This is a genomic window from bacterium (assembly GCA_024224155.1).
GTDB lineage: Bacteria > Acidobacteriota > Thermoanaerobaculia > Multivoradales > JAHEKO01 > CALZIK01.
On sequence record JAAENP010000520.1, the window covers coordinates 1 to 56,186 of the forward strand.

46 protein-coding genes are annotated in these 56,186 nt (G+C 64.4%); 15 read left to right on the plus strand and 31 right to left on the minus strand.

Annotated elements, in window-relative coordinates; translation table 11 throughout:
- Positions 1-95: 95 nt before the first annotated feature.
- The 3 genes from GY769_24475 to GY769_24485 form a co-directional block, all read right to left on the minus strand.
- Entirely contained in the window at positions 96-998 is a 903-nt protein-coding gene (locus tag GY769_24475; GenBank protein MCP4205077.1) for a heterodisulfide reductase subunit B, read from the minus strand.
- On the minus strand, positions 995-1,576 hold the full coding sequence (locus tag GY769_24480; protein ID MCP4205078.1) for a heterodisulfide reductase subunit C: 582 nt from the start codon (positions 1,574-1,576) through the stop codon (positions 995-997). The genes GY769_24475 and GY769_24480 overlap by 4 nt, the downstream gene beginning before the upstream one ends.
- Positions 1,577-1,654: 78 nt before the next feature.
- Positions 1,655-2,125, minus strand: coding sequence for an SRPBCC family protein (locus GY769_24485; GenBank protein MCP4205079.1), 471 nt, complete (start codon positions 2,123-2,125; stop codon positions 1,655-1,657).
- A 391-nt stretch (positions 2,126-2,516) separates the two neighbouring features.
- Between GY769_24485 and GY769_24490 the strand changes: the two genes are divergently transcribed.
- Both GY769_24490 and GY769_24495 read left to right on the plus strand, forming a co-directional pair.
- Positions 2,517-4,142, plus strand: coding sequence for a HAMP domain-containing protein (locus GY769_24490; protein ID MCP4205080.1), 1,626 nt, complete (start codon positions 2,517-2,519; stop codon positions 4,140-4,142).
- Positions 4,139-5,518 carry a sigma-54-dependent Fis family transcriptional regulator gene (locus GY769_24495; protein ID MCP4205081.1) on the plus strand — a complete coding sequence of 460 codons (1,380 nt, stop codon included), beginning with the start codon at positions 4,139-4,141 and terminating at the stop codon, positions 5,516-5,518. The genes GY769_24490 and GY769_24495 overlap by 4 nt, the downstream gene beginning before the upstream one ends.
- A gap of 62 nt (positions 5,519-5,580) precedes the next feature.
- Here GY769_24495 and GY769_24500 read toward each other — a convergent pair whose 3' ends face one another.
- From GY769_24500 to hypA, 8 genes are all read right to left on the minus strand, one after another.
- Complete coding sequence (locus GY769_24500; GenBank protein ID MCP4205082.1) at positions 5,581-5,889, minus strand: cytochrome c; 309 nt, start codon at positions 5,887-5,889, stop codon at positions 5,581-5,583.
- A 37-nt stretch (positions 5,890-5,926) separates the two neighbouring features.
- On the minus strand, positions 5,927-6,487 hold the full coding sequence (locus tag GY769_24505) for a hydrogenase maturation protease (GenBank protein ID MCP4205083.1): 561 nt from the start codon (positions 6,485-6,487) through the stop codon (positions 5,927-5,929).
- The gene (gene cybH, locus GY769_24510) at positions 6,477-7,223 is read right to left on the minus strand and encodes a Ni/Fe-hydrogenase, b-type cytochrome subunit (protein MCP4205084.1); all 747 of its coding nucleotides are present in this window, start codon (positions 7,221-7,223) and stop codon (positions 6,477-6,479) included. The genes GY769_24505 and cybH overlap by 11 nt, the downstream gene beginning before the upstream one ends.
- Positions 7,220-8,926 carry a nickel-dependent hydrogenase large subunit gene (locus tag GY769_24515; protein MCP4205085.1) on the minus strand — a complete coding sequence of 569 codons (1,707 nt, stop codon included), beginning with the start codon at positions 8,924-8,926 and terminating at the stop codon, positions 7,220-7,222. The genes cybH and GY769_24515 overlap by 4 nt, the downstream gene beginning before the upstream one ends.
- Positions 8,923-10,089 carry a hydrogenase small subunit gene (locus GY769_24520; protein MCP4205086.1) on the minus strand — a complete coding sequence of 389 codons (1,167 nt, stop codon included), beginning with the start codon at positions 10,087-10,089 and terminating at the stop codon, positions 8,923-8,925. The genes GY769_24515 and GY769_24520 overlap by 4 nt, the downstream gene beginning before the upstream one ends.
- A 136-nt stretch (positions 10,090-10,225) precedes the next feature.
- On the minus strand, positions 10,226-10,963 hold the full coding sequence (locus tag GY769_24525; GenBank protein MCP4205087.1) for a hypothetical protein: 738 nt from the start codon (positions 10,961-10,963) through the stop codon (positions 10,226-10,228).
- On the minus strand, positions 10,964-11,686 hold the full coding sequence (gene hypB / locus GY769_24530) for a hydrogenase nickel incorporation protein HypB (protein ID MCP4205088.1): 723 nt from the start codon (positions 11,684-11,686) through the stop codon (positions 10,964-10,966).
- A complete protein-coding gene (gene hypA / locus GY769_24535; GenBank protein MCP4205089.1) occupies positions 11,686-12,027 on the minus strand; it encodes a hydrogenase maturation nickel metallochaperone HypA in 342 nt (113 codons plus the stop codon). Before hypA ends, hypB begins: the two co-directional genes overlap by 1 nt.
- Before the next feature lie 214 nt (positions 12,028-12,241).
- Between hypA and GY769_24540 the strand changes: the two genes are divergently transcribed.
- Positions 12,242-13,192, plus strand: coding sequence for a class I SAM-dependent methyltransferase (locus GY769_24540; protein MCP4205090.1), 951 nt, complete (start codon positions 12,242-12,244; stop codon positions 13,190-13,192).
- Here GY769_24540 and GY769_24545 read toward each other — a convergent pair.
- From GY769_24545 to GY769_24555, 3 genes are all read right to left on the minus strand, one after another.
- Entirely contained in the window at positions 13,141-15,951 is a 2,811-nt protein-coding gene (locus tag GY769_24545) for an AMP-binding protein (GenBank protein ID MCP4205091.1), read from the minus strand. The genes GY769_24540 and GY769_24545 overlap by 52 nt on opposite strands.
- A gap of 102 nt (positions 15,952-16,053) precedes the next feature.
- Positions 16,054-16,668, minus strand: coding sequence for a GNAT family N-acetyltransferase (locus GY769_24550; protein MCP4205092.1), 615 nt, complete (start codon positions 16,666-16,668; stop codon positions 16,054-16,056).
- Between the two features lie 30 nt (positions 16,669-16,698).
- Positions 16,699-18,387 carry a hypothetical protein gene (locus GY769_24555; GenBank protein ID MCP4205093.1) on the minus strand — a complete coding sequence of 563 codons (1,689 nt, stop codon included), beginning with the start codon at positions 18,385-18,387 and terminating at the stop codon, positions 16,699-16,701.
- A gap of 133 nt (positions 18,388-18,520) precedes the next feature.
- Between GY769_24555 and GY769_24560 the strand changes: the two genes are divergently transcribed.
- The 4 genes from GY769_24560 (at position 18,521) to GY769_24575 (ending at position 21,933) form a co-directional block, all read left to right on the plus strand.
- Entirely contained in the window at positions 18,521-19,300 is a 780-nt protein-coding gene (locus GY769_24560; protein ID MCP4205094.1) for a hypothetical protein, read from the plus strand.
- 5 nt (positions 19,301-19,305) lie between these two features.
- Positions 19,306-20,019: a hypothetical protein gene (locus tag GY769_24565; protein MCP4205095.1), complete on the plus strand. Its 714-nt coding sequence runs from the start codon at positions 19,306-19,308 to the stop codon at positions 20,017-20,019.
- Positions 20,020-20,176: 157 nt separating this feature from the next.
- Positions 20,177-21,769, plus strand: coding sequence for an AbgT family transporter (locus GY769_24570; GenBank protein MCP4205096.1), 1,593 nt, complete (start codon positions 20,177-20,179; stop codon positions 21,767-21,769).
- Positions 21,770-21,783: 14 nt separating this feature from the next.
- Entirely contained in the window at positions 21,784-21,933 is a 150-nt protein-coding gene (locus GY769_24575; protein MCP4205097.1) for a hypothetical protein, read from the plus strand.
- A 22-nt stretch (positions 21,934-21,955) separates the two neighbouring features.
- Here the strand turns inward: GY769_24575 and GY769_24580 are convergent, their stop codons facing one another.
- Genes GY769_24580 through GY769_24590 form a run of 3 tightly spaced genes read right to left on the minus strand, consistent with a single transcriptional unit; the run spans position 21,956 to position 25,202 of the window.
- Positions 21,956-23,134 carry a polyphosphate kinase 2 gene (locus tag GY769_24580; protein ID MCP4205098.1) on the minus strand — a complete coding sequence of 393 codons (1,179 nt, stop codon included), beginning with the start codon at positions 23,132-23,134 and terminating at the stop codon, positions 21,956-21,958.
- Positions 22,930-23,430, minus strand: a complete 501-nt coding sequence (locus GY769_24585) for a universal stress protein (protein MCP4205099.1) — start codon at positions 23,428-23,430, stop codon at positions 22,930-22,932. The genes GY769_24580 and GY769_24585 overlap by 205 nt, the downstream gene beginning before the upstream one ends.
- Positions 23,431-23,450: 20 nt before the next feature.
- Complete coding sequence (locus GY769_24590; GenBank protein MCP4205100.1) at positions 23,451-25,202, minus strand: Na/Pi cotransporter family protein; 1,752 nt, start codon at positions 25,200-25,202, stop codon at positions 23,451-23,453.
- A 101-nt stretch (positions 25,203-25,303) separates the two neighbouring features.
- On the opposite strand from GY769_24590, the gene GY769_24595 reads away from it, so the two are divergent.
- Positions 25,304-25,591: a hypothetical protein gene (locus GY769_24595; protein MCP4205101.1), complete on the plus strand. Its 288-nt coding sequence runs from the start codon at positions 25,304-25,306 to the stop codon at positions 25,589-25,591.
- Between the two features lie 9 nt (positions 25,592-25,600).
- Here the strand turns inward: GY769_24595 and GY769_24600 are convergent, their stop codons facing one another.
- From GY769_24600 to GY769_24615, 4 genes are all read right to left on the minus strand, one after another.
- Positions 25,601-26,359, minus strand: a complete 759-nt coding sequence (locus GY769_24600) for a response regulator transcription factor (protein MCP4205102.1) — start codon at positions 26,357-26,359, stop codon at positions 25,601-25,603.
- Positions 26,356-27,498, minus strand: a complete 1,143-nt coding sequence (locus tag GY769_24605) for a hypothetical protein (GenBank protein ID MCP4205103.1) — start codon at positions 27,496-27,498, stop codon at positions 26,356-26,358. The genes GY769_24600 and GY769_24605 overlap by 4 nt, the downstream gene beginning before the upstream one ends.
- 8 nt (positions 27,499-27,506) lie before the next feature.
- A complete protein-coding gene (locus GY769_24610; protein ID MCP4205104.1) occupies positions 27,507-28,559 on the minus strand; it encodes a hypothetical protein in 1,053 nt (350 codons plus the stop codon).
- A gap of 295 nt (positions 28,560-28,854) precedes the next feature.
- On the minus strand, positions 28,855-29,562 hold the full coding sequence (locus tag GY769_24615) for a hypothetical protein (GenBank protein MCP4205105.1): 708 nt from the start codon (positions 29,560-29,562) through the stop codon (positions 28,855-28,857).
- A 224-nt stretch (positions 29,563-29,786) separates the two neighbouring features.
- On the opposite strand from GY769_24615, the gene GY769_24620 reads away from it, so the two are divergent.
- The 3 genes from GY769_24620 to GY769_24630 all read left to right on the plus strand — a co-directional run bounded on the left by GY769_24620 (position 29,787) and on the right by GY769_24630 (position 32,617).
- Positions 29,787-30,428 (plus strand): RNA polymerase sigma factor, encoded by a 642-nt coding sequence (locus GY769_24620; GenBank protein MCP4205106.1) that lies wholly within the window; start codon positions 29,787-29,789, stop codon positions 30,426-30,428.
- A complete protein-coding gene (locus GY769_24625; protein ID MCP4205107.1) occupies positions 30,425-31,441 on the plus strand; it encodes a FecR domain-containing protein in 1,017 nt (338 codons plus the stop codon). Before GY769_24620 ends, GY769_24625 begins: the two co-directional genes overlap by 4 nt.
- Before the next feature lie 747 nt (positions 31,442-32,188).
- Complete coding sequence (locus GY769_24630; protein ID MCP4205108.1) at positions 32,189-32,617, plus strand: hypothetical protein; 429 nt, start codon at positions 32,189-32,191, stop codon at positions 32,615-32,617.
- A 317-nt stretch (positions 32,618-32,934) separates the two neighbouring features.
- Here the strand turns inward: GY769_24630 and GY769_24635 are convergent, their stop codons facing one another.
- Positions 32,935-35,589, minus strand: coding sequence for a TonB-dependent receptor (locus GY769_24635; protein MCP4205109.1), 2,655 nt, complete (start codon positions 35,587-35,589; stop codon positions 32,935-32,937).
- Between the two features lie 169 nt (positions 35,590-35,758).
- Between GY769_24635 and GY769_24640 the strand changes: the two genes are divergently transcribed.
- Both GY769_24640 and GY769_24645 read left to right on the plus strand, forming a co-directional pair.
- On the plus strand, positions 35,759-36,508 hold the full coding sequence (locus GY769_24640; protein MCP4205110.1) for a hypothetical protein: 750 nt from the start codon (positions 35,759-35,761) through the stop codon (positions 36,506-36,508).
- A gap of 89 nt (positions 36,509-36,597) precedes the next feature.
- The gene (locus GY769_24645; GenBank protein ID MCP4205111.1) at positions 36,598-37,770 is read left to right on the plus strand and encodes a winged helix DNA-binding domain-containing protein; all 1,173 of its coding nucleotides are present in this window, start codon (positions 36,598-36,600) and stop codon (positions 37,768-37,770) included.
- A 46-nt stretch (positions 37,771-37,816) separates the two neighbouring features.
- On the opposite strand, the gene GY769_24650 is transcribed toward GY769_24645, so the two are convergent.
- From GY769_24650 to GY769_24670, 5 genes are all read right to left on the minus strand, one after another.
- On the minus strand, positions 37,817-40,150 hold the full coding sequence (locus GY769_24650; protein MCP4205112.1) for an RND family transporter: 2,334 nt from the start codon (positions 40,148-40,150) through the stop codon (positions 37,817-37,819).
- Positions 40,151-40,181: 31 nt separating this feature from the next.
- Positions 40,182-41,240 (minus strand): hypothetical protein, encoded by a 1,059-nt coding sequence (locus GY769_24655; GenBank protein ID MCP4205113.1) that lies wholly within the window; start codon positions 41,238-41,240, stop codon positions 40,182-40,184.
- An 81-nt stretch (positions 41,241-41,321) separates the two neighbouring features.
- Positions 41,322-42,686 carry a DUF1329 domain-containing protein gene (locus GY769_24660; GenBank protein ID MCP4205114.1) on the minus strand — a complete coding sequence of 455 codons (1,365 nt, stop codon included), beginning with the start codon at positions 42,684-42,686 and terminating at the stop codon, positions 41,322-41,324.
- 22 nt (positions 42,687-42,708) lie between these two features.
- A complete protein-coding gene (locus GY769_24665) occupies positions 42,709-44,661 on the minus strand; it encodes a DUF1302 domain-containing protein (GenBank protein ID MCP4205115.1) in 1,953 nt (650 codons plus the stop codon).
- A 29-nt stretch (positions 44,662-44,690) separates the two neighbouring features.
- On the minus strand, positions 44,691-47,141 hold the full coding sequence (locus tag GY769_24670) for a penicillin acylase family protein (GenBank protein ID MCP4205116.1): 2,451 nt from the start codon (positions 47,139-47,141) through the stop codon (positions 44,691-44,693).
- Positions 47,142-47,376: 235 nt separating this feature from the next.
- Between GY769_24670 and GY769_24675 the strand changes: the two genes are divergently transcribed.
- On the plus strand, positions 47,377-48,768 hold the full coding sequence (locus GY769_24675; GenBank protein ID MCP4205117.1) for an amidohydrolase family protein: 1,392 nt from the start codon (positions 47,377-47,379) through the stop codon (positions 48,766-48,768).
- Between the two features lie 25 nt (positions 48,769-48,793).
- On the opposite strand, the gene GY769_24680 is transcribed toward GY769_24675, so the two are convergent.
- The 3 genes from GY769_24680 to ade form a co-directional block, all read right to left on the minus strand.
- Positions 48,794-50,995 (minus strand): PAS domain S-box protein, encoded by a 2,202-nt coding sequence (locus tag GY769_24680; GenBank protein MCP4205118.1) that lies wholly within the window; start codon positions 50,993-50,995, stop codon positions 48,794-48,796.
- A gap of 54 nt (positions 50,996-51,049) precedes the next feature.
- Positions 51,050-52,033, minus strand: a complete 984-nt coding sequence (locus GY769_24685; GenBank protein MCP4205119.1) for a ketoacyl-ACP synthase III — start codon at positions 52,031-52,033, stop codon at positions 51,050-51,052.
- Between the two features lie 80 nt (positions 52,034-52,113).
- On the minus strand, positions 52,114-53,820 hold the full coding sequence (gene ade / locus GY769_24690) for an adenine deaminase (protein MCP4205120.1): 1,707 nt from the start codon (positions 53,818-53,820) through the stop codon (positions 52,114-52,116).
- 198 nt (positions 53,821-54,018) lie between these two features.
- Between ade and GY769_24695 the strand changes: the two genes are divergently transcribed.
- Positions 54,019-55,893 carry a hypothetical protein gene (locus tag GY769_24695; GenBank protein MCP4205121.1) on the plus strand — a complete coding sequence of 625 codons (1,875 nt, stop codon included), beginning with the start codon at positions 54,019-54,021 and terminating at the stop codon, positions 55,891-55,893.
- On the opposite strand, the gene GY769_24700 is transcribed toward GY769_24695, so the two are convergent.
- The gene (locus GY769_24700) at positions 55,890-56,150 is read right to left on the minus strand and encodes a hypothetical protein (GenBank protein ID MCP4205122.1); all 261 of its coding nucleotides are present in this window, start codon (positions 56,148-56,150) and stop codon (positions 55,890-55,892) included. The two genes, GY769_24695 and GY769_24700, sit on opposite strands and share 4 nt — an antisense overlap.
- Positions 56,151-56,186: the final 36 nt, after the last annotated feature.

Genomic DNA, 56,186 nt, shown 5'->3' on the forward strand with positions numbered 1-56,186 from the left:
CATTCGACCGGTGCCACCGCCGACCACCATCACCGCGCGGACCTTGTTGGCGTTCTTGTCCGCGTTTGTCTGCCGCGGTGTCGTGACCGATCTCCTCAAGCAGGTGCCGGCGCAGGTGCGCTCGCCGGCTGTTTCGGTTGACCTCCGATCAGACTGCCGGGCTCGACCAGGTGTCTGCCGATCCCCAGTTCGGTAGCGGGGATCCCCATTGCCAGCCCCATCAACTGGGTGAAGTAGAAGACCGGCAGTTGGTAGCTCTTCTTCAGCCTCTCCTCGATCTCGGGCTGGCGGGTATCCAGATTGGCATGGCACATCGGGCAGGCGACCGCGATGGCGTTGGCACCCACGGCCTGGGCCTCGTCGAGGAGGTCCGCGCACAGCTTGTAGACGATGTCCGTTTCGGTCAGCGTAAAGGCCGCGCCGCAGCACATCGTTTTGAAGTCCCAATCGAGAGTTCTGATGCCCGCCGCGCGCAGCACCGCGTCCATGGACATGGGGTACTCGTAACGATCGAACTGCATGACCTTGGGCGGCCGCGTCAGCAGGCACCCGTAGTAGCAGACAACCTCGAGTCGCGACAGGTCTTCAGTCGCCAGAACAGCGATCTCGGCGAGCATTGCCTCGTCCGCGAAAACCTCGAGAGGATGGCAGACCTTGACAGTGCCCTGGTACGGACGATCCACGACCCGGTTGATTTTCTCGCGCATCTCCGGTCGGGTGGCCGATTCGTGGTGGCCGGCTTTCATGCGCCGAAAGCACGAGGCGCAAGGGACCACCACCTCGCCCATCTCCATTGCCTCGACCAGGCAGAGATTGGCCACCGGCAGCGCCAGCGCCAGGAGCTCCGACACCGCGTGAGCGGAGGTCGATCCGCAGCAGATCCAGTCGTCGACCTCCTCGAGCTCGACTCCCAGCAAGGGCGAGACCGATCTCAGCGAGAGGTCGAACTCGGACCCAGTGGAGTGCAGTGAGCAGCCGGGGTAGTAGGCGTACTTCATTCCGGCCGGTCCGCCTCCCTCTCGACCTTCTTGACCCGCGAGAAGATCCTGCGGGCGCGCCTCGAGCCGGCGAAGGTCGGCAGTAGCTTGAGCTTTCCCTTTCGTAGCATCCGGCTGCCGAGCTCCATGTCTTTGAAGTAGTTGCCTGTCCGAAGCTTGAGCGACAGGACCATTCCCGCTTCCCACATCCGGCCGAAGCGTCTGATGCTGGCCAGTGCCGCCTTGTGGAAAGAGCGGACCTCACCGACCGCTGGGTTGATTCCCCTGTCGACGGCAAGGATCTTGGCGGCGTCCATGACCTTGGCGATGTCGACGTCCTGCGGGCAGCGGGTGGTGCAAGTCTCGCAGGCTGCACACAGCCAGATAGTCCTCGAGCCGAGCACGAGCTCGTCCAGTCCCAAGCGGGCGGCATGAATGAGCTGCGCCGGCGGATAGTCCATCGCGTAGGCGACCGGGCATCCGGCGGCGCATTTTCCGCACTGGTAACAGAGGTTGACGTCGACCCCCGACTCTCCCAGGATCGAATACGCGAAGCCGGAAGTCGGCGTGATGGTTTCGGCTGTCGCAGCTTGAGTCATCGATGACACCGCCCTGCGCTACCTCGAAGTGTCGCCGCTGGCGGGACTCCTGAGACCCCGCCGCGGGTCGTTGCCAACCTAGTGCGTGGTCTCGCAGAGGCGTCGCAGGTTGTCGAGCGATTGCTCGAGGCACTCCGCCTCGATCCGCTCGACCAACTCCCTGTCGGCACCCGCAAGATGCTCTGGCACGGTGAAATCGAGAGCTACAGCTACTTCGGTCTCACCGTCTTTCGGCCGGTAGAGCCAGTCCTGCTCGCCGGAGAGCATAAGAAGCCCGCAGACGGGGCCCACCTCGGCGATCTCGGCGTCACCCTCGGTCCTGGTCTTCCACCGGGCCTCCTTCTTGCTGACGTGATCGTCGAGCACCTTCTGGGTGAGCGGGAAAGGGGTGCCGACCATCAGGTACCTCGACCGGCCTGGACCGGCCTCCAGTTTTTTCTCGTCGCTGATCCCCACATACCAGTCCGACCAGTGCTTCGGATCGTGGGCCGTCGCGTAGACGGCTTCAAGCGGCGCGTGAATGTGGGTGACTCGCCTCAGATGGGACATGCTCTTGGCCTCCTCTCCTTTCGTTCGTTGCTCGCTGTTCGTTCACCGCCCGACAACCGCTCTGAGTCGCAAGGGAGATGCCACCTGCCGCCGGGCCCGGAACAATTCGTAAACTCTTGATTTATAGGGCTTTAGGTCGTAATGCTCTGTTGTGCACCAGGCGCCTCACCGTTGAATCTTTCAACAGCTTGGCTGAAATGAGGCAGACACCACGAATCCAGGACTCGCACCGGTGCCGAGATCCTCCCCACGTGGTGTCGACTTTTTCCACGGTGAGGGGCCTCTTAGCCGACCGAAACGCGCTATTCTGGGTCCTGAGGACCGGATTGGATCCGGCCCGGAGGGCGAAGAGAAAGGAGGCCTGATGCGTCGGGCGTTGAGAAGCCGTTTGATGCTTCGCCTGGGAGCGGCCTTCTGTTTGGCCGCCGTCGGCGTGCTGATTGCCGCCGGTGCCTGGAACCTCCGCCTGCAGCGCTCCCACCTCACACGGTTGGTTTTGGCCAGCGCCACCGAGCGGGCCGACGATATCTGCCGCTCGACGCGCGAGGCGATGATGCGCAACCGGCCGGGAGAGGTCGGGCGCATCATCGATACGATCGCCGCCAAGCCGACGGTCGAGCGGATCCGACTGTTGGACAAGCGGGGCCGCATTCGCAGCTCGACCGATCGGACCGAGATCGGGACCGCGGTCGACATGATCGCCGAGGAGTGCGTCTCGTGCCACCGTCCGGGCGAGGTCCTCGAGCGCCCGACGCAGGAGGATCGAGCGCGCATCTTCGAGACGGAAGACGGCAGGAGACTCCTGGCGGTCATCGCTCCGATCCGCAACGAGCCTTCCTGCGCCAGCGCTTCGTGCCATGCGCACCCGTCCACGCGCACCATCCTCGGAGTCCTGGATGTCCACCTCTCGCTCTCCGAAACCGAGGAGTTCCTCGCCGCCTCGGAGCGACAGATGCTGCTAGGGCTGTTCGGCACGGTGGCCGCCCTTTGCGTCCTGGTCGGGCTGCTGACGTGGCGAATGGTGCTGCAGCCGGTAGGCAGGCTGACCGCCGCCGCCACCAGGGTGGCAGCGGGTGAGCTCTCGACCCATATCCCGGTGCATTCCGGGGACGAGATCGGCGCCATGACGGAGGCTTGGAACACGATGATCGCCAAGCTCGGCCGCGCTCAGATTGTCCTCGAGCGCTGGAGCAAGACTCTCGAGCAGAAAGTGCAGGAGAAGACCGTCGAGCTCGAAACCGCCCACCAGCGGTTGTTACGGGTCGAAAAGATGGCCTCTCTGGGCAAGCTGGCCGCGGTCGTTGCGCACGAGATCAACAACCCACTGACCGGTATCAGCACTTACGCCCGTTTGTTGAAGCGCAGGCACTTCGCTCCGGATCGGGCCGATCCTCGACCCACGCCGCAGGATGACGAGACCGAGCGAATCCTGGGACTGATCGAAGAGGAAGCGCTCCGCTGCAGCAAGATCGTGCGCGATCTGTTGCTCTTCAGCAGGTCACCGGCCGTCTCCTTCACCCGGCAAGAGCTCGAGCCTCTGCTCCAGAGGTGTGTCATGTTGCTGCGCCACCAGGTCAACGCAAAGCGCGTGGAGCTGCAGCTGGAAGTGGAGGAGAAGCTGCCGAGCGTCACCTGCGACGGTTCTCAGATCCAACAGATGATCGTGGCGCTCACGCTGAACGCCGTCGAGGCGACGCCCGCCGACGGCAATGTGACCCTCAGCGCCCGCCACGACACTTCGACCGGCGAGGTCGTTTTGGAAGTGAGGGACACCGGCCGGGGCATTCCCGCCGAGCACTTGGACAACATCTACGAGCCGTTCTTCACCACCAAGGAGGAGGGCAGCGGTGTCGGACTCGGACTCGCGGTGGTCTACGGCATCGTGGAGCGACACCACGGTACGATCGAGGCGGTCTCGGAGCCGGGTAGAGGTACTCTGTTCACGATCCGGTTGCCGCTCCGCCAGGACCTGGGGACGGCCGGTGCGCAGCGCACCGACCCGGAGGTAGACCGATGAGGAAGGATCCGGAGCAGATCCCGAGGGGCTCGATTCTGGTGGTCGACGACGAGCCGATTGTGCTCGAGTCGCTGACCGATTGGTTCCGTGAGGACGGTTACGAGGTCGGCGCCGCCAGTAGCGCGAAGGAGGCGCTACGGTTGGCTGGGCTCGCTGACTTTGACGTCGCCTTCGTCGACATCAAAATGCCCGGCACCGACGGGCTGACGCTCCAGTCTCGCTTGGCGGCGGCCCGGCCGGATCTGCCGGTAGTTATCATGACCGCCCACGCTTCGGTCGAGTCGGCGGTCACGGCGCTCAAGGCGGGCGCCTACGATTACATCACCAAGCCGTTCAACCCCGAGGACCTCTCCCGCCTGGTGCGTCGAGCCATAGAGCACCGCGCGCTCACGAGCGAGAACGTCCGGCTCAAGGAGCGTCTTGACGCTCTCTTTGCGCCGACCGCCATCGTCGGTGACTCGCTGGCGATGCAGCGGATTCTCGATCAGATCAGCTCGATCTCCCAAGCCGACTCCACGGTCTTGATCAAGGGCGAGTCCGGCACCGGCAAAGAGCTCGTTGCTCGAGCTATTCACGCCGGTTCACCACGCCGCTACGGGCCGCTCGTGGTCGTCAACTGCGGCGCGCTGGCCGAAGGCGTTCTCGAGAGCGAGCTCTTCGGTCATGAGAAGGGCTCCTTCACCGGCGCCGACGAGCGCCGCAGCGGGAAATTCGAACTGGCGGACGGCGGCACGATCTTCCTCGACGAGATCGGTGCGGTCAGTCAACGGGTGCAGGTCGAGCTGCTTAGGGTCTTGGAGGACAAGGTGGTGACCCGCGTAGGTGGAGAAAGGCCCGTCGCCGTCGACTTCAGGGTGATCACGGCCACCAACCAGGACCTCGAGCAAATGGTGCAGCGCGGCGCCTTTCGCGAGGATCTCTATTGGCGGATCAACGTATTCACCATCGACATCCCGCCCTTGCGGCAGCGGCCCGAAGACGTTCTCCTGCTCGCTGAGCACTTTCTCGGCCATTTCGCTCGGGCGATGAACCGCCGGCCGCTGAAGCTCTCGCCGGCGGCGCTCGAGGCGGTGACCGCATACTCCTGGCCGGGCAACGTCCGTGAGCTGCAGAACGCGATCGAGCGGGCGGTCGTCGTCGCCTCGCCTCCCTCGATCGAGGTTGGAGATCTGCCGGTCAGAGTCACCGGGTCGACCGCCCGCGGAGGCTCTCTTTCCCTGAGCGAAGTCGAGAAGGAGCACATTCGCTCGGTGCTTGAAAGCTGCGAGTGGAACGTCGCCCGGGCGGCGCGCACACTGGAGGTGGACCGGGGCACGCTTTACAACAAGATCCACAAGTACGGTTTCGGTCGCCCCACCGACGCGCGGCGTTCCTAGCCTGCCCTTCTCACAGGTTCCTTGCTGCGCCGGCTGAATCCATCGCGCAAGCGACAGGTCCGTCAGGGCCCGGTCTCGGCGACCGAGAGGTCGTGCGCGACGAGATCCCAGGTTTCTTCTTCCTCGAGGGTTTTCCAGCCGGCCATCGCCGTACCCCGTACTCCCTCGCGGATGACAAAGTAGGCTCGACGAGGGGAGGTCCGCTCGCGCCAGAGCGGGTCGGTGAAGTCGGCGGGACGGCTCGAGAGATTCTGGCGCCGACCCCTGCCGTCTGCCGCCTCGCCGTGGCAGAGCGCGCAATGCTCGAGAAAGAGCTGCCGCCCGCGAAGGCGGGCATCCTGCGCCACAAGCACGCCCTCAGGTACCGTCACGCGACGATACTTCGGGGGCAGGTCTCCGTCGGTGCCTCTACAGCCCCCGAGGAACAGCAGCAGGCAAGCGGCCGTGAGCCACCGCGGCCCCATCGGTCTGAACTTTCTTCTTGACCAGGAACTCGAAGCCGAGTCGAGCCGCCTCGGCGACGACGCCGTCGATCAGATGCGGAAGGTTGGCCGCGACTCGCGGCGACAGGTTGGTGTCGAGCTCGAGAGATTCCGGGACTATCCCGCACAGAATCACCCGCTCGGGGTAGCTCTCCAGCAGTTCCAGGGCGTCGAGAAGATCGGCCACGCCGATCTGATGGCAGGAAAGCCGGTTGCGCACGGCCGGAGCCACCTCGTCGCCCTCCAGCCGCACCAGGGTACCGGCGGGGCCGTCGGCGGCGATGGCGTCGATCAGAATGACGTCGTCCGCTCCGTCGAAACACGACAGCAGGCTCAGACCCAGGGTGCCGCCGTCCAGCACGCGCGTGGTGTCCGGAATCTCGTAGCGCTCGAGAATCGAGTGTACGGCATGCACGCCGAGGCCGTCATCGGCGCAGAGCAGGTTGCCGAGCCCGAGAACGAGCAGCGAACGCTCGCTATCCGCCACGGTGCGTGTGCCTGTCGATGAATCGGTACCCGGAGTAGATCAGGTCCTCCCGCGGCACCATCTTGTGGCCGGAGAAGATCGACTCGACCGTCGCATTGGCCTCGACCTGGGACATCATCACCGCGCTGTAGATGTGGTGCACGATGAACATCCAGAGCAGCCACATGACAATGTGATGAATCCAGTGCGCGGTTTGCAGACCGCCGACAAGGGGCAGGAAGAAAGTGAAGATTCGCATCGGCGAGTCGACGTGAGCGCTGGCCGCATACATGCCCAGACCGGTGGCGATCATGACCAGATAGGCGATGAAGACGAAGGTGTAGAAGACACCCGCGAGCGGGTTGTGGCCGACAAAGCCGGGCGGCAGGCGAAGGGCGAAGAGGTAGTAGCGCAACGTCGGCAAGAGACCCTTGCGCCGGATGCGCGTCGCCGGCACGAACTTGTCCCAGTGCGAATACTTGTTGCCAATGAACATCCACAGGACTCGTGACAGCACCGACAAGGTGAAGACGATCGCCGTGTAGAAGTGGATCAGCTTGGCGGTGCCCATGATGAAGTGCTGGCTGGCCTCGCCCGGCGCGGTCAGCATCGGGTTGCCGATGTAGAGCCCGGTGATCGAGAGCACCCAGATCGAGCCCGCGATCAGCCAGTGACAGACGCGCACCGGCCACTCCCAGACGTAAACGTTGGCCAGGCCCAGATCTTCGGTCGGAGCGGCCAGGGTATGCTCGGTCATTGGACTCTCACTTTCACCAGCTCGTTGCCGTGTGGATCGAGGACATGCACGCCGCAGGCCATGCACGGATCGAAGGAATGGACCGTGCGCAGAATCTCGAGCGGCTGCTCGGGATCGGCGACCGGGTTGCCGACGATCGCGGCCTCGTACGGTCCGGGCTGGCCCATCGCGTCCCTGGGGCCGGCGTTCCAGGTCGAAGGCACGACACACTGGTAGTTGGCGATCTCGCCGTCGACGATGTGAACCCAGTGGCCGAGGGCGCCGCGCGGGGCTTCGTGGAAGCCGGCGCCCGTGCAGTCCTTGGGCCAGCTCTTGGGGTCCCATTTCGAGTTGTCGTGGATGCGCAGGTCCCCGCGCCCCATGTTGTCGGCGAGCTCGTCGAGCCAGCCCTCTAGCTTCTCGGCCAGAACCAGGGTTTCGATGCCGCGGGCGGCCACCCGGCCCAGAGTCGAGAACAGGGCTTCAGGTCCCACGCCCAGTTGCCCCAGTGCATAGCCGACCAGCTCTTGGACCCGAGGATGACCCGAGGCATAGGCGACCAGCATCCGGGACAGGGGACCGACCTCCATCGGCTGGTCCTCGTAGCGCGGCGACTTGAGCCAGCTGTACTTACCGTTGGTGTCGAGCCGCTCGTAGGGCGGCTCGGGGCCGGTGTAGTTGGGCCGGGTCTCGCCTTGCGACGGCGGCAGACCTTGATCGTCCCCGCCCGCGTAGTCGAACCAAGAGTGCGTCACGTACTCGGTGATCTTGGCGGGATCGAGCGCTTCGACCGTTCCGAGATCGCGATTGCGGATGACTCCCGGCGGCAGGTAGAGCGGGGCGTTGTCGCCGTCGGTCTCAGGATACTCACCATAGACGAGGTAGTTGCCGACGCCGGCGCCGTAGCCGGCCCAGTCCTTGTAGAACGAGGCGACCGCGAGCAGGTCCGGGATATAGACCTGCTCGACGAAGGTCTTCGCCTGCTGGATCAGCTTGCGCATGGCCGAGATAGACGTCATGTTGAGGGACGCCTGCTTGTCGGGGTCGACCGGGGTCGCCATGCCACCGACCAGGAAGCTTTGGAGATGGGGGTTCTTGCCCCCCAGGATGGCGTGGATCTTTATGAACTCTCGCTGCCAGTCCAGCGCCTCGAGATAGTGGGCGACGGCGAGCAGGTTGGCCTCCGGCGGCAGACGGTAGGCCGAATGCCCCCAATAGGCGTTGCCGAATGGGCCGAGCTGACCTCGTTCAACGAACGCGGCGACACGATCCTTGATCGAGGTGAAGTAAGTCTTGCTCGACAGCGGCCAGGGGGAGATTGACTGAGCGAGGTTGGCGGTGGCCGCCGGGTCGGCCGACAGCGCAGAAACGATGTCGACCCAGTCCAGGGCGTGCAGGTGGTAGAAGTGGACGACGTGATCCTGGACCATCTGGGAGGCCATGATCAGGTTGCGCAGGATTCGGGCATTCGGTGGCGGCTCGGCCCCGATCGCGTCTTCGACCGCCCGGATCGAGGTGATCGCATGCACAGTGGTGCAGACCCCGCAGATCCGCTGGGTGAAGGCCCACGCGTCGCGCGGATCGTGGCCCTTGAGGATGATCTCGACGCCGCGGAACATGGTCGACGACGACCAGGCATCGCTGACCTTGCCGTCGTCGACCTCCGCTTCGATGCGCAGGTGGCCTTCGATTCGGGTTACCGGATCCACAACGACGTGAGTCATGCCTGGTCTCCTTCCTTGCCCTCTTTAATCGCCTTCTTGACAGGCTCCGCACTGTCGGCCGGTGGCTGGTACACCTGCTGGTGCTCGAGCTCCTTGTGCTTCCAGCGTTTGCCGAGCTGGACGAAACCGTGGGCGGCGAAGGCGGCCGCCACGCCGGCGGTGGCCCACATGCCGACCTTGTCGACCTTGGAGTGCTTGCCGAAGCCGGGGAAGCCCGCCAGGTGGGTGTAGAAGGGTGTCATCTTGTCCCAGAAGTCGGGCTCGGCGCAGCCGATGCAGGGGTGGCCGCAGCCGATCGGCCAGTTAGTGCCCTCGTTCCAGCCGACATTGGGGCAGTTCTGGTAGGTCACCGGGCCCTTGCAGCCCATCTTGTAGAGGCAGTAACCAGTGCGATGTCCCTCGTCGCCCCAGGCTTCGACGTACTGGCCGCCGTCGTAGTGGGCGCGCCGCTCGCAGTTGTCGTGGATCGATTTGCCGTAGGCGAACAGCGGCCGACGGTAGCGGTCGAGCGGTGGGAAGCGGTTAAAGGTCAGGTAGTAGACGACGGTTCCAACTAGGTTCTCGGCGTTGGCAGGGCAGGCGGGCAGATTGATCAGGTTTTTGACGCCCGGTACCGCATCGGCCACCGACAGCGCCCCGGTCGGGTTGGGTGCCGCCGCCGGTAGGCCGCCGAACGCGGCGCAGGTGCCGATGGCGATGGTTGCGGCGGCGTTGCCGCAGACCTCGCGCGCGATGTCGATCGCGGCACGGCCTCCGATCGTGCAGTAGGCGCCGTTGGCTCCGGTCGGAATCGAGCCTTCCACCACAGCGATGTAGCCGCCCGGCTTTTCGGCCACGACCTTGGCCAGAGCCTCCTCGGCTTGGTGCCCGGCGGCCGCCATGATGGTCTCGTGGTAGTCGACCGAGAGAGTGTCCAGGACAATGTCGGCGACCGTGGGCCGGCCGGCCCGGAGGAACGACTCCGTGTTCCCGGCGCAGTCCTGGAACTCGAGCCAGACCAAGGTGGGTTTCTCCTTGGTTTCAATGGCCTCGGCGATCTTCGCTCCTGCCACCTTGGGCAGGGCGAGCACGGTTGTCATGACGCCGCAAAAGCCGAGGAAGTCTCTTCGCGAGACACCTCGCCTCTGCAACTCTTCGAGAAACCAGTCGCGGGCTTCGGGCATGCCTGCACCTCCAGGAGAATCGGGGTTGCGAAAGGACGTCGAAATGCTCCACGAGGCAGGGCGATGGCGCAAGAACTCAACAGGCGGTCTGTCCAGACACGCCTGGACAGGCGGGGACCCACCCTTCTGGGTAGGTTCAGAGTCCCAGCTGGATCGCCAAGCCGCACAAAGCGATGACGAGCCCGGCGCTGGCGTGGGCCCAGCGTTGCCAGGAGCCGTCGGGGAGCCGGGCGGCGCCGAGCCGGCCGGCGAGGACCACCGAGGTCATCGTGATCAGCGTCGCGACCGCGAAGGCCGCTGCGACGACGGCGATGCCGGTCCAGTCACGAATCGAGGAGGGAATCATCAGCAGTGGAATCAGCGGCTCGCAGGGTCCCAGCACGAAGATCAGGAACAGCGCCCACGGCGTCATGCGGCGGATCGGTCCCGGGCGGCCTTCGGAGGTCGACTCGTGGACGTGGGCATGCGCGGCGACGTGGGTGTGCTGGTGAGTGTGGAGGGTGCCGTCGGCGTGGCTGTGCCAGTGGCTGTGCGGTCGAGCGCGTTGCGCCTGGCGTAGGCCCCAGGCCAGGTAGGCCAAGCCGAATCCGAGCAGCAGCCAGCCGGCGAGCGCTCCCCTCAGAGCCTCGACTCGTTCGAAGCCACCGAGAGTCCAGCCCAGCGCAATGCCGAGCGAACCCAGCAGAATCGAGCCCGCCACGTGACCCGCGCCGCAGGCGAGGGTCACGCCCGCGGTTCGCGCAGCGGACCACTGTCGAGCCCGCGCCAGGGTGATGAAGGGAAGGTAGTGATCCGGACCGACCAGGGCGTGCACGAAGCCGACGGAGGCCGCCGTCGCACCGAGAAAAAGCAGCTCCTCGGACACGGCGATCACCTATCCGGCCGCCGCCTTGGTGGAGACGCCGGCGCCGGTGACAGCCTTCCGCTGAGCCTCGAGCCAGGTGAGCCAATCGTCCATGCCTTCACCGGTCTTTGCCGAGACCGGAATCATGGCGGCGGTCGGCATCGTACGGGCCAGGCCGTCCTCGATCACCGAGACGTCGACCTCGAGATGGGGCAGGAGGTCGGTCTTGGTGAGCAGGACGAGGTCGGCCTTGCGGAACATCACCGGGTACTTGAGGGGCTTATCTTCGCCCTCGGTGACTGCCAGGGCGACCACATTGACCGCTTGCCCGAGATCGTAGACCGCGGGGCAAACCAGGTTGCCGACGTTTTCGATGACCAGGAGATCCAGATCTCGCCAGTCGAGGTCGTGAAGGGACTTGTGCACCAGCTCGGCGTCCAGATGACACGACGATCCGGTCGTGATCGAGAGGGACGGAATGCCCGCGGCCTTTAGGCGATCGGCGTCACGGCTCGTGGCGAGGTCGCCGCTGATCGCTCCCAGGCGGACCTTTCCAGACCATGCCGCGGCCGTTGCCTCGAGCAGTGCCGTCTTGCCCGATCCGGGCGAGCCCATGAGGTTGATCGCCAGAACGCCGGCGCCGGCGAAATGCTCCCTGTTGTGTGCGGCAACGCGATCGTTGCCCGCCAGAATGCTCTCTTGGATCTCGATGGGTACCAGCTCGGGATCACCGCAGCCGCAGGTCTCGCACATTACGCAGCCTCCATTTCGATTCTCTGGAGAACGATCTCGTCGCCGCTCAGAAGTCGAGCGGGTTGCTTGCAGTCGGGGCACTGCAATCGGGCGCCCGCCTCGAGTAACTCGCGACAGGTAGGGCAGCTCCATTCCGCGGGCACGACTTCGATCTCGAGCTCGGCGCGAGCACAGATCGACCGATCGCGGAAAACCTCGAAAGCCGTCCGCAGAAGATCCACTTCAATACCCGAAAGCTCGCCGATCTTGAGCTCGATCCTGTCGACCGAGACCGCGCCGTGCTTGCGGGCTTCAGTCTCGACCTGGGACATGAGCGCCTGGACGATGGAGTACTCGTGCATGGAAACCACCAATTGGCTCAGTCCGATTAGATCAGAACCCAGCCGATTCTGTTGCGCGCCCACAGGCTTCGGCCAGCACTCTTGAGGTGGCGAAGCGTGCACGTGCAGGTGGGACGCTGGGCTACCTGCAGGGACGGGCACCGTGGGGACTCTCGGTTGTCCGGGGCCGATTCGAGAGCGATCGGCTATTCTCGGGAAAGTGAGAGATTGGCTGTTGCCGCTGCTCCGGTGCGTGCGCTGCGGAGCTCGCGACCTGGTGCGCCGAAAGGACGAGTTGGAGTGCCCGGGTTGTGGGGCAGAGTTTCAGGTAGACGAGGACGTCGCCAATTTTCTGGATCGGCCTCATCCGATTGTCCAGCACGAAATCGAGGCCGTCGCTGCCCTGGACAGCCGGGAGCCGGCGACGCGACGGAGAATCCGAGAGCTGCTCGTGGCATTGGACCAAGGCCGGGTGGACGGGAGCGATCACCGTTTGACCGAGTTCCCGAGCTTTCGGGAGTTCTTTACGACGCGCCGACGCGCTCAAGAGATGCTCGAGCGATATCCGCCGAGACCCGAATGCCTGGTGGTGGAGTTGGGTGCCGATCACTGTCTGCTGAGCGGGGCATTCCTCGACGCCGGGTGCCGCGTGATCGCGGTCGACATCACCGACCATCTGCGCCTCGCGCCGCGGGCGGCCAGCGAGGATCTGTGCCGGATCCGGGCCGACATGAACCGGTTGCCGGTCGCCGACGGCTCCGCCGATCTGGTCTGGGCCACGGCCTGCGTGCACCACTCCTGGAGCCTGGAAAGGACTTTTCGCGAGGCTCGCCGGGTGCTCGCACCTGGCGGCCGGCTGGTTCTGCTGAACGAGCCCATGCCGGCCTGGCCGAGATTTCTGACATTCGGCCTGGGGCGCGGCTTCGGCCGCGAGCAGAAGGATCTGGGCATCAACGAGAACCTGCATAGACGCGGCGCCTGGTCGCGAACCGCCAGGAAGGCCGGCTTCGAGCCGCAGCTCTTGTTCCCGGCGCTGAGTGATCGGGAGCTCCGGGCGAGACTCGGCAGGTACCGAATCCCGGCCGGATGGGCGCCACTGCTGAGCCGCTTGGCTCGTCCGCTCCAGGTCTCGATTCACATGGTGGCGGAGCTGCCACCGCCCGCGAGATCGGGCTCTCCGCAGTAGTCGAGGATCTCGGCGCGGACGGCGTCGCGCAGCTTGGCGGCCGCGGCCATGTCGGATCCTTGCGCGCGAATCGGCGGCCGGATCGTCAACGAGATCTGACCCTTGCGCGGGAACCACTTGTTTCCACGCAAGACCGAGCGGGTTCCGCGGATGGCGACCGGGACAACCGGCACGCCGCTCTCGGCCGCCAGCATGAAGGCGCCGAGCCGAAACGGCCGCAGACCGGGGGCGCGGTCGAAGGTGCCCTCTGGAAACAGGAGCAGAGATTGGCCCTGCCTCAAGGTCTCGGCGGCGCGTCGTATGTCCTGGACCCCCTTGCTGGGATCGAATCGCTCGACGAAGAGGGTGCCGAGGCGCTCGAGCAGCAGTCGGGCGAGAAAACTGTCCTTGAGCTCGCGCTTGGCCAGAAAAGAGCCCTGGGTGGGCAGGGTGGCGGTCAGCGCGAAGCCGTCGAGATAGCTCGCGTGGTTGGCGACGACAATCCAGGGGCCGTCGCCCTCGAGATGCTCGACACCGGCGACCTGGATCGGAGTCGACGTCAGGCGGGCGATCTGGCGCGCCGCGCCACCGGCCAGGCGACGCCGGCGAGCCAGCTTGGGGAGCAGGATGAGGGAAGCCGCGACCGGCACCGCGGCAAGGCCGACGACGGCCCAGAACCTCCCCGCGTGCGCCAACTCCCTGGCGGCGCGGCCGGTGCGGACGATTTGGGGGCGTGCGCCGGACGCGGCGAGCCGTGCGACCTGGAGCCAAGCGGGCCCGCGTCGCTCGAGCTTGCCGCCTTCGTAGAGCTCGCGCCCGGCCGCCCGCCTCAGTTTACCGCTCGAGGTCTTGGGCACGGCTCGAGGTGGCACCAGCGATACGTCGTCGGCGGGCGTGCCCACGAGGTCGACTGCCGCCTGCTGGATCCGTTCGCGCAGCTCCTGCCGGACGGTCTCGTCCGTCTCTCGGGTCTCGGCCAGGACAACTAGCCGTTCGGTGCCGGTCTTAGGATCCTTCGATCCGAAGACCGCCACGCATCCCTTGCGAACACCCGGCAGATTCCCGACGACCTCTTCCAGTTCCTGGGGATAGATATTGCGCCCCGCACGGATGATGAGGTCCTTGGCGCGTCCGGTGACGAACAACTCGCCGGCGGCGATGTAGCCCAGGTCGCCCGAGTCGAGCCAGTCGCCGTCAAAGAGCTTCCTAGTCGCTTCCGGGTTGCGAAAGTAGCCGCTGGTCGCCGACGGCCCTCGAAACTGGATCTTGCCCTCGTGGCGTTCTCCGACCTCCGCGCCGGTCGAGTCGACGATGCGGATCTCGTGGTCGATCAGGGTGAAGCCGGCGCCAACGAAGCTGAGGGCATCGGCATCGTCGTAATCTTCCCCACCGTCGTGGGACACTGGCTCGGCGCGTCCGGCGACGGCGAGCTGCTCACGGTCCACTCTGTCCACCACCGGTCCGCGACCGATGGGGGGGAACGCCAGGGCGAGAGAGCACTCCGCCAGTCCGTAGACCGGCATCATCGTTCCCGGCCGGTAGCCGTAGGGAGCGAAGCGCTCGGTGAACTCCTCGATGGTTCTTGGACTCACCGGCTCGGCGCCGTTGAGTGATCCTCTCCAAGAGGAAAGATCGAGCCCTTGGATCTCGTCATCCTCGATTTTCTTTAGGCAGAGCTCGTAGGCGAAGTTCGGAGCCGCGGAGAGCGTCGCTCGGTAGCGATGGACCGCCTGAAGCCAGCGCGCGGGCCGGGCCAGAAAGGCAAGCGGCGACATCAGCGTCAACGGCATCGCGAAATAGAGGCTGCCCATCCATGCACCAATCAAGCCCATGTCGTGGTAGAGGGGCAGCCAGCTGACCACCCGGTCGTTCGGGGTCAGCTCCGCCGCACGACCTATCGAGCGCAGGTTGGCCAAGAGATTGGCGTGGGTGAGAATCACGCCCTTTGGGTCGGCCGTCGAGCCCGAGGTGAACTGGAGAAACGCGATGTCGTTGGCACGGACCACGGGCAAGCTCGCCGTCGGTCCGTCGACGGTGAGCTCGGCTGGAGTCATGACTCGCGTCAAGCTGCCGACATGGGCTCGCACCAGGCGAGCGAGCGGCATGACTTCGGCAACCGTGATCAGGAAGCGGGCTTGGGCCGTATTCAGGATGCCGGCCTGTCGGCGCAGATGGTCCTCGATCTGGCTGAGGCGCGCCGGCGGGTAGAGCGGCACCGGGACGCCGCCGGCCATGAGAATTCCGAAAAAGGAGGCAAAGTAGTCGAGGCCGGAGGGCAACATCAAGCCGACGGTCTGCTCGCTTTCGAGCCCAAGCTCGCGAAGCGCGCGGGCGACTCCCTTACCTCGTTCGAAGAGAGCTCCGTAGGTCAGGTCTTCGATCTGATCCCTTTCCGCCAGAAAGGCGACGTGGCTGCGCTCGGGATGGCGATTCGCGTGCCACCCCAGAACCTCGACCAGAGTCTCGGCGCGCTCGGGAGCGGGCTCGGCGTCGCCGAGAACGGCGGTGACCGTGTCCACCGACCGAGCGGCTGCCGAGCTGGGACGCCCGGTCGCCACCGCAGCGACCGCCGCCCGCAAGAGGTCACGGGGCGTCTCCGCGGTCGCCATCACGCGCTCGGACAGGGCGAGGTCGAAGGCCCTCTCGATCTGTCCGACGAGCTCAACTCGGCCCAGGCTGTCGATGGCGAGATCCCGCTCGAGCGAGCTGTCCAGGGTCACGCGCCTCCGGCGCGAGCCCGGGTGGAGCTCGTCGGCGACCTGCACGACCACCTGCAACAGAGCGTCGGCGTCGACCGCGGGGCCGGCGGGTGCCGCCTCGCCGTTTCCGCCCCTCTTGGGATCGCGCGTCTCGGCCACGGACTCAGAATACCCGACTGGACCTCACCGGGAACCGTCGGGCCGGAAGAAGCCCCAGGTCTCGATCTCGCCCGCGAGCTCGTGTCCGACGATCTCGTAGCCGAAGCGCTCGTAGAGCCCGACGTTACTCGGAGTCTCGGTGGTCAAGCTCACTCCCAGGGAGTCAGGGTCGGAGAAGGACATGTCGTGGAGGGCTTCCAGCAGACGCCGTCCGTGCCCCTTTGCCGCCTGATCGCGGCGAACGCCGATCATGCCCAGATGGAAGTGAGGCTCCGGCCACTGGAACTTGGCGGTCGCGTTGCCATGTTCTTCGTAGCGGCCGCGAGCGTCTGCGCCGAGGTCCGCCCAGAGCGAGCGCCGCTGCTCATCCAGTGCCTCGGGCGACCTGCTCGCTACGGGGCGGTTGATGTTGGCCACCGCGAGAACCTCTTCGGCGTCCGTCAGGGCCCAGACGAGGTCTCGGTGGATGAACCGAGCCATCGTAAAGAACGAGACCAGCCGCCTCAGCCGGCGGGGGTAGTCCTCGCCGGCCTCCCCGACAACGAACCGCATGACCGGGTAGTCGTAGAAGGCGTCGCAAAGAACATCCACGGCCTCGTCGAGGCGGTCTCGAGTCAGCTCTTTGATCGTAGGTGCCACGGCCAGGTAGTCCTCTCCTCTCTGGTGCCGCTAGAACCGGGAGCTGGTGAGCCGGTGCCCGTCCTCGGCCCAGGCCCGTTCGAATCGCTCGGCGACCACGGCCGCGTCCTCGGTCTTCTTCTGGGCTTCCAGTGCCTGGCGCAGGCCGAAGAGCGAGTAGCCGTTCTCGGGGTTCTTGCGCAAGTCGGCTGAATAGACGACCTCGGCTTCGTCCGGCCGATCGAGGTCCAGGAGCATCGCGCCCAAGAAGTGGCGAACCGGGAAGTACCAGTCCGGCGGCTCGTTGTAGAGAAGGCCGTCTTCGAGGCGCACCGCGCGCTCGAGCCGGGCGAGGCCCTCGAGGGCGCGCCCCTCCTTGGCGGCGATCTCACCGGCGACAATTTCGTCCGCTATGGTCAGAAGCTTGCGGGCGGTCCCGAAGCCGATGTAGTGGTCCTCGACGCCGACGGACCGCAGCATTTGTCTCAGCTGCCGGTGCTCCTTGCGCGCCTTTTTCAAGCGTCCCGTGTGCACGTAGGCCAGCCCCCGGCCGTAGTGCCAAATCCCGGTCATGAACCGGGATTCCACGTCGGGCTTGGGCTCGGCCAGCATCTCGTCCCACATGCCGAAGCGAACCATGGTGAACATGGGTTGGCTCAGAAAGACCTCGTACAGGCCCCAGGTGTTCTTGTCGCTCGAAAGATGAGGCGGGATCTTGTCCACGATCTTGCGCGACGCCTCGATCGCGGCTTCTTTGCGGCCCTGGACCATAGCCGACCAGGCCATGAAGTGAATGTTGTGCGGGTAGTAATTGAGCGGGTAGATGCCCTGAGCGCGGCACTGGGTGATGTAACCCTCATCCGCGGCCACGGCCTTGACGTTGGCTTCGTAGGAGTCGGCGAAGCGCCCGACTCGCATGTAGATGTGAGACGGCATGTGCACCATGTGGCCGGCCCCCGGCATCAAGCCGGCCAGCATGTCGGCGTGCTGCTCGCCACGCTCCGGATGTCGCGACTCGACAGTGTGGATGTAGTAGTGCAGGGCTCCCGCGTGCCGTGGCTCCCGATCCACGACTGACTGGAGCGTGTCGAGGATTTCGGTTGTGTTCTGCTTCGGGCTGCCGTCGAGGTTCCAGTAGTCCCAGGGACTGAGGTTCATGAGCGACGCGGCGTACAGGGTGGCCGCGTCGAGATCGTCGGGATAGCGTTCCACGATGTCGGCCATTGCGGCGGCATACGCCGCATCCAAACCCACGCGGTCGGCCTCCGGGTCGTCGCTATAGCGCTCGGCCATGGCTTCGATGTAGGCGCGCTCCCTGGCCGAGACCTTGTCCTTCAGGGCGACGGCTTGCTGGATGGCTGCGTAGGCCTGTGGCGCCACTTCGCTGAGCATCGGCAGGTTGAGGTTGGGTCCCAGGACCAGGGCCCAGCCCCAATAGGCCATGGCGTTGTCCGGGACGAGACGGGCGGCCTCCTTGAACGCGCGAAGAGCCTCGGAATGATTGAAGCCATAGGTCAGGCGCAGTCCCTGGTCGAAGAACTGCTGCGAGCGGGGTTCGCTCGTGGTGACCTCCATGTGGTGATCTCCCAGCCCCTCGAGCGTCGGCGCGATGGCCTCCGCCGCGCCCGCGGGGTCGGCTCCGAGCGCTCGGGGATCGTGGACTTGGGCACTTGCGGTTGCGCAAACGAGAGCGAGAAACAGCGCCACGAGCGCGATCATCGGGCGTCTTTCGACCGTCATCTCATACCTCCTTGGGTTCTGCGAGGTCAGATCGTACTCCAACTGGGTGGGTCGGCTGCTCGGGGGGGCTGGGGCAGCCACCTTTTTGGGTTGTTCAAATGGAGGCGCTCTCGCCCTATGATTAGCTGCATATATGCTGGAAGCCGTCGATCTGTCGCGCAGCCTCGACAAGAGCGCCTACCGGGAGCGCGTCAATCCGCTCCAGGACCGGCTCTGGGAGCTCCAACGCCTGTGCTGGAAGGCGTCGATTCCGGTGGTGATCGTATTCGAAGGTTGGGACGCGGCGGGCAAGGGGCGGTGCGTCGCCAAGTTGACCGGCAAGCTCGAGCCTCGCGGCTTCGAGGTTCATCACACCACGACCGAGCCGCGAACTCACGAGCGGGAAATGCCGTGGATGTGGCCGTTCTGGGTGGCCGCGCCGAGGCGCGGCAAGATCGCGATCTTCGATCGAAGCTGGAACCGTCGGGCCCTGGTCTATCGGTCGCGAAACCTGGATGATGAGATCGGGTGGAGAAGGTCACTGCGTGACATCGGTGACTTCGAGCGCTGGCTTGCCGACGACGGCTATGTGCTCGTCAAGTTCTTTCTCCACATCAGTCACGACGAACAGCTCAGGCGCTACGAGAAGTGGGAGCAGGATCCGGGGCTGAGCTGGAAGGCACTGGAAGGCGCCTGGCAGAAGCCCGAGCATTACGAGGAGCATCTGGCGGCGGTCGAGGAGCTACTGCAGCACACGGAAGCGGTGTGGAGTCCGTGGACGATCCTTTCGGCCACCGACTCGAGGTGGGCTCGCTTCAGGGTGATCGAAACTCTTGCCTCCAGGCTCGAAGCGGCCCTCGAAGAGCGCGGGTTGATGTCCGAGGACTTCGCCGACGACGAAGAGAGCCCGGAAGTCAACGGAGAGGTCGGGTAGCCCGGGTGCTCAATCAGGTCGACCTCAGCCTGTCTCTCGAGCCGGAGGAGTATGGCGAGCAGTTGCGCGAGTGCCAGCTCGAGCTTCTCCGGAGGTCTCGCGAGCTCTATTCGGCGCGCCGGTCCCTAATCATGGTTCTGGAGGGTTGGGATGCGGCCGGAAAGGGTGGCGCGATTCGGCGCTTGACCCAGAGCCTGGATCCCCGCAGCTATCAGGTGTTCTCGATCGCCGCTCCGACCGAGGAGGAGCTCGCGCACCAGTACCTCTGGCGCTTCTGGCAACGACTGCTGTCGCCGCGGGAGAAGCAGATCCTGATCTTCGATCGGAGTTGGTATGGCCGAGTTTTGGTGGAGCGCGTCGAAGGCCTCGCCGAGCCGGCCGAGTGGCAGCGCGCGTACCGAGAGATCAACGATTTCGAACGTCAGCTCATCGACTCACAGGCCTCGGTAGTAAAGCTCTGGTTCCACATCAGTCCGGAAGAGCAGGTGAAACGGTTCGAGCTGCGCAAGAAGACCCGCCACAAGAGCTGGAAGCTGACCGACGAAGACTGGCGCAATCGAGCGAAATGGGACCAGTACGAGAGGGCGGTGATCGACATGCTGCTCAAGACCAGCACGCAGCAGGCGCCCTGGACGGTCGTCGAAGGCAACGATAAGCGCTGGGCCCGGATCAAGACGCTCAGGACCGTCCTCGAAGCGCTGCCGAGCTCGGAGGACTGAGCCCCAAGGCGATTTCTGGCTCTGCTAGACTCCTGCCCCAGCAAAACGGAAGACGGGGCCGAGGCAGGCCGAGGAAGCCCCTCGGTGCGCTCACGACACTCGGTCGGAGCGGCCTCGGCGAGATCCGAACAGACAGACCAACTGGTGAGGGCCGGCCATGACCGACGCGACGGAGTCTGAGAAGAACGAGCCGAAAAGCGCCAAGTCAGCGGAGCCAGCTGGCGTCGAACCCAAGGGGTGGGTATACCGGGCGCTGGCCTGGGTCGAGCGGATTGGCAACAAGCTGCCCGACCCCGCGATGCTCTTTGTCATCGCCCTGGCTCTGGTATGGCTGGCCTCCTGGCTGCTCGCCGATTATCAGTTCACGGTTCCGGGCAGAGATGCCGCGCGAACCCTCGCGGTACAGAACCAGCTCACCGGCTCCTCGATGGCGGCATTTCTAGCGCAGATGGTCACCACCTTTACCGGCTTCGCGCCTCTAGGCGTGGTCCTGGTGGCCCTCCTCGGAGTCGGCGTCGCCGAGCACTCCGGCTTCATCAACGCCGGCTTGAAGGGGTTGATCGGTTTTACGCCGAAGTCTCTTCTCTCGCCGATGCTCCTCCTGGTCGCGATCGTCAGCCATACCGCGGCGGACGCCGGCTACGTGCTGGTGATACCTCTCGGCGGCGTGATCTTCTATGCCGCAGGGCGCCATCCGCTGGCCGGTATCGCGTGCGCTTTCGCCGGAGTCTCCGGCGGCTTCAGTGCGAACTTCATCCCATCGGGCATCGACCCGCTGCTTCAGGGGTTTACCCAGTCGGCGGCCCAGATCCTCGATCCCGCTCGCGAAGTGAATCCACTCTGTAACTGGGCGTTTACCAGCGCGTCGAGCATTCTGGTGATCCTGATCGGGTGGTACATCACCGACAAGATCATCGAACCGCGCCTGAAGGGGACCAAGCTCGATGGCGACGAGGTCGAGTTGACCCAGATGCACGACCTCGACGCGAAGGAAAAGAAGGGACTCTGGGCCGGCCTTGCGGCTATGGCTCTCGGGTTGGTCCTGCTGGTTTTCTGGGTATGGCCCGCCGACTCCCCGCTTCGTTCGAGCGATGGCTCGATCACCTCATTCAGCGCGCCGATCATGCAGTCGATCGTGCCGCTGATCTTCTTGCTGTTTCTGATTCCGGGCGCGGTCTACGGCTATGTCGCCGGAACGGTGAAAGACCATCGGGACCTGATCCAGGGCATGAGCAAGACCATGGCCACCATGGGTTACTACCTGACCATGATTTTCTTCTGTGCCCAGTTTACGGCCGCCTTCGGGCGTTCCAATCTCGGAGCGCTGCTGGCGGTCAAGGGCGCCGACTTCCTCAAAGCCCTGGGTCTGCCCGGTACGATCACCATTATCGGGATCATCCTGTTGAGCACAGTGGTCAACCTCTTGGTCGGCTCGGCTTCGGGCAAGTGGGCTCTGCTGGCACCGATCTTTGTTCCGATCCTGATGCAGGTCGGCTTGTCGCCCGAGCTCACCCAGGCCGCCTACCGAGTCGGAGACTCGACCACCAACATCATCACCCCATTGATGCCGTATTTTCCTCTGGTGGTCGCTTTTTGCCAGCGCTGGGTCAAGAAGACCGGCATCGGCACCGTGACATCGTTGATGCTGCCCTACTCGATAACCCTGCTGGTAACCTGGACCGTTTTTCTGGTCATCTACTGGATGATCGGCTTGCCGCTGGGCTTGCAAGCCAGCTACGTTTATCCCTGATTCTGGAGGAGCTCATGGACTCGCAGCCGTTTGTGGAACAGCTCAAGACGACCAAGGAACACTTCGGTGCCATCCAGGACCACACGGCTCATCACCGGGGCGTCTTGACGGTGCACTCGCGACTCTGTGGCCACACTCCGGCGATGCCCTATATGGACATGTAACGGCGGAAAGCTCGTCGAGGGCTCAGCCGAGGAAGCGGCCGTGCTTCTTGCGCTGGGCTTTCATGACTTTCAGTTCCTGGTCGCCGGAGATGACGACACGCGGGTCGGGCTCGAAACCGAGCTTGCGACTGCGCCCCCGGTAGGAATTGAGCTTCAGGATCAGCTTGAGCGTCTCACGTCGGGCGAGGTGCTTGTCGTCCGAGCGCACGATCCACCAGGGTGACTCGGGAGTGTGGGTCTTTTGCAGAAGCCGATACTTCTTCTCGGTGAACTCGTCCCACAGAGCCTGGGCCTGCAGGTCGACCTCGCTCAGCTTCCACTGTCGCAGGGGGTCGTTCCGGCGGCGCTCGAAGCGGCGCTGTTGCTCGTCTTTCGACACCGAGAAGTAGAGCTTGATCAGGTGAGTCGTTCCGTCGGCCAAGATCCGTTCCTCGTAACCCACCACCCGACGCATGAACTCGCGATACTGGCGTGGCGTACAGAAGCCCATCACCGGCTCCACCATGGCTCGGTTGTACCAGCTGCGATCGAACAGCACGAGTTCTCCGGCGTGGGGGAAGTGCTCGATATAGCGCTTCATGTGAAGCTCGGTGCGTTGTTCCTCGGTGGGTTTCCCGAGTGCCACCACGCGGTAGTGTTTTTCGTTCAGATAGCGGACCACGCGCCGTATCGTGCCGCCCTTTCCCGAGGCGTCGCGACCGTCGAAGAGAATGATGATCTTCTTGCCGGTGACCTCCAGGTGCTGAAGTAGCTTGATCAACTCGGCTTGGTACGGCACCAGCTCTTCTTTGGTGAAGTGCCGCTCGAGCGCGCCCTGGATGACGCGTTTGCTCTCTTTTCTGGTGAGCTGCCGGCGCGCCGCTCGAGCGGCCTCGAGCGGCGCATCCGGGGGCAGGCTGTCGACGATTCGGGAGACGGCTTCGCGGATCCGGGAGGTGGAAGTGATCACCGGCTGAGTGGGGGCACCGCCGCCTTTTTCTCTCTTGCTTTCCCCCATCACTTTTTGCCTTTGTCGCCGCTTGAGTCCTTCACTATGGTAACCGGGATCGGCGAGAGTTGAGTGACCTTCTCGGCCTTGGAGCCCAGCAGGAGGTGCGGCAGTCCGGTTCGCCCACGGCTCCCCATAACGATCATCCGAGCGTTGGTGCGCTTGGCAATCTCCAGGATTCGGGTCACCGGGAGCCCTGACACCAGTCGGCAGTCCAGATCGTCGAGGATTGCGATATCGGGGCTTGTCTTTCGGACCTCGACCAGAAACTCGTTCATCATCTCGGCGGCCGCCTCCTTCATTCGCCGAAGGTACTTCTTTTTCTTCTTGTCCGGCTGGTGGTAGTAGCCCGGCGCCGAGCCGGGGTCGTGGACCACGTGAACCACCACGAGAGGCGCCCGGAAGCACTCCGCCGCGCGAGCGGCCCAGAGAAGCGCTTTGGCCGAATGGGCGGAAAAGTCGACGGCAACCAAGATCGGCTGGCTGGCTTCGGGTTTCTTCGATCCCATGCTTCCTCCGGAGGGTGAAGTCAGGAGAGCCGTGATGAGCTCCCGTCGGTCGGGTCGGCGAACAACGGCTCCTGGCGAGCTTGCCCTTTGCCGCCTCGCGCGTAAGGTGCGGTTTCCTCGACGACCAGCCGAGCGATCCTCTTGGCGAAGTAGTAGATTCGTCTCAGGGCCTCGACGAGCTCGGATTCGATCCTGAAAACCGCCAGACGGTCACCCTCGGTGGCCGTCAGGCGCGCGGCGAGATGGCCCTCGGCTTCGACGGCCATCCGGTTGATCTCGGCCTTGGCCTTGATCACCTGAAGCGCCACATCCTTGTCGTCCGCCGCGATCGCTTCGGTCGCGCGCTCTCCGGTCCAGGTCACCTTGAGATGGAGCTCACGCAAGATCTCGCGGGTCGATGGGCTCACACTGAGCCCTTGTTCTATGCGGCTCCGCCCGGCTTCGACGAGATTGGTCTCGATCATGTCGCCGATGTTCTCGAAGTAGTTGGAGCCCGACAAATACTCTGAGAGGCGGTGCGACTGGGTCTCGGTCAGGTTCTCGAGCGACAGTCTTCCCAGGTAGGTGACCAGCGCGCCGTGAAGCCGGTCGACGTCCTCGTCCATGTGCTCGAGGTCGCTCAGGTCTTCCTGAGTTCCGCTGAGCACCGGATCCATGGCGTCTCGGACCATGTTCCTGGCGGCCGCTCCCAGCCGGGCTATCTCCATCCGCACAACGTCGAGCGCCAGGGACGGGGCGTGGAGAAGGATGTCGTCCAGGTAACGGCGGTCGGGGGCCTCGTCAGCGTCGAGCCTTCTATCCGGGACGATCCACTCCATGAACCGCACGATCAAAGGCGTGAAGCCGATGAAGATCACGGTATTGGCGACATTGAACGCGGTATGAGAATTGGCGATCTGACGAGGGGTCTCCGCTCTGAGCTTGGCTAGTTCTTCCAAACCCTCTGTGGCCGGTGAGATCCAGCGAACGAACTCGGCGAGCTGATCGATCAGCCCGATCCAGATCAGCACTCCCACCGTCGCGAGGAGGACATGGACCAACGCCGCCCGAACTGCCTCCCGCGGCTTGCCGATTGCGGCCAGGGAGGCGGTGACGCAGGTGCCGATGTTGGCGCCGAGAACCAAAGCGATACCGGATTCGAGCGTGAGAAAGCCCTGGCTGGCGAGCACGATGATCACGCCGGTAGTGGCCGACGAGCTTTGAACCAGGGCCGTGAACCCGGCACCGAACAGCACGCCGATCACCGGGCTTTCGAGGTTGCGCATGAACTCGATGAAGGGCTCATAGGTTCGCAGTGGGTCCGTGGCGTTCTTCATCAGCTCCATGCCGAAGAAGATCAATCCCAGTCCCATGATCGTGCGGCCGTAGTGCTGCAGCTTCGTCTGTCTCGAGGCGAAGCTCATCAAGAAGCCGGCTGCCACGGGGACCAACGCGTAGTGGGTGATCTTGAAGGCAACGATCTGCGCGGTGACGGTGGTGCCGATCGCGGCGCCCAGGATGATGCCTATCGATTGCGACAGCGAGAGCAGGCCGGCCGAGATGAAGCCCACGACCAACACGGTCGTCACCGAAGACGATTGAATCGTCGCGGTGACGATCGCCCCGGTGAGAACGCTCTTGAGACGGTTGGTCGTCATGCGGGCGAGGAAAGACTTCATCCTGTCGCCCGCCAGCAGCTTGAGCGCGCTGGTCATCTTCTCCATGCCGTAGAGAAACAGCGCGAGTCCCCCGGCAAGCCCCATCAGGATGGCGCCGATTCCTAGATCACCCATGGTCGGCCCGATTGTATCGGGCGAACCAGTGATCCACCTGGTGGAACCGCCGCGTATCAAGTCTGAGACCTCGAGCCGGATCGTCGCCTCGGAAAGCTCTCATGACCCTGCGCCAGATCTGTTCGAACTTCGCCTACCTTCCGACCATCAGCAGGCCCGGGGCCGAGGCCGTGTCGTGGACCGGGGAGTCGGGCTATTTCCAGGAGCTCTGGCAGCGGCGGCCGCTGGCCGAAAGTTGGGGCTTCGAGCCGGATCCGGATTCAGCCCACATCTTCGTCTGCGGCAACCCCTTGATGATCGATCAAATGGTCGAGATCCTGGAGAGGGAGGGCTATGTCGAGCGCACGCGCAAGACACCGGGCCAGATTCTGGTCGAGAGATACTGGTAGGAGGCCGGCCTATTGGACCCCGAGGGCTTCCTTGAGCCCGCGCAAGTGTCGACGGCTGACGGTCGCGCGCTGGCCGTCGGCGAGCTCGACCACGGTCGCGTCATCAACACGGCGGAGAGCCTTGACGTGGTGGAGGTTGACCATCTCGGCGCGGTGGATCCGAACGAAGCCCCAGGGTTTGAGGCGTCTCGCGAGCGACACGATGCTTTCGTCGAGAAGGTAGTTGCGGCCGTCGTGCCGGAAGACCGTGTAGCCGTCCTCTGAATGAAAGCGCGCGATTCGGCGCGGGTCGAAGAGCTGGATCATGTCGCCGCGGCGGGCCGCGACCCGGGGCGGCTGCTCGCGGCCGGTGACCTCGCGCAGGATCCTCTTCAACTCCTGCCGCTCCGGAGGCGTGTCCAGCCTTCGGACCCGCTCGAGCGCTTGCTCGAGTCGATCGTGCTCGATCGGTTTCAGCAGGTAGTCGACCGCCGCGGCCTCGAAGGCTCGGACGGCGTACTCCTCGTAGGCCGTGGTGAAGATGACGTGGGTCTGGTCGGGCAGCCGTTCGGCGACCTCGAGCCCGTCCAGCTCCGGCATGCGAATGTCGAGCAGCACCACCTCGGGCGTCAGTTCGTCAATGCGCGCGAGCGCCGCTTCGCCATCGGCCGCCTCTCCGCAAACCGCGACTCCGGGCATGCGTTCGAGCATTCTGCGTAGACGCCGTCGAGCGATGGCCTCATCGTCGACGATGACTACGGACAGCTCCGGTTTCGTCTCGGACGTCATGGTTTGCCCTGCATCGGAAGAGTAAGCCGCACTTCGAACCCTCCTTCCGGATTCGCTCCGGTCCAGAAGTCGGAGGTTCCGCCATAGACGAGGTCGAGCCGCTCCTCGAGCTCGCTCAGCGAGGTGCCGCTGCCGCGATGAGGGGAAGTGCCGGGCCCGTCGCCGTCGTCACTGACCGAGAGGACCAGATTCGAGTCTCGGATCACCGCCCCCACCCGCACGGAGCCCCCTCTCTTGCGCGGAGCTACGGCGTGAAGCACCGCGTTTTCCACGAGCGGCTGGAGAACGAGCGGAGGAACCAAGACGTCGCGCGCCTGGGGCGGCACTTGAAACTCGCATTGCAGGCGGTCACCGAGCCGAATCGTCTCGACCTCGAGATAGCTCGAGACGTTATCGAGCTCTTCCGCGAGTCGGACCCAGCCGACCTCGGTACCCTTAAGCGTGTAGCGAAACAGCCCCGCCAGTTTCTCGAGCACGCGCTCGGCACCCGCGGGATTTTCTTCGATCAAGCCGGCCACCGTATTCAAGCTGTTGAACAGGAAATGCGGGTTGGTGCGCGCCTGGAGGGCCTTGAGCTCGGCGTGGAGGGCCTGTTTCCTGGCCTGCTGTGCGCGCAGCTCGTCGCGCCGGGCTTTTTGCCGGAGCCGAGTGTAGGCCAGCTCGGCCGTGAGAATGATCGCTACCACCACGAAAGCGATTCGCAGAACGTCGGCCCGGAAGCTGGCGGCCTTGATGCCTCCGAGCGCGTCAATCACCCGCACGGCGGCCTCGGCTCCGAGCGCGGTGCCGGTGACCGCGACGAAGGCGTAGAGCACGATGCCCGAAGCCGCGCCTGGGAAGAGGCGCCGCAGCGCCGGCAGGCCGAACCGGAACGCGTTCGAGACCGCGAGGCCGATGCACAGCGAGATGATGCTGTTGAAAACGAAGCTCTGGATCCAGACACCGGGCCCACCGCCGATGAAAGGCGTGAGGATCAGGGTGAGGATGAGCCCGATGACCAGGCACCAGAGCAGGTCGCGCGGCAGATCGCGGAAGAGGAACCGACGTCCGTTCCAGCATTCCTCGGTCGATGCGAGCAGGCTGCCGATGTCATCGGCAACCTGCTCGCTTTCCGAAGCGATGGAGGTTCTGTCGGGCACGGTGGATTCTACCGAGAGCCCCCGCTTGGAGCATGCTTCTGGCGGTGGGCCACGACCTGCTCGAGTAGCTTTTCGCCCCCTTGAGGATCGAGCTCCGACAAGGCGCGGGCGGCTTCCTCGGCCTTGTCGACTGAACCGCCGGCGATCGGAGGCGCGGTCAGGTAGTAGCCCACAAGATAATGATAGGCCTCGGCGAGGCCGGGATCCAAGGCCACGGCCGCCTGGAGCGAGGACAGCATCTCGAAAGCGTAGCGGGGTCCGTCGGCCGGGTTCTCCCGAATGGCCTGACCGAGTGCCCGGCCAAGGGCCAGGCGGGCGTTTGCCTCTTGCGGTGATTCGGCGACGGCCAGGCGAGCCAGCTCGATGGGGTCGTCTGCCGATTCGAAGGGAGTCTCCTCAGCGGACGCTGTGGCGAGGTGCGGCGGTGGGCTCGATACCACTTCGGCGATCGAATCCCCTTCCGTGGGTGAGAGCTCGGCCCGAGCCAGTATCCGCCGCTTGATCTCGGCCCAGGCTTCACGAGGCTGTTTGTCGAGCCGAAACGCGACGTGGGGCTTCCCGCGGAGCACGACGTCGAGGCTCATAGTCTTGCCGGACAGCCCGACGTCGATAGTCAAGAAGTCCGGGTCCTGTTCCCAGATCCAGCGTCTCGATTCACTGTCGCCATTGACCGGGGCGGGGACCAGGCTGTAACGCTGAACTCCCAGCTCCTCCATGGCGGCCTCCTCGTGGAGAAGCCAGCGGCCGTTGTCGTCCTTTTCGAACCGCAGGTCGATGTAGGTGTCACGGTTGAGAGAGCTGCGACTGTGCAGACGGCCGTCCTCGGTCCATTCGAACAAGACCGCGAACGGCATCTTTCCAAAGGGCGTGTCGTTGTCGTCGCCGACCCAGCCACCCTCCAGCGAGGCGATGAAGCCGTCGACGGCCGTTTCCGGTGCCGGGGCGGGCGGCGAAGCCGCCATCAGAGTGGCTCCCGGGAGTGCGTAGGGCGCGGTCAGTGCGACGGCCGCCAGAAGCAGGCGGCCGATCCAGGTTCTTGTGCTCGATTGGTGGTTGATCATCTCGATCTCCTTTCGAGGCTGATGCTAGGGCGCTGTGCGAGGATGAGAAGGGGGCGCCCGACGAGCGGTCGAGCGGAGGCCGCGAGCGGTCGCTGGCCGACGGTGACGGTGGTTGTCGAAGCCACCGGGGCCGGCATTGGTCGCAATCAGCAGGCGCGGCGGTCGCGGCGGTTTCTCTCGTCGAGCGGTCGAAGCAGCGTCATGGCCTTGGCAAGCCTTGCGTTCGAGCCGCTGAAAAAGAAAAGGGCGCCTGCTTTTCAGGCGCCCTTCAGGTGAGGGGGTTGTCGACCGGTGACTACTCGATTCCGAACTCGGTCTCTGAGATGGTCTGGTTACCGCTTTCCTCGATCGCCAGGACCTCCCATTTGCACTCGTCGGCATCTTCCTGGTTCAGCACTTGCGGGGGAACCGTAATGCTGGTGACAGCGGCACCGACATTCGCGGTCGTCTTGGTGAACTGGGGCTCTTCGCACTCGATGACGACTTCATAGCCAACGATCTCGCTGCCCGGAGGATCTGCTACCGCCTCCCACATGAAGACGGCATTGTCCGGGTCGACGTCCTCGCCGTCGACCGGCGTGATCTGAACCGGGGCGGCGGGAAGAGCGTGCGTCAAAGTCGCCTTTCCTCTGAGCTTCTTGCCCTCGGTTGTTGTACCGCGGAACTTGTATTTGCCTTCCGGAAACAGCGCCAGGAGCTCTTCGAGCGACTGTTCCTCGAAAGACGGCTCGGCGCTCTCGAAAAAGAACTCGGTGATGCCTTGCAATCCGACGCTGTTCTCGGCCAATACGCTGAACTCGATGCCGTTGGGACCTGTCATCTGCATGGAGTCCCATCCCTCCCCGTCGAGGAAGACTTGAATGCCGGCATCGCCATCCGTGTCGTTGATCTCGATGCGGATCTCTGTGTCGTCGAGCTTCTTGGCCCAGGCTTCTGGGGCGGCCATGCCTGCGATCAGGGCAACCGCCGCGAATCCCGCCAGCCAGGTTCTTGCTTGTCTCATCGCGTCTCCTCCAATGGAATTCTGCGGGGTTTATCGGGTGTCTCGGCCAGTTCCCGCTACTGGCTACTCAGTTGAGATGCGAAAGCTCGAGGAATCCTTCGAAAGAAATGGGTCGCCCGCCAGGCCGAATGTTCCGAAATCCACGAAGGATTCGCGCTAGCCTTGTATCTAAACAGGAGAGCGGGCGCACGAGCAGCCAGCCAGGGCACAAGAGAAAAAAGCGAATGAAAGCCGGCAAAGAAGAGAAGCTGATGGTCAGGCAAATGATCGCCGGAGATGAAGCGGCGTTCGAGAGGTTCTCGGACGACTACATCCCGGCTCTGTATCGCTTTGCCACCAAGCGTCTTCAGGGAGACCGGGAGCTGGCCCGGGACGTTGTCCAGTCGACGCTATGCAAGGTGATCGAGAAACTGGCTTCATTCAGGGGCGAGGCGGCTTTAATGACCTGGCTCTGCGCCGTGTGCCGAAACGAGATCGCCGGTCACTTCCGGCGTGGCAAGAAGCGAGCGGGAGAGGTCGAGTTCCAGGAACAGGAAGACCTCTTTGGAGCGTCGCTAGGCTTGGGCGATGGTGGTTTCGACGGGCCAGAGCGGGCAGCCTTGCGCAATGAAGTGCACGAGCTCGTACACGATGCTCTCGACGCCCTGCCACCCCACTATGGCAAGGCCCTGGAGTGGAAGTACATCGACAATGTATCGGTCAAGGAAATCGCCCAGCGATTGGGCATGGGCCCGAAAGCGGCGGAGTCGCTGCTGACACGAGCCAGGGACGCCTTCAGGAAGGGCTACGCGAACCTGGTGAACAATATCGGACCCGCGCTGGACGGAGCGCGGACGACCAGCCAGAGAATGGAAACAGCATCATGAGCAAGAATCGAGGACAGGCTTTCTCTGTAGTTCAGACCGGGGAGAGCGAGGTCCGGGATCTGCTTCGGAGCGCCGGTCCCAGACCGGTTGTACCTCCCGAGGACCTGGTGGAGATTCGGGCCGCTGCCAAGGCGCATTGGCGCGAGATGGTGAGAATGGAGCGCGAACGCTCCCGCTTCGGTAGGAGAAACACCGTGTTGGCCCTCGCGGCCAGCGTTCTGCTGGCCGTGGCGCTCGGATGGTGGCTGATGCTGGAGTGGGGCGGCGTGACCCCCGATTTGGTCGCTAGCGTCGAGCTACTGCGCGGTGAGGCCCTCGTCGACGAATCGAAGGCGACGGTCGGCGACGCGCTGCGAGCGGGAGCCGTGCTCGAGACCGGTCTGGGATCCCAGACCTCCGGGATGGCATTCCGACTGACAGGCGGCCAGTCCGTGCGCCTGGATGAAGGCACCAGGGTGCATCTCACCTCGGGGTCGAGCTTCGACCTCGAGCGCGGGGCCGTCTACATCGACACCTTCTCTGCGGCTCCGGGCACCGCCGTCGAGGTCTCGACGCCCTACGGGACGGTATGGGACGTCGGGACCCAGTTCGAGGTCCGGATCGGCAGCCGCGAGGCCGCGGAGTTGACGGTTCGGGTGCGAGAGGGAGAGGTCACGCTCGAGCGGGAAGGCGACACCGATTCGGCCCAGGCCGGAGAGGAGCTGACGTTGCAGGATGGCAGACTCGGACGCGGCGCGGTTCAAGCGCATGACGAGGCCTGGGCCTGGGTCGATCGGGTGACGCCAATGATGGACATCGAGGGGGCTCCGATCGCTTCGTATCTCGAGTGGGTGGCGCGGGAGACCGGCCGAGAATTGCACTACTCCGACGCAGCCCTGGCCGAGACCGCGGCAATCGAGACCCTGAGCGGGAGCATTGAAGAGCACACGCCCGAGGAATCGCTCAGCATTTTGCCGAGCAGTGGTTTCGGTTATCGGATCGAAAACGGATCGCTGCTGATCGAGAGACCGTAGCTGGAGCCGGTTCCGACCTCGCTGGCGCTTGAGCCTTTCGGCTCGTGCGATCCGGCGGACTCGTTGCGGGATCGTCTCTCGTCGCCGAGGATACCTCGATTTACACTACCGGCAGAGGCCGCCGGTGCGGCCTCTCCGCGAGCGAAGAGAGGCTCGCTCCGAGGCCCACACGGCCGGCCGACAGCCGCGGGCCGCCGGAGTCATTGTAGCGGGCGCACACCGCTTGCCCTCGAGCGCAGCGAAGGCTGTCGACCGTCTTCTCTGACGCGCGTCGACGGTGGTCGCCGGGCGATTCGCCAGGGGCCGGCTCGAGCTGGAAGGCCTTCGAAAGCACGGGCTCTCGCCTGCGCGCCGCGGAGCGCAGCCGAGGGCCTGACCTGCGCAGTCTGAGAAGCCCGAGGCGTCCCTTGGGCGGGTGCTTCGCCGGGTCGGTGGCGAAGCGCGCTAGAAGGCCTCGAAGGATTCTCCGGTCCCCAGCGTCTCACTTCACTGAGGCCGTTTCTTGACCGGTTAGGCAACATGAACAACTCCCAAACAGCGACCAGGAAGTCAACTCATCGGGGTCAGGTCTCAGGCGACTCGTTCGCCGTTCGCCGCCAAGGCCGCCGTCTAGCGGTAGAGAGGCCTGACCCCGGCCTTTGTGTGTTTTCCTTTCACTCGGCATTCTAATTGCACATAATCAGGTTCAAACCAATAGTGCGGAGTTCGGCGGGTCCGCGACGTGTAACCAACGTTAGGGGGCAAAGCATGAACGCATCACGAAGCAAGAGGTTCTTCACTCTGGCACTGGCGGCAGCCTTTGTGCTGTCGGCCGTTCCAGCCGCGGCGGCTGGGAGCTCGGCATCCGCACAGCAGTTCGATCTTCAGCTCGACAAGGCACTGTCCGGGCTGGATGACGACCTGTCCATCCTGGATCTCGATTACGAGGCGCTCGCGGCAGCCCACAAGGCGCAAGAGCCGGTGCAGGTGGCGATGCTCTCGACGACGGCGGTCAATGAGCTGCTGACGTCGAGCCAGGCGGTCGCCGCCCAGAGCTCGGGAGGCGGTTCTTCCTCCGGCAAGAAGGGGAGCTGGCTGAAGAGGAAGTGGTGGATCCCCGTCCTGGCGGCGGTCGCGGTGGGGGTTGCGGTGGGCGGCGGTGACGGCGACGACAACATCGACGACGAAGAAGACTAGGCGAGCAGGGGAGCGGATCGAGAACGGCCCGCCCCCTCTTTCCGCCAAGCGATTCGGGCTCACGGGTCGCGGCGGCCTACCTCCGCTTGCCCTCGAGCGCAGCGAAGGGTCTCCACCCGCGTCGAAGCCTTAGAGAGCAGGGTCGATCCAACATGCTCGACCGTTCCAACTCTCCGAGGGCCCATCGGGAGGAGACACCAGGAGCGGTATCTCCGAGAGAGGCGGTTCGTCAGGCGATTCGGCCAGGGGGCTCGCCGCAAGCGCTCGGTACGTCGTGACGAGTCGGGAGGGGACACCATTCCATGGTGTCCCCGAGGTCAGAACTCCCAGCGGACTCCCAGTGAGGGAAAGAACCCCGTCCAGAACTCCACGTTGGGAGTGATGGTTCCTTCCTCGCCGTCGATCTCGTAGTCGAATCCGGCGGGGTTCTTGCGATTGTAGACATTCTGAATGTCGACGAAGAAGGTCAGGAGCCCGGAACCGAGGCTCCAACGACGGCTGGCACGCAGGTCCAGGCGGTGGTAGTCGGAGAGTCGGTCGCCGAAGGGCTCGCCCAGGACCGGTACGAAGAAGATGTCAGGCTCATCCCCTTCTTCGTCATCCTCGCCCTCGTCGTCCGGATTCGGGAAGCGGATGACCTCCTGGAGCGTCAGCGGCGTCGTCGGCCAGCCGGTGTGGTACCGCCAAGCGAGGTTCAGGGTCCAGCGGTCGGTGACTCGGTAGTCGATGTCGAAGTTGAGGCTGTGGGTCTGGTCCAACTGTCGAGGCTGGCGTCGGCCGTCGATCTCGTCCTCGCTCGAGGCCACGGTGTAATTGACGAACCAGTCCGCCTTGGCCCCGGCACGACCTCTCAGAAAGATCTCGAGGCCTTCGGCATGGCTGCGATCCGGGACGATCCGCACCCGATCCGGCTCGACCTCTTGAAACTCGTTGAGCGGTTCGTAGAGGTTTACCCATCGTGGCTGCGGGTTCTTGATCTCGCGCTGGTAGAGCTCGACGCGCAGCGCGAGGCCGGTTGTCCGGCTGTTCTTGAAAAGGTGCTCGAAACCGATCAAACGATGTTCGGACCGCTCTACCTTGCGAAAGGCGGTGTCGCCGTCCTCAACCGCGAGCTCATAGGGTCGCTGGCTCTGGTTGAACCGGCCCCAGGCGCCGCGCACAACCGAGTTCCCGCCCAATGAGTAGGCCAGGTTGAGCCTTGGTGTGAGATGACTCTCGTCTGTTTGCGTGTGATCGTCGAAGCGAAAACCGAGCTCGACCGTCGCGGCCCCACCAAGCTGGAAGCGGTCGGTGACGTAGGCGCTGTTGTGTGATTCCTCGAGCCGGCCCCTGAATGTGAGCGCGTCGAGGTTCGCGTTGGTACGGATCAGGGCCAGGGGACTCTCGAAGTTGAAGGCGCTCGCGTAGTCGTAGCGGGTGTCGAAGTCGCGCAGCTCGAAACCCCACCTCAGGTAGTTGGCAGGCGTCAGCTGGTGATTCCAGGATTGACGCAGGGCGAGAACCTCGAGGTCTCGCCGGTCGGCCACGGTCCACTGGACGTCCTCGTCCAATTCCAGGCCGTTACGATCGCGCTCGACCCGGCTGCTCGAGACCGCGGTCTCGAAGAACAGATTCGGGCCGAGAATCGCCTGATCCGTCAGCCATAAGTACGAGCTCAGATAGTCGGTGGCGAGCCGTTTTTCGCCGTCGACGGTGATCTCGGTGAAATCGTATTGGTCGTCGGAGCGGAGAAAGTTGGCGCGCAGCACGTGGCGCGGGTTCAATTGATAGTCGAGCTTGCCGAACGCGTCCCAATACACGGGTCTCTCGGGTCCGAGGAGCTTGCCGGCGAAATCGTTCGAGCCGCGCCGAGCCTGCGCGATCCAGCTGCCACGCTGGTCGCTGAACGATCCCGCACTGCCGGCCTCGGCGCTCAGCAGACCGATTCCGACACGCGTTTGAGGCGGCCCCGTCGGTGTCCGGGTCGTCATGTCGAGCACACCGCCCATCCGGTCGCCGTGCTCGGCGGAGAAGCTGCCGGTCGAAAGGTCGACGCTATCCAGGGTCGTGGGGGCGATGATCGACTGCGCGTTATCGAACTCCTTCAGGTGGAATGTCTCGTAGAGCTCTTGGCCATCGAGGACGATCCGGGTCTCATCACGGCGGCTGCCGCGGATATTGAACTGCGCCGAAGCATCGTTTGCCGCGATGCCCGGCAGAAGACTGAGAGCGCGGAAGAAATCGTCTCCCAGATGAGGTAACCCGAGAAGGTCGTCTCGGCTCAGCGCCACCGGCGCCGCCGGCTCCGGTCTCAGGAGCGAGACCCGACTCGGCGTGACGATGACCTCTTCTTCGGTAACCGGCGCCGGATTCAGCAGGATATCGAGTTGGCTGTTTTGCCCCGCGGTGAGGGATTGCTCGACGGTCTCGACGACGAAGCCTCGTCTGCGGACTTCGACGGTCGCCGGTCCCTCGGCGAGATCCGGAATCAGGAAACTGCCGTCGCTACCGCTGGTGACCTCGGCGTCGGTTCCAACAAGTCGCAGGCGCACGCCCTCGATCGGCCGGGTATCCCGTCTGGATCGAACGACCCCCGAGAGCGAAGCGGTCGAGGAGGGGGCTTCGATGTGCGGAATTCCTTTCGGAACGACGACGAGGGTTCGGTTGGGTGCGTCTCGCGACTCGAGATCGTGCGGAGCCAGAAGCTCATCGAGGACTGCGCGCAGATCCGAGGCTTCCGATTCCGGGTCGGTCGCGATCTTCATGCCGGGGCGGACGACGTTGGTCGTGAAGACGATCTTGAGTCCCCTCTTCTGCAGGCTCCTCAGCCCTTCGGCGAGAGTCACCCCGGCGAAAAGGGACGAAGGGTCGGCCGCTTGCGCGACCGGAGCTTCCTGGGCCGGTGCCGCGGGCGAAAACGACCAAACCGTAACGCCGAACCAGGTAATAGCGGTCGACAGCACAGCGACGAGGGGCCTCGGAGTACGCCGCATGGGCAAAAGAATAGCAGGCGGTCGGCCGAGATTTTTTCGGAGCAAGCGCGAAGGATTCTCAGCCGAGGGTGATCTAACTCGCTATGGACCGGAGGACTCGTCGGGCGGGCATTGGCCTGCTCGTTAAGGTCGGCGGAATAGACCGCCGACAAGTTGGAAGGAGCAAACCATGAGGAAGGGCGACAGGGACCTCGTAGGCTGGAAGTGCATGCTGCTCGCTACGGCGGCCGTGGCATTGCTGCCGTTGCAGGTAGGGGCACAAGACTTCACCGAGGACTTCCGGGTCGAAGACTGCACTTGGAAGCACCGGGGAGGACAGAATGTCTTCTTCCCGCTGAAGCCGGGAAGCCAATCGGTGCTCGAGGGCGAAGTGGATGACGAGGGCGAGATGGTCGTGATTCGCGTCGAGATCAACACCTTGCGTGAGAAGCAGCGTATTAACTTCGAAGCGCCCAGCGGCGATCGAGTCGCGCTACGGGCCCGAGTCTGGGAGGAGCGCGAATTCGAGGACGGCGAGCTGGTCGAGGTGTCGCGCAACTTCCTGGCGATCTGCAGGGAAACCGGCGACATCTTCTACTTCGGCGAAGACGTCGAGGTCTACGAGGATGGCGAGCTGGCGGGCAACCCGGGCCAATGGCGGGCCGGTGCAGACGGGGCGCAACCCGGCATCTTGTTTCCGGGGAGGTTCCTGCTCGGCTCGAGATACATGCAGGAGATCGTGCCCGGAGTCGCGCTCGATCGCGCCGAGAATGTCGAAATGGGACTCGACGTTCCGACCCCCGCGGGCAGCTTCAGCGGTTGTGTCGCAGTCCTCGATACCAACGGACTCGAGCCCAACGAGCCGGGTGACCCCAAGGTCTACTGCCCCAGGGCCGGACTGGTCATGGACGAGGAGATCGTTCTGATTGAACGGAACTGATGTGAGCTCGCGCCTCGGCGCGAGTCGGAATCCCCGCCCAGGGCCTCCGGGCGGGGATTCCGATCTTCGAGCGGGTAGAGTGAAGGCCCATGGCAGCAAGCTCGGGCCACGTGGCTCTGACCGAGGAGCGGGTGCACTATTCTCGAGATCGGCGATCCCATCTCATCGGCCCCGGAGCCTCGAGTGCGGCCGCGGCCGCGCGGTCGATTCTGGGTGCCCAGGCCCAGCAGGAGGGGCCGGCTCTCTTCGCTCTCAGCCGGCGCACGAGAGGCCGGCCGCCGGCTTCCGAGCTGCGGGAACAGCTTCTCGATGCGCGATCTCGCCGGCTGATTCGAACGTGGGGCCAGCGCGACACGCTTCACGTTTTCGATCCGCCGGATTGGCCGGTTGTCGTGGCTGCTCGTCGGGAGTGGCCGCAGAGCGGCCGGCGGGGAGCCCTGCCCAGCGAGCCGGATCTGGACGCGATCCGGTCTCTGTTTGAACGGGCCTCGGGTCCGTTGTTTCGGAGTGAGCTGTTCGAGGCCATTCCGAAGCGATTCGTCGATGAAGTGGCTCGACACCCGGGCGTGGCTGCCAGCGGTGGCTCCGCGGTTCGCTTCGCCGCAGCCCGGTTGGTCTGGCGCTTGGCGCTGGCCGGGGACATCTGTTTTGCGGAGAAGAGGGGCGCGGAGCAAAGCTATGTCCACCGGCGATTGTGGTTTCCGGATCTGGCGTGGCACGAAGATGATCCCACGGTCGCGGCGACCGGCCTGGCGCGCCGCTATCTGGGAGTCCACGGTCCCGCCAGCGCCGCGGATCTGGCGCATTTTTTCGGATCCGGGGTGAACGCCGCCCGGTCCTGGCTCGACCGTCTCAGCCCGGAACTTGTCGAGGTCGAGTGCGGTGAGCGCCGGGGTCTGTTCGCCTTGCGAGACGACCTGAAGGCCCTCACCGAGAGGCCCCCGAAGGGGCTCACCGGATGGCCGGTTACGCTGCTTCCGAAATGGGACACCCATCTCATGAGGCATCGGGACAAGAGCTGGCTCATGCCCGACGAGAGCGAGCGCAAACTGGTGTGGCGCAAGGCCGGGGACATCTCGGCGACCGCCGTGGCGCGAGGCCGGATCGTGGCGACCTGGACCCACCGGGTAACCAAGAGGCGAGTGAAGGTGACGGTTACGCCGCTGAGTGCGTGGCGCAAGCAGCACCTCGGCGGCATCAAGCGCGAGGCGGCCGCCTTTGCGGCCTTTCTCGAGGTGCCGGAGCTCGAGCTCAGTATCTGACGGCGACTTCGGCTGGTCCGACATCCGCCGGGCACCGAATGTCCTGCTACGCCCGCTTGTCGGGGAGAAGAAAGGACGCCAGGGCCGGCAGCAGGAGAATCGCGCCCAGCATGTTGACCAGAAACATGAACGTCAGCAGGATGCCCATGTCGGCCTGGAACTTGAGCGGCGAGAAAATCCAGGTGGCGACGCCGACCGCGAGCGTGATGCCCGTAAACAGGACGCCGTTTCCGGCGACGTGCAAGGTCTGGTGGTAGGCCTCCGATAGCGATTTGCCCTCTGCCCGGATGGTCTGCAGCCGGCTGTAGATGTAGATGCCGTAGTCGACTCCGATCCCGACTCCAAGCGCCACGACCGGCAGGGTCGACACCTTGAGCCCGATCTCGAGCAGGGTCATCAGGGCGTAGGCCAGCAGCGAAACCAGCCCGAGTGGAAGGACGACGCACAGCGTGCCTCGGACCGAGCGGAAGCCGAGCAGGCACAGCACGATGATCGCAGAGAAGACGTAGAGCAGCATCGGGAACTGTGCCGCCGAAACCGCCTCGTTGGTCGCCGCCATGACGCCGACATTGCCGGTAGCGAGCTTGAACTGCAGGTCCTCCGAGCCGAACTCGTCGTTGAAGGCCTTGACCTCGGCGACGATGCCTTCGATGGTCTCGGCCTTGTGATCGGTGGTGAACATCATCACCGGCATGACGCTGCAGTCCTCGTTCAGTAGGCCGGTGCTGGTCGGAATGTAGGCGATCGACTGCACCAGAACCGATTGATTGCGAGAGAGCACGCGCCACTTGAGCCCGCCCTCGTTCCAGCCGGCGTTGATCACCCGAGCGATGCCGGGAAGCGCGATCACCGACTGGACACCGGGCACATTGCGCATATGCCACTCGAAACGGTCGATGGTGTTCATGATCTCGTACTCGACGCAGCCCTCTTCCTTGGTCTCGACGATCACCGAGAGGATGTCGACGCCGATCGAGAAACGATCGCTGATGATCTCGCTGTCGATGTTGTAGCGTGAGTCCGAGCGAAGCTCGGGAACCCCACGGTGAAGATCACCGATTTTGATCTCCCGTGCTTTCCAGGCGCCGAACGCCAGAAACACGGCCGCGATCGTGACCACGATCGTCGCCGGCTTACGCTCGGACACCTGCGCTATCCGATCCCACAGGCCGGTGGTGTGCTGGATGCGCCGGTGCAGCCGTTTTCGGTAGGCATCGTCGATGCTCAGATAGGACGCGATCACCGGCAGCAATACGAGATTGGTCAGGATGATGGTGGCGACGCCGAGACTTGCGGTGATCGCCATCTCGCGAATCACCTGGATCTTGATCAGCAGGATGGTGATGAAGCCGACCGTGTCGCTGGCCAGAGCCACGCCGCCGGGGATGATCAGTCTTCGGCAGCCTTGGCGTGTCGCGATCAGGGCGTCGTCGACACCCGCCACGATCTCGGCCCGGATAGCGGTGATCATCTGGACGCCGTGGCTGACACCGATGGCGAACACCAGAAACGGCACCAGAATGCCCATCGGGTCGATGCCGAAGCCGAGGAGGGTCAGCAGGCCCAATTGCCAGACGACTGCGATGAGCGAGCAGACCAGAACGACGAGCGTGAGCCGGAAGGAGCTCGAGTAGAGGTACAGGAAGAAGGCTGTAATCAAGAAAGCCACGGCGAAGAAGACTAGGACGCGGCCCGCGCCGTGCGCGATGTCGCCGATGACCTTGGCAAAGCCGATCATGTGGACGTCGACCGGTGTCGCTTCGACGACCACGTCGACTTGCTCTTGGAAGCGTTGACGGATCTTCTCCTCGAGCTCATTGGCCACGCCGATGTAGTCGAGCGGCGCGCCGGTGTTGGGATTCACGTCCTGCAGCTGGGCGCTGATGATGGCGCCCGAGAAGTCGTTGGCGACCAGGCGGCCGACGATGCCGGCCTTGAGGATGTTCTCGCGGACCTGGGCGAGGTCCTCGGGGGTACCGGCAAACTCCGCCGGCACGACATTGCCGCCGGAGATCCCGTCCTCGACTACCTCGGTGAAGCGGGTATTGGGCGTGAACAGAGAGCTCACTCGGCCGCGGTCGACACCGGGGATGAAGAAGACCTCGTCCGTGGCCGCCTTGAGCGCCTCCATGAACTCGGGAGTGAAGATGTCGCCTTCTTTTGCCATCAACGCGATCAGAAGCCGGTTCGCGCCGCCGAAACCCTGGCGGTGCTTGAGGTAGGTCTGCATGTACTCATGCTGGAGGGGGAGCAGCTTGGCGAAGCCGGCGTCGATGTGAATCCGGCTTGCCCAGAAGCCCATGAACAGCGTCACGAGAACAAACAGGCTGATGACCAGTCGCCGGTTGCCAAAGACGGCGTCTTCGAGTTTGGTTTGCAGCGTGGATAGCATGGCGGGAGTCCCCCTTGGATCAGCCGTCTCCGAGCGTTGCTGCCGGGAGGATCGTGGCTCCGAACTCCCCGAACAGGATGAGACCGCCATCTGGCATTGGCAGCACGGAGGAATAGCCCTGGCGGTCGGGCTGTGCTTTGAGCGAGAAGGAGCTGCCTCCGTCCCGGCTCACCAGAATCGTGCCCTCGAGTCCGATGAGCACCACGGTGCCGTCATCCAGGCGGACTCCGTCGGTGAGCATGGCCTGGGTCCCAGAGTCCATCTCCTCCCAGGTGTCGCCGGCATCGTCTGACCGGAACAGGTGGCCGCGGAGGCCGAAGATCAGCAGCGAGTCGTCGTCGAGCGGCAGGGAGGAGAAAAACGAGCCCTCGTAAGGCGACGGCAGCGTTGTCCAGCTTTGGCCTTCGTCGTCCGAGCGATAGACCGTGCCCGCTTCGGCGGCAATGTAGAGGCGCCCGGACTCCGATCTCGCGAGGTGATTCAGATGGTAGTCGCCACCCTCGTCGTACGCGAACGGATCGACCTCGAGATTCTCCTCGGCGGTTGCGGCCGCCATCTCGACGAAAGTCCAACTGTCTCCGCCGTCGGAAGTGGTCAGAAAGTAGCCGTAGGCGCCGATCGCGACGCCGTTGTCGGCATCGTCGAACCGGACGTCCAGGAGCGGTAGCTGTTCCTCGGGAGCGGAGTAGACAAGCTCCCAGTTCGCGCCGCCATCGCGAGTTCGCAGGATTGTCGCGTCGTGGCCGACAGCCCAGCCGAGCTGGTCGTCGTGGAGGAAGACGGCGGTCAGCATCGCCCGAGTCGGCACCGAGTCGGCCTGTTGCCAAGTCGAGCCCTGATCGTGGCTGTACAGGATGTGACCCCGTTCGCCGACCGCGACGATCAGATCGCCGCCGGCAGCCGCGTCGAGAAGCAGAGACTCTTCGGCCAGCGACTTCTTCAGAGCGTATTCGACCTCGACTGTGGACTCGTCCTGAGCGTGGGCCCCGCCAAGGGCCATCAGGACAAGAGCGAGCGCGGCTGTCGCAGCCGGATGAAGGGATGGCCCGCCGGCGGGCCGCGGTGCACGATGCGTCATTCGAATACCTGCCTGCGCCAGGGCGCGAAAATGTGAACGGCCGGGTCGGATTCGACCCGGCCGTTGATGGGATTCACCACTCTAGCGGACGCCCGCTCTCCTGAGGGCGGCCGGGGTGTAGTCTTCGAGTTTTCTCACGACGTCGAAATCATACATGTCGTACTCGTTATCGAGACCGATGGCGAGGTAGCGACCCGCCTGAAGGTCGGTGTGGACCTCGAGTGTTGTCCACAACATCGGGACGTCGTAGTAGTTGATGACGAAGCCTTCCGAGACCCGCCAGAGCTGGTCGCGGTTGTCGTATTGGTCTACGGCGAGGATCTGCCAGCTGTCCTCGTCGAAGTAGAGCGTTCGTCGCTTGTACAGATGGCTGGTGCCCGGTTTGATGGTCGCGTCCACGACCCACACGCGGTGCAGCTCATAGCGCAGGTGCTCGGGGTTGACGTGCAGCGGCGCCAGGATGTCCTTGTACTTGAGCTGATCGCTGTGGAGCGCGTAGTTGTTGTAGGGAACGTAGAGCTCCTTCTTGCCCACCAGCTTCCACTCGTAGCGATCGGGTGCGCCGTTGAACATGTCGAACTGGTCGGAGGTCCGCATACCGTCGGCGGCGGTGCCGGGATTGTCATAGGCGACGTTCGGGGCCCGTCGGACGCGACGTTGTCCGGGGTTGTAGAGCCAGGCCGAGCGCGGCTCCTTGACCTGGTCGAGGGTCTCGTGGACCAGCAGGATGCCGCCCGCCAGCCGGGCCGGTGCGACGACCTTCTGCTTGAAGTAGAGGATCTTGTTGTCGAGGTCTTCCTCGGTCATCCCCTCCTGGCTGTAAACGACGTTGAACTCGTCTTCGAAGACCACCAAAGTGAACTTGCCGCTTCGAGTCGGAGCCGCCTGCGCCACCTTGCGGGCGGCGACGTTGCTGCGGAAGCGGGTGAGGTGGTTCCAGATCACCTCGGCTCCGACCTTCGGAATCGGAAAGGGAATGCCCATGACCGCGCCTGTGATGCCGTCGCCGCCCTGCACGAGCTTGGCCGTCTGGGAGACCTTCTTGGTGGCGTCGTAGATCCTCTGCGGATAGGAGGCGCTCCGATGCGACGGATACACCTTCATCTTGTAGGTGTCGTAGGTCTTGAGCAGCGCCTGGTGCCCGGGGGTCAGCTTGTCGGCGTACTGGTCGACGTTGGCGGCCGTGATCTCGAACAGCACGTCATCATCGGCGAAGGGATCGGGGTGATGGTCGCCCGGGGAGTAGCCGGCCGGCGGCGAGGTGATGCCGCCGGTCCAGGCGGGAATCGAACCGTCGGCGTTGGCGGCCTTCTCGGCGCCCAGCGGCGTCAGCTCGTCGCCGAGCTTGGCGGCCTCGGCGGCAGAGATCTCGGCCGTCGCCGGTGCGCAGACCACGAGGAGGAGCGCAAGCGCCGCTGGAATAAGAAACAGTGTTTTTCTTGACATAACGTTGATCTCCTGACTCTTCCTAGAAGGAGTATTTGACGTTGACGCCGGCAAAATCGCGGTCGTTGACCAGATTGTAGCGGCTGGCGCCCGAGAAGACGGTGTAGCTCAGGTCGAACTGCCAGGTGCTCTGGCGGTTGAAGCCGAGGCCCAAAGTCAGTGCGGTCCGGTCTTCGATGAAGTTGCCACCGGGCCCGGGAGAGACGCCCTCGACGTCGTGCTGCCAGGAGAACCGTGGCGACACGTTCCAGCCGCCGAACGCGTTGTTGTAGTCGAGCCGGCTGACCAGGCGGTAGCCCCAGGAGGAATCGTCGGCAAAATGGGAGGGATCCTCGATCGGCTTGCCCGCGTGTGAGCTGGGACCCAGGATCGCGTTGCCGCTGACGTAGGTGCCGGGCCCCTCGAAGCGGAGCTCGTCCTTACTGGGCAGATCGGGGACCTGGGTTATAGCGCCCTCCCAGAGCAGCACGCCCTGGTCGGCGCCCATGACCCGGCCCAGGATCTTGGTGATGGTCATCTGGAACTGGTTGACGTCGAGGCGACGAATGCCCGGGACGAAGGTCTCGAACTGGCCGGTGAAGTTGCCGACCTGGTTGAACTGGGCGAGCCCGGAGTTGAAGGGGCCCAGGGCCGAGAACAGGAGCTCGACGTCGTCAACCTGAAGTGGCGCGTCCTGCCGCTGCGAGAGCTCGCCCTGGACCGCATAGGAGCCGATCGCGGTGTTGAAGCTGATGCCGACGAGCTTGATGTCCTCGGGATAGGCGAGGAAGTAGTTGGCGGTCTGGGCGTAGGCGTCGGTGGCGAAGGCGGTGATGGTCGCGGCCGGGTTGCCGCCGGCCAGGGCCGTGTCGACGGCGGCGGTCGAAACCACGAAAGCCTCGGTAGCCGAAAGGCCTGCCAGGATTCCAACCTGGGCTCCGGTCGCGATGGCCTGGTCACGACCCGCGCCTCCGGTCAGGGCGGTCAATGCCGCAGTGCCGGCGTTGGCCATGCCCGAACCAGCGAGCGCGCCGGCGAGGGTGCCGGTGGTGCCGTTGATGGTCGGCAGCCGGCTGTGGAAGTTGAGGTAATAGAAACCGAACTCGGTTCCGTTCAGATTGGGAGCGAAGACTCGGAACGCCGCCCCGTACTGGCCGCTGTCGTCGGCGAATACGCTGGGCGCGCGCGGCACCCCGAGGAACGGGCGGTCGCTGAACGGAAAGGTAAAGTCGTCGGGCGAATCGCCGAAGCCGAGAAACACGTGGCCACCACCGTTGCCGGCGAAGTCGCTGGTGCTCCAGTAGCTTCCCGGCGGATCGATCTTGGTCCGGCCCCAGTCGTAGAGCCAGAGCAGCTCGAGCGAAGTGTTCTCGGAAGTTCCGACCGAGAAGGTGACCATGCCTTCGGGTGTGAGCGCCTCGCGCAGCTCCGCTCCCGGCACCCGGATGGCGCTGACGTCCACCGGATTGATCGTGTTGATGCCACCCTGGATGAACGTGCTCTCACCCCAGCTCAGGACTTGCTCGCCCAGGCGAATCTCAGCGGGTCGGCCGCCGAGGTCGAATTTGCCCCAGACGAAGGCGTCGAGAAGGTCGGCCCGGCTGCCGATCCGGTCCTTGGCCGGCTGGCTCAAAGGCGTACGCTCACGATCGCCGTCTTCGTTTTCTTCGTCATAGAAGCCGCGGAACCGGACGAACGTGCCGACGTTCTTGTAGCCGAGCTCGAGCTCGGTGGTGAGCTTGAGCACATTGCTGACTATGCCCTTGTCGTAGTTGAGGTTGCCGCTGTCGCCGTTGACCGAAAAGGCCGTGCCGCCCTCGGGCAGACCGACGATCGCGAGGTCAGGATCATCGAGCCGGTACTGGGCGCCCCAGGAGATCGTCGTGTCCCAGCTCCCGCTGAGATCACCCTTCTGAAAGTCCTTGGCCGACGCCGGGCCGATTGCAAGCAGCGCGATCGCTGCCAGCGTCGCCAAGAGGCAAGTGTGTTTCGTCATTACTATCCTCCGTTGGATTTCAGACACGGCTACTTGTCGTCCTTCTTGGATTTCTTCTTGCTGTTACTTGCGGTCCTGATCACCGTTCTAGACTCTCTGTGCCCCTTGAGCGCGCTCTTGTTCAGGTACATATCCTTGTACTGCCAGGTCGCGTAGAGGCCGAGCTGGTCGGCGAAGTGCGGGTTGAGTGTGCCGTCCGGGGCGAGGGGATTGCCGCTCTGCCCGGGAGCGATGACGTTCTCAGCGAAGATGTCGCCCTTCTTCAAGCGCGTGATCTGGTTGTAGGTGCCCCGGTTCATATGGGGCGTGTCGGGGACCGGTGCGGCACCGATCTGGCTCCAGCTCTGCATGGTTGCCTCGGCCAGCCAGGTGGACGTATCGGCCGAGCCGTACTCGGCCGTCAAGGCGTCCATGGCTGCCACCAAAGCGCCGGTGACAGCGCCGCTCGGCGTCTCACCGCCGAGGTAGCCGGGGTAGTTGAGCGGCTCGAGACCGGGGATCAGGAGCCGCGCCGCCATATTCGCCGCCACGTTTCTGTCCAGCGCTCCGCCGAGCTCATCGGCGAACACGCTGTTGATGAACGTCTCCCACCAGTTGTTGAAGATCGCCACCGCCGGGCTGTCGTAGAAGCCGTCGCGCGGGGCGAGATCGAGCTTCAACCTGTCCCAGGAGCCCAGAATGCCGAGGACTTCAGTCAGCCGGTCGTCGGCCGAAGCGTCGACCAAGCCGAGCACAACCGGCAGCATGGTCGAGACCGGTACGGTGGGCCGGCTCGACCCCAATCCCAACGGCGTATCCAGCGTCCAGCCGCCGATCAGGTTGGCGTCCTCGAGCAGGCCGACCGTCGCGGCGCCCGCGGGAACCGTCTCCATTACGTTGATCAGCGTTTGTACCCGGGCCACCGGACCCCACTGCCAGAACCCGCCGGTGGAGTTGAACCAGGCAACCGTCGGCTTGTTGTTCCAGTTGACGAAGTAGCCCTGCGCCGGGTTCGTCGCCTGCGGCAACGCCGCAAACGGAATGAAGCCCTGCCAGTCGGCCTGACCGTCGCCAATGTGCGGAAAGAACGGGCTGTCGCCCGGAGCGCGAATCGGGATCTTGCCGAGGTGGTAGTAGCCGATGTTGCCTTTGGTGTCGGCGGCGAGGAAGTTGAAATTGTGGCCTGCCATTGCGAGGTATTTTTCGGCCTTCTTGATGTTGCGCGACCGGTTCACTCCCAGGAGCGTTTCGATGCTGTCCATCTCGAAGCCACGGCTGGCGCTCTTGAGCGTGAACGCGAATCGGCCCTCCAGCACCTGTAGGACAGGGCCGTTCACGGTGCGGCAGAGCACCTGTGGCACGGGGCTGCCACCAGCGACGTTGAAGGTCTCCGAGCGGCAGTCGAGCGGCCGGATGGTCCCCTGGTACAGATACTGGGTCGGATCGGCCGGATTGAGCGTTTCGAGAACGACGTCGTTGTTGTCGGTGCCGCCGGTGGTCAGTGTCCAGGCGAGGCCCCGATTGACGCCGATGGTGACTCCGGGCAGGCCGGCTACCGAGGCGCCGTTGGCGTTGTAGCCGCCACCATGGATGCCGATTTCATGGTTGATCTGCGGAACCGAGTAGCCCTGCTGTGGTCCGCCCAGAAGCAATGGATAGCCGGTCGCCGACAGCTTCGAGCCGATGGCGATGGCGTTCGAGGCCGGGCCTCTCCGAAGCCCGATCTTCTCAAGATTGCGTTCCCAGCCACTCCAAGATCGTTTCCAGGCTCGTGCCGCTCGCTGGACATCGAAGTCCGGAAGGGCCGGCAAGGGTGCCCCCGCCGACGATGAGGAGACCTTGGCGATCGCCGCGGCGCCCGGAATCGTCGTCGGAGAGGTCGGGTCGAAGACCCAATGCGAATCGAAGAAGATCGCCGGACCGGCGGAGGTGCCGTTGATCGCCAAGAGCTCGGCGAGATTGGCCAGAAAGTTGGGCTCATTCTCGCCGGCGACGCCAAAGTTGAACAGCAGTGCCATGCCCCAGGCCACCGAGTCGTCGGTCGTCCAGGGACGCGGCACGAGGCCGGTCGCCTGGAACTCCGGCGGAAGCTGGCCGGTGGCGCTCGCCTCCGCGATCCATTGGTTAACCCCAGCGGCATAGGCGCGCAGGATCTTCTTGGTCCCCTTCGAAGCCGCGAGAAACTCGGCCCGTCGGAACTCCCTGGGACCGAAGAGAGCGCGCGCCTGGACGTCGCCGGCGAGGGCTGCCGGCCCTTGGATCTCGGCCAGGGTGCCGGTGGCCGTTCTGCGATGAAGCTCCATCTGCCAGAGCCGATCCTGGGCGGTGGCATAGCCGACCGCGCGCCAGGTCGCCTTGAGGGTGTTGCCGAAGACGTGCGGCACTCCGAAGTCGTCGCGGATTATGGTGGCCTTGCCCGCCCATGCGGGCCCGGCGGCCGTGATCGCGACCACGACAACGAGCAGCACCGGCAAGAGGCATCTGCGGAAAACGTGATTCATGAATGATCCTCCCGTTCTGATCGGGCAGGTCTGGCCCGCTGGCAGCTCCATCCCTGCGTCTGGCGGGCGGGGCCATGAGCCTCGCCCGGGTCTCCTTCTGTGCAGTCCCCAATTGTAGGGACAGCTAGTTTACTCTGCCCCGCGCCCGGGGGCGGCTGATTCTGCTACCCGTGAAGGTAGTAGAGGAGATACCCTTGCCGGTGCATCCTTTCCCCCCGTTCCCCGTATCAAGGCCATGGCTGGACGACAGACCCTCATCTGGACCCTGCTGGCGCTGGCGCTCGGCGCCCGGCTGGAGGCCGCACCGGGATCCGAAACCCCGGCAGCAGCGCCGCAGCCGGCCGCCACGATCGTCTTCGAGAAAGTCAACGTTGTGGGGACACGCCCGGGTCAGAAAAAGCTCCGGCGCAAGCAGACCGTCGTTGTCGAGGACGGCCGGATCGTCACGGTCGGAAAGTCCAAGAAGGTGGAGATACCCGAGGGGGCCACGGTTATCGACGGTCGCAAGAAGTACCTTCTGCCCGGGCTCGCGGACATGCACGTCCATTTGAGTTTTCTGGAGACCCTGCCCGAGAACATGACCGTCGAAGACGCTTACACGCTGCTGCTGGCCAACGGCGTGACTTCGATTTACGAGATGTGGGGCTTCGACTCGTTGTTTGCATGGCGGCGCCAGCTCGAGCGTGGAGCAGTGCTGGGGCCGCGCCTGTTCTTCGCAAGTCCAGCGATCCGGGACGATCGGGTCTCTGGAACGGCGGGCGCCGAGAGCGCTGTACGCAGTTACGTCGACACCGGCTACGAAGCCATCAAGGTCCACACACCGATCGATCGGGCCACCTATCGGAGGGTTCACGAGGTCGCTCGCGAGTTGGGTGTGCCCGTCGTCGGCCACGCGGCACGCCCCGGGATCGAGTTCTCGGAGACTCTCGATCAAGGCACGCGAATGCTCGCCCACGTCGAAGAGCTGCTCTGGGTCGAGGACCCGCAATCGATCGCAGAGATCGACGTGGCGATCGCGGCAGTCGCGGACAACGTCGCGGCGCTGGCGGAGAGCGAGACCTGGCTTGCCACCACGGTGGTGGTCCAGGACGTGTTCACCAAGACGGCCAATGATGAGACGTTCGCCCAGCAGCTCGCATCGCCGCTGCTGAGCTACTTCCCGGCCTCACTGAGGAGCGCCTGGGAGAACGACAATCCGAACCGAGGCACCGGTGCCCCTCTTTCGGTTTTTCAGAAGGTTCTGGATTCTCATGTCGCGGCCGTGGGCGAGATGAAGCGGCTGGCGGCGACGGATCGCCTTCTGGTGGGTACCGACGGCGGCGGCCCCGACCTGGTTCTGCTGGGCTTTTCGATTCACGACGAGATGGCGCTGTTGGTGCGGGCCGGACTGTCACCGCGGGAAGTGATTCGCGCCGCGACCTACAGCCCGGCGGTCTTCCTGGGTCTCGAGGATGTCTCGGGTTCGGTCGAGACCGGTAAGCAGGCCGATCTGCTGCTGATCGACGCGAACCCGCTCAAGAAGATCTCCAGGCTCAAGCGGAGTGCCGGAACGATGGTGCGCGGCACCTGGCTCGGCGCCGCCGAGCTCCAGGCTCGCCTGGACGAGCTTGCCGAGAGGTTCCGCTAGGCGCCGTTCGAGAGCCTGGGTCCCCTCAGGAATGCGAGGGAGCGCGGTCGAGAATCTGCCGGGCTCGCAGCGCCAGCACCTTCGGGGCAAACGGCTTGATCAGGTAGAAATCACACACCGAGTCGAGGACGGTCTCGCTCTGGGAATAGCCGGTGAGAAGCCCGATGCGGACGTGCGGCAGTTCCTTGCGCAACGTACGGGCCAGGTCGATTCCGTTGAGCTTGGGCATGACGATGTCCGAGATCAGGAGGTCAATGGTGCCGTCGAAGGACCGGGCTATCTCGAGCGCCTCCTCGCCGTTCTCGGCCGCAAGCACGTGATAACCCTGTTGAAGCAGCAGGTTGGTGAGCAGCGAACGAACCGCCGGTTCGTCCTCGGCAACGAGCACGGTTTCCGAGCCGTGCAGGTCGGCCATCGGAGTGGTCTCGTCATCGATGACTTCGGGCCGGTCATCGACGGTGGGCAAGAAGATCTCGAAGGTCGTGCCCAACCCGGGCTGGCTCGAGAAGTAGACCGAGCCGCCGTTCTGTTGAACTGCTCCGTAGACGGTGGACAGTCCGAGTCCGGTGCCCTTGGAGTCGTCCTTGGTGCTGAAAAACGGCTCGAAAATCTGATCTTGGATCTCCTCAGGTATTCCAGTTCCGGTGTCGCTGACCGCAAGCCGGATCCAGGGTCCCTTTCCCGACAGCGCGTGGCGGGTGTTGAGGACCCTTTCCGAGTCGAGGCTGCGTGTGCTGATGCGAAGGATGCCGCCCTCGGGCATCGCGTCGCGAGCGTTGATCACCAGATTGATGATGATCTGCTCGAGCTGAGTCGGATCGGCGCGGATGAAGTCGTCTTCCGCCTCGAGCTCCGTGACAAGCTCCACGTCTGTGGCTATGAGCCGGCTGAGCAGCTCGTTCATGTCGGCGACGCTTTGGTTCACGGACACGATCGTTGGCGCTAAGGCTCTTCTCCGGCTGAAGGAGAGGAGTTGGTTGGTGAGAGCCGCGCCGCGCTTCGAGACGGCCTTGATCTCCTCGGCATGACGGGTCAGCGAAGAGCTCGCCGGCAGGGTCATGCTGATCAGGTCGGCGTACCCGATGACCGCGGTAAGCAGATTGTTGAAATCGTGCGCGACCCCGCCCGCCAACCGGCCGATCGCTTCCATTTTCTGGCTCTGCCTCAGCTCGCGCTCGAGCTGCTTGGTTGCGGTGATGTCGTGCAAGATGCCGCGAAAGGCGGTAGCGTCACCCTTGGCATCCCGCACGGTGTTGATCGATGCCAGGACGGTGAGCGGCCTGTCGTCCTGGGCCTTCAGGTGCAGCTCGACGGCATGAACCGACCCCTCTTCCATCAACCGTCGCACCAGTTGTCTGCGTTCCTCTGGATCGACGTAGAGATCGCGGCCGAGGTCGGCGTTGAGTAGGTGTTCTCTCGACTTGAAGCCGAACAGCTCGACGCCCGCCGGATTGATGTCGATGAATCGTCCGTCAACCGTGCTGATGTAGATGACGTCGTGAGATTGCTCGAAGAGAGTTCGGTACTTCTCTTCGGACTCGCGGATGATCTCCTCGGACTCCTTCTGCGATGTGATGTCGTAGATCGATCCGACGTAACCGAGAATCTCACCGGTATCGTTGAGCAATGGCGCAGCGAAACCTTCGACCCAGACAATGCTGCCGTCGGGTCTGAGCACGCGGTACCCGCGCCCCCTGAGCGGGCGCTGCCTCTTTATGGCGTCGTTCCACTCCGCGACCTTGAAGTCCCGATCCGCGGGATGAATCGCGTCGCGCCAGCCGTCCTCCAGGGCTTGTTCCAGAGACAGCCCGGTGATGTCGCTCCAGGCCTTGTTGACGTAGAGGGTTTTGCCCTGGGGGTCGGAGTGGAAAATGCCCGTCGGCGAGTGCTCTGCGAGCGCCCGGTAGCGCTGATCGCTCTCCCGCAGCGCCTGTTCGATGGCGGCTCTCTCTGCGACTTCAACTCGCAGTTCGGTGCTGGCGTCGGCGAGCTCGGCCGTGCGGCTGTGTACCTCGGCCTCGAGCGCGGCGTGCCGGGCTCGGAGCTCGTCGTTGGCGACAAGCAGTTCCTCCGAAGTCATCTCGAGCGCTCTTTCGAGAAGCTCATGGTCGAGATCGGCCTGCTCGTAGGTTTGGCTGACGGCTTCCAGGAGGGCTTCGAGCTCGGGGGAGAGCTCATCGAGTGTCCCGAGCGACTTTTTGAGCTGTCGTTTCAGCAGGGGATGCACGCTAGGCCTCGGAGGAGGTCGCACGGGGGACAGTGTTTGATCCCGCTTCGGTGGTCAGAATCGAATCAGGGCGGAGGCCCAATGAAATCCTGCTCCGAAAGCTGTCATGAGCACGAGATCGCCGCTGTGGAGGCTTCCGCACTCTCGTGCTTCCACCAGCGCGAGCGGGACGGACGCTGAGCCGGTGTTTCCGAACCTCTCGACATTGGAGAACACCTTGCCGGCCTCTAGCTTGAGGGCCTTGCCGACTGCCTGGATGATTCGCTGATTGGCCTGGTGTGGGATGACCAGGTCTACGTCGGAGAGCTCCCGACCGGCCTTTTCCAGGACCCTTCGCGCGGAGGTGGACATGCGACGCACCGCTTCCTTGAACACTTCGCGACCGTTGAAATCGACCTTGAGAAACTCGCCGGACTCGGCCAACTCCCTGGAGAAAGGTTTCTTGGTGCCCCCGGCCTCCCGTTGCAGGATATCGGTCCGGGAGCCGTCGGTTCCTGCGACACAGGCGAGGATCTCCGCGGCCCCTTCGCGAGCGCCGACCACCGCCGCGCCGGCGCCGTCTCCGAACAGCACGCAGGTACTGCGGTCGCTCCAGTCCATCAACTTGCTGATCAGCTCGACACCGATGACCAGGACGGTACCGTTCTCGGTCGTGATCCGGCTCCGTGCCAGGTCGAGGGCGAGGACGAAACCAGCACAACCACTGCCTCCGAGATCGTAGGCCGGGATCTCCTCGAGGCCCAGGCGGTGCTGCAGAAAGGCCGCGGTATCGGGCGTGTAGACCTCGGGCGTGTCGGTGGCGACGATGAGCTCATCGATCTCGGCGGGTGCGACGCCCGCATCGGCGAGAGCGGCCAGTGCCGCCTGCTCGGCCATGTCGGCGGTGGTCTCCTCGGGCGCGGCGATTCTCCGGGTCTTGATGCCGGTGCGCGAGGTGATCCACTCGTCGGAGGTGTCGACATAGGCTGACCAGTCTTCATTGGTCATCACGCGGCTCGGCGCGTAGGCGCCGAAGCCCAGAATGCCGATGGGCCTCATGCTGTCGCCACTCTATTCCACAAGGGCTTTGCGAAAAACCCCCGCGCGCGGTCACACCTCCGCGCGGAATCGACCGCGGCTCACACCCAGAGCGGCACGAGCTTGAACTCGTCGACGTCGACCAGGCCTTGATCGGTCAACTTCAGGTGCGGAATCACCTCGAGCGCCGAGAAACTCATGGCCATGAATGGATCGTGCAATTCGGATCCCAGGTCGTGTGCCGCTCCGATCGCCTCGTCGAGTTGGCTTCTCACCTCTCTGATCGGTCGGTCGCTCATCAGTCCGGCGTAGGGCAGAGGCACTTCTGCGAGGATGTTTTGTCCGTTGGCGACGACCATCCCGCCTCCGAGCTCCGCCACTCGCCGGGCCGCGGACCACATCGAGCCGTCGTCCGCGCCGACGACCACGATGTTGTGATGGTCGTGTGCCACCGAAGACGCCAGCGCGCCTTCGCGAAGCCCCATTCCCTTCACAAAGCCCTTGCCAACCGAGCCCGTGGATCGGTGCCTCTCGATGACCGCGATCTTGAGCAGGTCGCGGCCGGGGTCTGAGAGCGCGAAACCTCCGTGAATCGAGAGTTTCTCGGCCAGCGACTCGGTGACCAGTTGGTTCGGGACGATGCCGATTACCCGGGCGGTCTCGCCCTGGGCCCGCACGGCGAACTCCACCCTGTCCCAATTGACGTTCATCGTGCTGCGCAGCGGGTATTCGGGGTCGGAGGAGACCGGCTCGACCATTTCGCCGTTTCGCGCCACGAGTCTTCCGCCTCGATACACCGCCATTGCACGGGGGGCCTGGAGATCATCGAAAATGATGAAGTCCGCGCGCCGGCCGGGGGTGATTGCTCCGCGGTCGTGGAGCCGAAAGTACTCGGCCGTGTTCCAGGTTGCCATTCGGAGCGCGGCGATCGGGTCGATCCCCTCTTCGACCGCCGTGCGCACCATGAAGTCGATGTGACCCTGATCGAGCAGATCGGCGGGCTGGCGGTCGTCGGTGCAGAAGCAGATCCGATGGTGGTTGGCCTCGGTAACCAAGGGCAGCAGAGTCTTCAGGTTTTGGGCGTTCGTGGCCTCTCGGATGAAGATCGTCAAGCCCAATCGAAGTTTCTCCCGAGCCTCCTCGACCGTGGTGCACTCGTGGTCGGACTGACATCCCGCGGCGACATAGGCAGCGAGCTCTTTGCCCGTCAAGCCCGGACAGTGGCCGTCAATCACCATCTCGGAGAAGCCGGCGAGCTTGTCCATCACTTCGGGATCGCCCATGACGACGCCGGGGAAGTTCATCACCTCGGCCAGGCCCAGGACCCAGGGGTCGGCCTTGAACGAAGCCAGGTCGTAGCTGCGCAGGTTGGCACCGTTGGTCTCCATGTCGGTGGCCGGAACGCACGAGGAGGCCATCACGTACATGCTGAGTGGGCCGCGCTTGGCGTTTTCGAACATGAAACGGATTCCGTCTAGGCCGAGCACGTTTGCGATTTCATGGGGGTCGGTAACGACCGTGGTGGTTCCGGTCGGCACGACCGCGCCCGCGTACTCGGCCGGAGGCACCAAGCTGCTTTCGATGTGGACGTGGGCATCGATCAGGCCCGGCGCGAGATACGCGCCGCCGAGGTCCACTACGTCCTTGGCCTCGTAGTCGTCGCCGATCCCGACGATCCGTGATCGCGCCGTGGCGACGCTGGTTTCGAGAATCTCGCCGCTCAATACGTTGACGAGGCGAGCGTTGCGGAAGAGAAGGTCAGCCGGTTCCTCGCCGCGTGCGTAACGAATGATCTCTGAGATTCGCACCGATAGGGCCTCGTGTGGGCGGGCATTCTACACCCGGCTCGGGTGCCTTGCCGTCGCTCGGCGAGGGGCCGGGGATCGAGATCGAGCCCGACAGGCTTCCCGAACCGGGACCACCGGACATCCGAGTTGACAGGACCGTATAATGCCCGAGGATCAGGTCGGCGTCTGCCGGCCGAAGACTCACGAGGTTGTAGCCAAATGGACGAAGGAAATCAAGTGTTCCCGCCGGGTAGCTCTGCGGCCCTGCTGGTAATTGAGTTCCCGAGCTTTCGGGACTTTATCGATGCCTACTCGCCGATGATTTCGGAGGAAGGCATCTTCATCCGCAATGCGGATGTCTCCGAGAGCAATGCGTTCTCGGTCGGTGATCGGGTCGATTTCGAGGTGCGCCTCAAGGACGACTTCCGCCTGATACAGGGTTCGGGTGAAGTCGCCTGGTTGGGCTCCGCGGAGGCAGCCGACGGCGCCGCCGGAACCGCTATCCGCTTTCACGACGTCGACGCGCCGAGCCAGCGGCTGATTTCCCGGCTGGTGGGCAACTACGTCCGCGATGGTGGCAAGCTATTCGAAGTCGGAGGGCCGGCTGCAGACCTCGAGGCCATGCCCGCGCCCGACGCGGGGGGAGACGCGGAAGCGTTGGAGTCGGCGGCTCAGGATGAGCTGTCGGCGGGTCCGCGGCTCACCGCCGAGACGCTGCAAGCAAGCGAGGCCGACGCCCTGTTCGCGACCCAAGTCGAGGATCTACCTGAAGCGCCGCTCGAATTCGAGAGCGTTTCACCCGACGAAGTCGAGCCGAGCGATCTCGGACCAGAGGCGCTCGACGACACGGATGACGGCCCGCCCGAGATCGGGTTCGGTCTCGAGGAGCCGATCGGCCTGGAGACCATCGCGATTCCGTCCGGGCTGGTAGCGGATCTGGCCGACGAGGCCCAGGCCGGCGCGGACGAACCGGGTGCAGCCGAACCCGAGCGACCGGAGAGTCCGCCGGCAGACCTCGAAGGCTTCGTGCTCGGAGAACCGGCCGAGCAGGAGGTAGGGGAACCGGGGCCACTGCAGGAACAGGTCGAGTTGCCGTCGATCGCCGAAGGCATTGCGGAAGGCGAGGCGGCACTCGAGGCCGTCGAGGATCTCGACGGTGCCGATTCGACCGCGCCGATCGAAGCTCCGCTCGAGGAAGATCTAGCCGAGGTCTCCCGGGAGGGGACCGCCGAACCGCTGCAGACGGACCTCGACGGCTCGGGAGGATTTCCCAGCGAGATCGCGCAGGTTGCGGAGGAGCTGTCGGGCGTTCATCAGTACGATCCGCCGGCAGACGAAGAGGCCAGCTCGGTGACCTATGCCGGATCGGCCAGCGTCAGGTCCGAGAGGAACACGGGCGGGCGGATAGCGGCTATTGTGGTCACGTTTCTACTGCTTGGCGCGGGAGCATTCTATTTCGGCGACACGATTCGCGGTTTCCTGGGCATGGGCGGAGGCGCCGACGACCCAGAAATGTCGGAGATGGTGCGCGCGGGCGAGGCCATGCCGGTGCCGGCGGTCGCTCCGTCTGCCGACGACTCCGGCGAGGCCAAGTCGAGCGCTTCCGAGGGGAGCGCTGCGGTCGACTCCGTTGAAGGTGCCGTTGAGCTGCCGACGTCCGAGGCTGTTGTTGAGGGTGTTCCCGCGGCCGGTGATCGGCCGGCCACTTCCAGGCCCGAGCCACGACCGGCGGCACTCGATCCACTGCAGGACGAAGGCGGGGTGCGCCGTGTCGAGCGAATCACCTGGCGCGAAGTGGGCGAGTCGACGGTCATAACCGTGCGTTCGGACACCGAGTTTTCGAAGGCCAGCGTCGAGACCGTGCGCATCCGCGGAGGCGCTCCGCGTGTGGTGATCAAGATCCAGGGAGTCGAGACTGCGTATTCACCGAACGCGATCGCGATCGGCAACCGTCACGTTCTCAGGCTGAGGACGGGCTTGCATCGGGTGGATGGCGGCAGCTCGCTGCACGTGGTCGCGGACCTGGCGAGTGCGGATGTGTCGATTCTTTCGGTCGAGCCGAAAGGGCGCAACCTCGAGATCACTTTGTCCTAGGAGTAGGCTTCGAAGGCGGCGGCCAGCCCGCGACCGACTTCACGCGAGGAGTCGCTCCGGTGCAGGATCTCCTCGAGGCTCGAAAGCAGCGACAGGACCGAAGTGCGGCGGCATGACTCGCCCATGAGGCCGATCCGCCAGATCCGCCCGGCCAGCTCTCCGAGTCCGCCGCCGATCTCGATGTTGTAGCCGTTCAGCAACTCCCGACGAACCGCGGCATCGTCGACGCCCGCTGGGACATGGACCGCATTGAGCATCGGTAGCCGGTGCTTCCGGGCTACAAACGGGGAGCA

What these genes read in the sequence shown, in the direction of transcription:
- GY769_24655 (MCP4205113.1), bottom strand. Translation starts at nt 41,240, where the DNA reads ATGACGCATCGTGCACCGCGGCCCGCCGGCGGGCCATCCCTTCATCCG.
- GY769_24635 (MCP4205109.1), bottom strand. Translation starts at nt 35,589, where the DNA reads ATGCGGCGTACTCCGAGGCCCCTCGTCGCTGTGCTGTCGACCGCTATT.
- GY769_24520 (MCP4205086.1), bottom strand. Translation starts at nt 10,089, where the DNA reads ATGCCCGAAGCCCGCGACTGGTTTCTCGAAGAGTTGCAGAGGCGAGGT.
- cybH (MCP4205084.1), bottom strand. Translation starts at nt 7,223, where the DNA reads ATGACCGAGCATACCCTGGCCGCTCCGACCGAAGATCTGGGCCTGGCC.
- GY769_24480 (MCP4205078.1), bottom strand. Translation starts at nt 1,576, where the DNA reads ATGACTCAAGCTGCGACAGCCGAAACCATCACGCCGACTTCCGGCTTC.
- GY769_24570 (MCP4205096.1), top strand. Translation starts at nt 20,177, where the DNA reads ATGACCGACGCGACGGAGTCTGAGAAGAACGAGCCGAAAAGCGCCAAG.
- GY769_24515 (MCP4205085.1), bottom strand. Translation starts at nt 8,926, where the DNA reads ATGACTCACGTCGTTGTGGATCCGGTAACCCGAATCGAAGGCCACCTG.
- GY769_24685 (MCP4205119.1), bottom strand. Translation starts at nt 52,033, where the DNA reads ATGAGGCCCATCGGCATTCTGGGCTTCGGCGCCTACGCGCCGAGCCGC.
- GY769_24640 (MCP4205110.1), top strand. Translation starts at nt 35,759, where the DNA reads ATGAGGAAGGGCGACAGGGACCTCGTAGGCTGGAAGTGCATGCTGCTC.
- GY769_24670 (MCP4205116.1), bottom strand. Translation starts at nt 47,141, where the DNA reads ATGAATCACGTTTTCCGCAGATGCCTCTTGCCGGTGCTGCTCGTTGTC.
- GY769_24615 (MCP4205105.1), bottom strand. Translation starts at nt 29,562, where the DNA reads ATGAGACAAGCAAGAACCTGGCTGGCGGGATTCGCGGCGGTTGCCCTG.
- GY769_24485 (MCP4205079.1), bottom strand. Translation starts at nt 2,125, where the DNA reads ATGTCCCATCTGAGGCGAGTCACCCACATTCACGCGCCGCTTGAAGCC.
- GY769_24695 (MCP4205121.1), top strand. Translation starts at nt 54,019, where the DNA reads ATGGACGAAGGAAATCAAGTGTTCCCGCCGGGTAGCTCTGCGGCCCTG.
- GY769_24625 (MCP4205107.1), top strand. Translation starts at nt 30,425, where the DNA reads ATGAGCAAGAATCGAGGACAGGCTTTCTCTGTAGTTCAGACCGGGGAG.
- GY769_24600 (MCP4205102.1), bottom strand. Translation starts at nt 26,359, where the DNA reads ATGACGTCCGAGACGAAACCGGAGCTGTCCGTAGTCATCGTCGACGAT.
- GY769_24665 (MCP4205115.1), bottom strand. Translation starts at nt 44,661, where the DNA reads ATGACGAAACACACTTGCCTCTTGGCGACGCTGGCAGCGATCGCGCTG.
- GY769_24595 (MCP4205101.1), top strand. Translation starts at nt 25,304, where the DNA reads ATGACCCTGCGCCAGATCTGTTCGAACTTCGCCTACCTTCCGACCATC.
- GY769_24610 (MCP4205104.1), bottom strand. Translation starts at nt 28,559, where the DNA reads ATGATCAACCACCAATCGAGCACAAGAACCTGGATCGGCCGCCTGCTT.
- GY769_24675 (MCP4205117.1), top strand. Translation starts at nt 47,377, where the DNA reads ATGGCTGGACGACAGACCCTCATCTGGACCCTGCTGGCGCTGGCGCTC.
- GY769_24700 (MCP4205122.1), bottom strand. Translation starts at nt 56,150, where the DNA reads ATGCTCAATGCGGTCCATGTCCCAGCGGGCGTCGACGATGCCGCGGTT.
- GY769_24660 (MCP4205114.1), bottom strand. Translation starts at nt 42,686, where the DNA reads ATGTCAAGAAAAACACTGTTTCTTATTCCAGCGGCGCTTGCGCTCCTC.
- GY769_24555 (MCP4205093.1), bottom strand. Translation starts at nt 18,387, where the DNA reads ATGACGGTCGAAAGACGCCCGATGATCGCGCTCGTGGCGCTGTTTCTC.
- GY769_24490 (MCP4205080.1), top strand. Translation starts at nt 2,517, where the DNA reads ATGCTTCGCCTGGGAGCGGCCTTCTGTTTGGCCGCCGTCGGCGTGCTG.
- hypB (MCP4205088.1), bottom strand. Translation starts at nt 11,686, where the DNA reads ATGTGCGAGACCTGCGGCTGCGGTGATCCCGAGCTGGTACCCATCGAG.
- GY769_24630 (MCP4205108.1), top strand. Translation starts at nt 32,189, where the DNA reads ATGAACGCATCACGAAGCAAGAGGTTCTTCACTCTGGCACTGGCGGCA.
- GY769_24590 (MCP4205100.1), bottom strand. Translation starts at nt 25,202, where the DNA reads ATGGGTGATCTAGGAATCGGCGCCATCCTGATGGGGCTTGCCGGGGGA.
- GY769_24620 (MCP4205106.1), top strand. Translation starts at nt 29,787, where the DNA reads ATGAAAGCCGGCAAAGAAGAGAAGCTGATGGTCAGGCAAATGATCGCC.
- hypA (MCP4205089.1), bottom strand. Translation starts at nt 12,027, where the DNA reads ATGCACGAGTACTCCATCGTCCAGGCGCTCATGTCCCAGGTCGAGACT.
- GY769_24575 (MCP4205097.1), top strand. Translation starts at nt 21,784, where the DNA reads ATGGACTCGCAGCCGTTTGTGGAACAGCTCAAGACGACCAAGGAACAC.
- GY769_24560 (MCP4205094.1), top strand. Translation starts at nt 18,521, where the DNA reads ATGCTGGAAGCCGTCGATCTGTCGCGCAGCCTCGACAAGAGCGCCTAC.
- GY769_24645 (MCP4205111.1), top strand. Translation starts at nt 36,598, where the DNA reads ATGGCAGCAAGCTCGGGCCACGTGGCTCTGACCGAGGAGCGGGTGCAC.
- GY769_24585 (MCP4205099.1), bottom strand. Translation starts at nt 23,430, where the DNA reads ATGGGATCGAAGAAACCCGAAGCCAGCCAGCCGATCTTGGTTGCCGTC.
- GY769_24495 (MCP4205081.1), top strand. Translation starts at nt 4,139, where the DNA reads ATGAGGAAGGATCCGGAGCAGATCCCGAGGGGCTCGATTCTGGTGGTC.
- GY769_24475 (MCP4205077.1), bottom strand. Translation starts at nt 998, where the DNA reads ATGAAGTACGCCTACTACCCCGGCTGCTCACTGCACTCCACTGGGTCC.